Here is a 52,569-nt window from a genome sequence, read left to right on the forward strand (position 1 = left end):
GCCCTCGGGCTTCCGGCCGTCCGCCGTTTCCGGCCCGGTGCGGGCACAGCGGCCGGTGGCCGGCGTGAGCGACGCGGGCACGACGGGACGGCGTGAGCGACGCGGGCACGGCAGCAGCGACGCGGGCACAGCAGGACGGCAGGAGCTGCTGAAGCCGCGGGACGCCGCCGGGCACGGCAGAGGGGCGAGAGCGGCGCGGCGGAGGGCCCGGGCGACGGAAGCCGCGGGACGCCGCCGGGCGGCGAGTTCGTGCCCCGGCCGTCCCTCGCTCGTACGGCTCAACGCGCCACGGCTTTCCCGGTGCGGCCTCTAGGACCAGGCCGCCACCAGGTATCCCACTCCGTACGGGGCGTCGTCGTAGAGCAGGGCGCCGCCGAGCCCCGCGCCCTCGGCCGCGCCGGCGAGGACCTGCCAGGGGGCGCGGCCCGCGGCCTTCAGCTCGTGGGCCAGGGCGGTGTCCAGTGCCTTGAGCGCCGCCACGTCCGCGGTTCCCAGCGCACGCGCGACCTCCGCGTCGAAGCCCGCCGCGCGCTCGTCGAGATAGCCCGGCGCCTTGAGCGTCCTGCACGCGCTGGCGTCACCCATCACCAGCAGCGCCACCCGCCCGGCCCGGCCGCCGATGTGCTCCCCCGCCTGGATACACCGCTCGGCCTCCAGAGGTTCCCCCACTCCGAGGCCCTCCACCGGGGCGTCGGACCAGCCGGTGCGCTCCAGCAGCCAGGCGGCGACGGCGAGGGAGGGCGGCAGCCCGCGTTCCGAGACGTCCGGGCTCGCGGCGGCCGCGTCCGGGCGACCGAGGCACACCTCGAGATCGACCCCGAAACCGCTGAAGGAGCCGCGGGTGCCCTCCGGGTGCGGTCCGCGACCGTTCTGTTCGGCGGGGCCGACGACCACCAGCAGGTCGGGACGGGATGCGGCGAGCACGCCCAGCGCGTCCGTGCAGGCCGCGCGGGCGGCCTGCAACTCGGGTGCCGCGCCGGCGGCGACGTCGGGGACGAGCAGCGGAGGGCAGGGGCAGACTGCGGCGGCTACAAGCATGATCCGCAGCGTAACGGTGCCGACCGACGATCCGCCCCGGCTCCACTCCGGTTCCGTCGGCCCGCGTCGGCCCGCCGTCCCGGCCGATGTCGCCCCGTCAGTCGGCCAGGCGGTCAGCCGGTCAGTTGGTCAGTTGGTCAGCCGGGCAGTTGGTCATTTGGTCAGTCGCAGCCGCAGCCGCTGCCCGCGGCGACCGGGAGCGGCTCGGGGGCACCGATCCTCGGCAGGCCGAGCATGACGCCCGCCGGCTTGGCGGCCTCGGCGGCGTTGCGCTTCTCCCAGGCGTCCCCCGCGCGCGTGCGGCGCACGCCCAGGACGGCGCCCTCGGCGAGCAGGTGGTGCGGGGCGGCGTAGGTGATCTCGACGATGACCACGTCGCCGGGGCGGACCTCTTCGTCGGGCTTGGTGAAGTGGACCAGCCGGTTGTCGGGGGCACGGCCGGACAGCCGATGGGTGGCGCCGTCCTTGCGGCCCTCGCCCTCGGCGACCATCAGCTCCAGGGTGCGGCCGACCTGCTTCTTGTTCTCGTTCCAGGAGATCTCCTCCTGGAGGGCGACGAGACGCTCGTAGCGCGCCTGGACGACCTCCTTGGGGATCTGCCCCTCCATGGTGGCCGCCGGAGTGCCGGGGCGCTTGGAGTACTGGAAGGTGAAGGCCGCCGAGAAGCGGGCCTCGCGGACCGCGTGCAGGGTCTGCTCGAAGTCCTCCTCCGTCTCACCGGGGAAGCCCACGATGATGTCGGTGGTGATCGCCGCGTCCGGGATGGCGGCCCGGACCTTCTCGATGATCCCCAGGAAGCGGTCCTGGCGGTACGAGCGGCGCATCGCCTTCAGCACGGTGTCCGATCCGGACTGCATCGGCATGTGCAGCTGCGGCATCACGTTCGGGGTCTCGGCCATGGCGGCGATCACGTCGTCGGTGAAGTCGCGCGGGTGCGGCGAGGTGAAGCGGACCCGCTCCAGGCCCTCGATCTGCCCGCAGGCGCGCAGCAGCTTGCCGAAGGCCTCACGGTCGCCGATGTCGCTGCCGTACGCGTTGACGTTCTGGCCGAGCAGGGTGATCTCGGAGACGCCCTCGCCGACCAGGGCCTCGATCTCGGCCAGGATGTCGCCGGTCCTGCGGTCCTTCTCCTTGCCGCGCAGTGCCGGGACGATGCAGAAGGTGCAGGTGTTGTTGCAGCCGACGGAGATCGACACCCAGGCCGCGTACGCGCTCTCGCGGCGGGTCGGCAGCGTGGAGGGGAAGGCCTCCAGGGACTCGGCGATCTCGATCTGCGCCTCTTCCTGGACGCGGGCGCGCTCCAGGAGGACCGGCAGCTTGCCGATGTTGTGCGTGCCGAAGACGACGTCCACCCACGGCGCCCGCTTCACGATGGTGTCGCGGTCCTTCTGGGCGAGGCAGCCGCCGACGGCGATCTGCATGCCGGGGCGCTTCGTCTTCATGGGGGCGAGGCGGCCGAGGTTGCCGTAGAGCTTGTTGTCGGCGTTCTCGCGGACGGCGCAGGTGTTGAAGACGACGACGTCCGCGTCGCCGTCCGAGCCCTCGGGCGCCCTCACATAACCGGCGTCCTCAAGGAGCCCGGAGAGCCGCTCGGAGTCATGGACGTTCATCTGACACCCGTAGGTGCGCACTTCGTACGTCTTGGATTCCTGAACGTCCACTGCCTGACTCCGGTCGCCGCTGCTCATGTGACAAGGGTAGGCGGTAGCTGGAGTGCGTCCGGACGCCGGAGCCTCCGGCCGGTGCGCGGTACGGGGATCCACGGACCGTCCGGCCCGCTCCGGGCCTGCGGAGTCGTGCTCAGCCGCCGGGTGCGACCAGCCGCTCCGCGACCGTCTTCGCGGCGGCTCCCAGCAGGATCGTGTAGTGGTTGGTGCCCGCCATCAGCTCGGCGGGCAGGCCCGGGGATCTCCCGGCCCAGTGCTCGACGACGGCAGCCTGGAGCATCGGCGGCTCCTGGCCGAGCAGCCCGAGCGGCGCGTGCAGCAGCCGGGCCGGGACGGACAGCCGCGTGAGGTCGGCGGCGAACAGGTCGGCGGAGGCCAGCAGATCCCGCCCGTCGTGCCGTACGGCCTCCTCCCGCGCCTTGGAACGCCGAGCGCCCCGGGGCCCCGTGAGGTCGTAGCGCACGTACGCCTCGATGTCCGCGTTCCAGTCGGGGCCGAGCGCCGGATGCGCGCGGAAGAAGTCGACATAGGCCCGGTCGGTCTCGAAGGTCCGGCCGAGGCGGGCCAGCGCGGGGCCGAGGGTGACGTCCAGGATTGCGTCGAGGTCGGCGCCGGCTGGCACGGGCAGGGGCAGACCGCCGTCGACGAGCAGCAGCCGGTCGAACAGCTCGGGCCGTCGCGCCGCCGCTCGCAGCGCGATGTACGCGCCCATCGAGTGCCCGGTCAGGGCGACGGGCCGGCCGTCGCCCAGGTCCTCGGCCAGGCGGCACAGGTCCGTGGCGTGCCGGTCGAGGCCGTACGGGCCGGGGGTGCCGGCGCTGCCGCCGCGCCCCCGCAGGTCGGGCGCGAACAGGGTCCACTCGTCGGGGAGTCGACGGGCCATGGCGCCGAAGGCCATGCCGGACGCGGTGATGCCGTGCGCCGCGAGGGCGATCCGCGGCCCCCGGCCGAACCGCAGGACACGGAGGGTTCCGCCCTCGACGGGCAGATCGAGTTCGGCCGGCTCGTTCACGCGCTCTCCTGGTCGTCGCTGGTGGGCGCCCCGAGTGCCGACGACCCCGCGGTTCCTGGTGGCCGGGTCCCGGAGGGCGAAGGGGCGAAGGGGCGAAGGGGCGAAGGGGCGCAAGCTAGCAAGCCGGTCGGTGGTGTCGGAAGGGTGCGAGTCGGCCACCGGCAGAGACGACCGGTCGGCGGTGCCGGAAGGGTGCGGTCGGCCAGCCGGCAGGGTCGGCCCGCCAGCAGGGTCAGCCGGTCGGCGGCATCGGAAGGGTGCGCGTCGGCCAGCCTGCGGAGACGACCCGTCGGCCAGTCGGCAGAGACAGGCGGGAGAACGGCAGCCACCGCGCCCCCGGGTGCCGACACACGCTAGGCGTCCGGCGCGCTCCACCCCTGCCGCCTCAGGACCTCCGCCACATCCGGGGCCCGGTAGTGCTCGCCCTTGAGGACCTTGCCGTCCGCCCTGCGCGCGACATGGCCGTCGGGGCCGAGCTTCGTCATGTTGGACCGGTGGATCTCGGCGATCACCGCGTCGAGGTCGATCCCGTGGACGAGAGCCGTGCCGTACGCCACGTACACGACGTCGGCGAGCTCGTGCGCCAGCCGGTCGAGCGGGCCGCCGACCGAGACCTCGGCGACCTCGGCCGCCTCCTCGGCCAGCAGTTCGCCGCGGTGCGCGGCGAGCTCCGGGGAGACCTCGGCCGGGGTGTCGCGGACCTCTAGGCCGAAGGCGAGATGGAACGCGCGGACCAGGGAGGCGGGCGAAGGGACGGCGCCGGACTCGGCGGCGGCCGGGGAAGGCATCGGAGTGGTGGAAGGCGCGACCTGCGACGGGGAAGACGGCTGCATCCGGCGAGCCTATCGATCAGCCGGAACCCCCTTGTGAGTCCCGCCCTGGTCAGGACCGCCCCCGGACTGGCAGGATCGCGCGCATGTTCCAGGCACTCCCCCGTATCGGCCGGCGCCGCGCGCTGTTCGGCTCGGCGACCGCTCTCACGGTCGTCGGGCTGCTGCTGTGGTGGCTGCTGCCGCTGGGCGAGGAGTCCCCGAGCGGGTCGATCACCTTCAGCACGGGCACCTCGACCGGGGTCTACGAGAAGTACGGCAAGCTCCTCCAGGGCGCCATCGCCAAGGACCTGCCGGACCTGGACGTGCAGCTGAAGAAGAGCGACGGATCGCAGCAGAACGTCCGGCGGGTGGCCACGGGCGAGGCCGACTTCACCATCGCGGCGGCCGACGCCGTGGAGACGTACATACTCGAGAACAAGCCGGGATCGGGCCGGCTGCGCGGCTGCTCGCGGCTCTACGACGACTACGTGCACCTGGTGGTCCCGCGCTCGTCGTCCGTGCGGTCGGTGGCGGACCTGAAGGGCCGGAGGGTCGCCCTCGGACCGAGCGGTTCCGGGGTGCGGCTGATCGCGAACCATGTGCTCCAGGCGGCGGGGCTGGACCCCGACACGGACATCGAGCCCCTCGCCGACGGCATCAAGACCATGCCCGGCCTGCTCAAAGAGCACAAGATCGACGCCTTCTTCTGGTCGGGCGGCCTGCCGACGAGCGCCGTGGTGGACCTCTCCAAGGCCGACGACATCAGGCTGGTGCCGATCGGCGGCGACCTCGTCAAGAAGCTGCACGAGCAGGGCGGCGCCTCCCGCTACTACCGGTCCGCCCAGATGCCCGCCGACGCCTACCCCGAGGCGCAGCGCGGCTCCCCCGTGCAGACCCTGGCCGTGGCCAACTACCTGATCACCCGTGAGGACGCGGACGCGAAGCTCACCGAGGAGCTCACCCGCACGGTGATCGCCAGCCGCGACCGGATCGGGGGCGTGGTGCACGCGGCCCAGCTGGTGGACCTGCGCACGGCGATCTACACGGACCCGCTGCCCCTGCACGACGGCGCGAGCCGCTACTACCGGTCGATCAAACCCTGACCCGCGGAGCCGGAGCCCCGGCGCGCGCCTCCTGCCGCCTCCTGCCGCCTACGGAACCACCCGGTTCCGGCGCGGGTCGTCCCGCGGAGCGGGGCCCCGCGAGGTCCCTCAGGCCGACGGCCCCGACCTCGGCACCGTCACCGTCACCCGCAGGCCGTGCGGCTCGTGGTGGTCGTACGCGATGGAGCCGCCGCCCGCGGCCAGCAGGGCCCGCGAGATGGAGAGGCCGAGGCCCGAGCCCTTGACGTTCTGGTGGACCGCGCTGCGCCAGAATCGGTCGCCGATGCGGGCCAGGTCCTCGTCGCCGAGGCCGGGGCCGCCGTCGGTGACCACGATGGTCGACGACTCGCCGTTCGACGCGACGGTCACCTCGACGCTCTCCCCCTCGGGTGTGAACTTGACCGCGTTGTCGATCACCGCGTCCAGAGCACTGGACAGCGTGACGGGGTCGGCCCACGCGGTGGTGGGCGGGCAGGTCCCCGCCAGTCTTACGCCCCTGCTCTCGGCGACCGGCTGCCAGGACGCCACGCGCTCGGCGGCCAGCTCGCCGATGTCGGTGAGGCGCACATCGGCTTCGGCGTGCTCGGCGAGCGCGAGGTCGAGCAGGTCGTCGAGCACCTGGGTGAGGCGCTTGCCCTCGGTGCGGACCGAGGCGATCTCCTCGTTGCCCTCGGGGAGTTCGAGGGCGAGCAGTTCGATGCGCAGCAGCAGCGCCGAGAGCGGGTTGCGCAGCTGGTGCGAGGCGTCGGCGACGAAGGCGCGCTGCTGCTCCAGCACGTCCTCGACGTTGTCCGCCATCTCGTTGAACGACCGGGCCAGGCGTCGGAGTTCCGGCGGGCCGCCGGCGACCGCGACCCGGGACTTCAGGCGCCCGGTCGCGATGTCGTGGGTGGTGGCGTCGAGGACGCGCACGGGTCTGAGTACCCAGCCGGTGAGGCGCAGCGCGGCACCGAGCGCGAGGAGCATCGCGGCGATCTCGCCCGCGCCGATGATCAGCCAGCCGTGCAGGGTCTTGGAACGCATCTGCCCGGTGGGCGAGTCGGTGACGACGACGGCGATGACGTCGCCGTCCCTGATGACCGGGGAGGCGACGACGAGTCGGTGGCGCTGCCAGGGCCAGACCTGCTCCGGGTCGTGGCTGCGGCGGCTGACGAGTGCCTCGTTGAAGGCGTCGCGGGCCACTCCCGTCCCGGGCACACGCCAGGTCTCCGGGGCGTTGGCCATGGGCGTGCGGTTGCGGTAGAAGACGCCGGCCCGGATGCCGTACACCTCGTGGTAGCGGATGAGTTCGGTCCGCAGGGTCTCGCCGCGTTCGTCCGGGAAGCCCTCCTGGGAACCGCCGGAGGCCTCGGTGACGTACTGGGCGAGGGCCGCGAAGCGCGCGGTGTCGTCGATGCGGTCGACGACCACGCGCTGCTGCTGGGCCGCCGCGACACTCACCGCGAGCGGGACGCCGAGCGCGAGCAGGACGGCTGCCATCAGGACGATGAGCAGCGGAAGGAGACGTGTGCGCACCCGTGCCCGCTACGAGGCCGGGGCGACGAGCCGGTACCCGACGCCGCGTACGGTCTCGATCAGCGCCGGCATGCGCAGCTTGGAGCGCAGCGACGCGACGTGCACCTCCAGGGTGCGCCCGGTTCCTTCCCAACTGGTGCGCCACACCTCGCTGATGATCTGCTCCCGGCGGAACACCACTCCGGGGCGCTGGGCGAGCAGCGCGAGCAGGTCGAACTCCTTGCGGGTCAGCTGGACCGTCGAACCGTCGACAGTGACCTGGCGGTTGGGGAGTTCGATGTGTACGGAGCCGAGGCGCAGCAGGGTCTCGCCGGGGGCCGCCGGGTCGTCGTGGACGCTGCGCCGGCTGACGGCGTGGATCCGGGCGAGCAGTTCCCCGGTGTCGTAGGGCTTGACCACGTAGTCGTCGGCGCCGAGGTTGAGGCCGTGGATGCGGGACCGTACGTCCGCGCGCGCGGTGACCATGATCACCGGTGTGGCGGTCCGCTTGCGGATCTTGCCGCAGACCTCGTAGCCGTCCTGGTCGGGCAGCCCCAGGTCGAGCAGGACGACACCGAACCCGTCGCTCTCCGGGACCAGCGCCTGCAGGGCCTCCTCGCCGCTGCGGGCGTGCGTGACGTCGAAACCGTGCCGTGCCAGCACCGCGGACAGGGCAGCGGCGACGTGATTGTCGTCCTCGACGAGAAGCAGTCTCATTCCGGCCCCCTCCGGTTCACAGGTCGTACGATGTCAGCGTGTAGAACACGGTGCACGCTCGCGTGCACCAAGGAAGTCACGCCGATGGACAAGGACGGCGTCAAGAGGCTTCGGGTTGCGCGGGGCTTCCGTTACCCAGCCGGTACGCGCATTTGTACGGGCTGCTACGACACGTGTCCGATTGCTACCGGATCGTGATGCTCAAGTTCCCCTCAGATGTAATGACGCTGGTCGTACGGCGTTACTACTGTCCTCCGAAACCGAGGAGGACGGAGCCCAAAAGCGATGACCGAAGTATCGGTGGCCAAGGACGCCATGGCCGCGACCGACGAACTGGTCGTCCTGAAGAGCGTCAACAAGCACTTCGGCGCGTTGCACGTGCTCCAGGACATCGACCTGACGATCACCCGTGGCGAGGTCGTCGTGGTCATCGGACCCTCCGGGTCCGGGAAGTCCACCCTGTGCCGCACCATCAACCGCCTGGAGACGATCGATTCGGGAGACATCTCGATCGACGGCAAGCCGCTGCCCCAGGAGGGCAAGGGGCTGGCCCGGCTTCGGGCCGATGTGGGCATGGTCTTCCAGTCCTTCAACCTCTTCGCGCACAAGACCGTGCTCGAGAACGTGATGCTGGGGCAGATCAAGGTCCGCAAGACCGACAGGAAGGCTGCCGAGGAGAAGGCCCGCGCGCTGCTCGACCGCGTCGGTGTCGGCACCCAGTCCGACAAGTACCCCGCACAGCTGTCGGGCGGCCAGCAGCAGCGCGTCGCGATCGCACGGGCGCTGGCGATGGACCCCAAGGTCATGCTCTTCGACGAGCCGACCTCCGCGCTGGACCCCGAGATGATCAACGAGGTCCTCGAAGTCATGCAACAGCTGGCCCGGGACGGCATGACCATGATCGTCGTCACCCACGAGATGGGCTTCGCTCGTTCGGCTGCCAACCGCGTCGTCTTCATGGCCGACGGCCGCATCGTCGAAGAGGCTGTGCCGGACCAGTTCTTCAGCAATCCGCGCAGCGACCGTGCCAAGGATTTCCTCTCGAAGATCCTGCACCACTGACGGTCCCCGCGCGTGGGGATCCTGACGTCCCCGCGCGTGGAGGACTCCTCACGTCACCCCGTCCGTCGACGGCCCATAGTTCTTCATCACTCAAAGGATGTTCACCATGAAGCTCCGCAAGGCAGCCGCCGCCTCGGCAGCCGTACTCGCTCTCGCCGCTACCGCCACCGCGTGCGGTTCGGACGACAAGAACGACAGCGGGTCCTCGTCCTCGGACGGCGGCAAGATCAAGGTCGGCATCAAGTACGACCAGCCCGGGCTCGGCCTGAAGCAGCCCGACGGTTCCTTCGCCGGTTTCGACGTGGACGTCGCGACCTACGTGGCCAAGCAGCTCGGTTACAAGCCCGACCAGATCGAGTTCGTCGAGACCAAGAGCGCCGACCGTGAGAACGCGCTCGCCCGCGGCGACGTGAAGTTCATCGCGGCGACCTACTCGATCACCGACGAGCGCAAGCAGAAGGTCGACTTCGCCGGCCCGTACCTGCTGGCCCACCAGGACCTGCTCGTCAAGGCCGACTCGGACATCAACAAGGGCACGGACCTCAACGGCAAGAAGCTGTGCTCCGTGACCGGCTCCACCTCGGCGCAGAACGTCAAGGACACCATCGCCCCCAAGGCCAACCTGCGTAAGTACAGCGGCTACTCGGAGTGCATCGCGGGCCTGCAGAGCGGCGCCGTGGACGCGGTGACCACCGACGACTCGATCCTCGCGGGCTTCGCCGCGCAGGACAAGTACAAGGGTCAGTTCAAGCTCGCCGGGCTCAAGCTGAGCAACGAGAACTACGGTGTCGGCGTCAAGAAGGGCGACGCCGAGACGGTGAAGAAGATCAACGCCGCCCTCACGAAGATGGTGAGCGACGGCGACTGGCAGAAGGCGGTCGAGAAGAACTTCGGCCCGGCCAGCTACAAGAACGAGCAGGCTCCGAAGATCGGCGTGATCGTCTCGTAGCACCGGATCACCAGCCAACGCAGGGACCCTCAGGTAACGCAGGAACCCGCGGGTTCACGCGGGGTTCCGCAGGTGTGCCGCCGCCCGACGCGATCACGGCGGCGGCACACCGCGTCCGCCAGTACGCCACCACCCGGAAGCGCGGGAGATCGTGTTCGACTTTCTTCAAGGTTATGACGTCCTAGAGGCGTTCTGGATGACGGTGAAACTCACCGTCTTCTCCGCCCTCGGCTCCCTCGTCCTGGGCACCCTGCTGGCCGCGATGCGGGTCAGCCCGGTCCCGCTCATGCGCGGGTTCGGCACCGCCTACGTGAACATCGTCCGGAACATCCCCCTGACCGTCATCATCGTCTTCAGCTCGCTCGGTCTCGCGGACATCTTCGGTGTCACGCTGGGCGCGCCCGACAACTTCGATCTCCAGGGTTTCCGGCTCGCGGTCCTCAGTCTCATCGGCTATCACGCGGCCTTCGTCTGCGAGGCGCTGCGCTCCGGCATCAACACCGTGCCGGTCGGGCAGGCGGAGGCCGCCCGCGCGATCGGTCTGAGCTTCGGGCAGACCCTCCGGCTCGTCGTGCTGCCGCAGGCGTTCCGTTCCGTCATCGTCCCGCTGGCGAACGTGCTGATCGCGCTGACCAAGAACACGACCGTGGCCGCCGCCATCGGCGTGGCCGAGGCCGCCACCCTGATGAAGACGATGATCGAGAACGAGGCCCAGACGGTCCTCATTGCCGCGTTCTTCGCCTTCGGGTTCGTGGTCCTGACCCTCCCCACCGGCCTCATTCTCGGCTGGCTGGGCAAGCGACTGGCGGTGAAGCGATGACCTCCGTCCTCTACGACGCCCCCGGTCCCCGGGCCAAGCGCCGCAATCTGCTCATCTCGGTGGTCTTCTTCGTCCTGCTCGCCCTGTTCCTGTGGTGGATCTGGATGGCGATGGACGACAAGGGCCAGCTGAAATGGGACCTGTGGGAGCCGTTCACCACGGCGGACGCCTGGAGCACCTATCTGTGGCCGGGTCTCCTCAACACGCTGAAGGCGGCCGCGCTCAGCATGGTGATCGCCCTCCCGCTGGGCGCGGTCTTCGGTATCGCGCGCCTGTCCGACCACCGCTGGGTGCGTGTTCCGGCGGGTGCCGTGGTCGAGTTCTTCCGGTCGATCCCGGTCCTGCTGCTCATGCTGTTCGCGAACGAGCTCTACGCCAAGTCCGGGAACATCGCCAGCGAGGACCGTCTGTTCTACGCGGTCGTCACCGGTCTGGTGCTCTACAACTCCGCGGTCCTCGCCGAGGTCGTACGAGCCGGCATCCTCGCGCTCCCCAAGGGACAGACGGAGGCCGCGTACGCGATCGGTCTGCGCAAGGGCCAGACGATGACCAGCATCCTGCTGCCGCAGTCGGTCACCGTGATGCTCCCGGCGATCGTCGGCCAGCTCGTCGTCATCGTGAAGGACACCGCGCTGGGCGGCGTCATGATCGGGTACTCGGAACTCCTCACCGCGCGGAGCACCCTCGCGGCCAACTACGCCAACGTCATCCCGAGCTTCATCGTGGTCGCCGTCATCTTCATCGTGTTGAACTTCGCGATCACCAGCTTCGCCTCCTGGCTGGAGGGCAGGCTGCGCCGCGGCAAGAAGACGACCGGGGCGGTGCTCTCCCCGAACGACGCGTCGATCGCCGGTACCGCGGCGACGGGCGCGGGCGGGGGCGGCTTCTGACTAATCGTCCGAAGAACAGTGGATCGGTTTGACCGGCGGGGGCAGAGGCATGATCACCACTGCCCCCGTCACTTGACGCAAGCAGCGGCAATGGGTTGCATACGTTCTGTGATCGTGCACCCCGCTCCACCTGCCTGTTCCCGTACGTCCCTCAGGACACAGCTCCGGGCAGGGGGCACCGCGTCGTGGACCCGGTGATCATCGTCGGAGCAGGGCCCGTGGGGCTCACGCTCGCCCTTGCGCTGGCCCGCCAGGAGGTCCCTTCCGTGGTCCTCGACGAGGGGCCCGGCAAGGACGAACAGCGGCTCGCGCGGACCGTGGTGCTGCGCGAGGACACGACGGCGCTCGTCGAAAGGCTGACGGGACTGCCGCTGGACGACGCCGGCTTCCGTTGGGCCGGATGGCGGTCGATGCGGCGCAAGCAGGTGATGCGCGAGATCGCTTTCGGCGCGGAGAGTCCAAGGAGTGTGGAGCGCTCGAACAGCGCCGCAGACTCCCGGAGCGCGGGAATCCCGGCGGACGGCGAGGAGTTCACCGCCCCGCTGCACATCGCCCAGCACGCGCTGACCGGCGCCCTGCGCGAGGCCATCATCCACGAGCGGCTCATCAAGGTCGCCGTGCACAGCCGCCTCGACTCCGTCGAGCAGGAGACCTCGGGGGTCACGGCGCACACCCGGGGGGCCAAGGGCACCTGGTGGCGCGGCAGTTACCTGGTCGGCTGCGACGGACCGCGCTCGACGGTGCGCAAGCTCCAGGACATCCGCTTCCCCGGGCGTACCGCCGTCGAGCGGCACGCCGTTGCGGCCCTGCGTACGGAACTTCCCTGGCCCGGTGAGGCGTTGCTGCACCGGACACCGCCGTGGCGGACGTCCGGCCCCTCGGTGGACGAGGTGACCGCGCGTCCCCTCGCCGAGGACGTGTGGCGCCTGGACTGGCTGCTGCCCCCGGGCAAGGACCTGGTCACGCCCGACCTGCTGGTGGCCCGGGTCCGGGAGACCCTCGGCGGCTGGAGCGGGGGCACCGCACCCGCGTACGAACTGCTCGACACCGGAGTCCACACCGTCCACCACCGTCTCGCCCGCCGTTGGCGCGTCGGCCGGGTCTTCCTCGCCGGGGACGCGGCCCATCTGCTCGGCGCTCTCGGCACCCAGGGCCTGGACGAAGGGCTGCGGGACGCCGACAATCTCGCCTGGAAGCTGGCGCTCGCCTGGCACCACGGCCCGCACAAGGCGCTCCTCGACAGCTATCAGGCGGAGCGGCGCGCCGTGGTCGCCGCCCGGCTGCGCGCCGCCGACCAGGCACTGCCTCTGTTGCGGGGCGGTGGCGGCCTGCGCGCCTACGTCCCCGGGTCGGCCCGTGGTCACGACGCGTTGCTCACGGACGGCCACCTGGGTCGCGGACCACTGGGCGCGCCGGGGGCGTACCCCGACTCACCTCTCGCGCCCCCGCACGCCGAGTCGCACGCCCCCGTCGACACCGAGCCCGGCGCACCGGTCGTCGATGTGCGGGTGACCGCGGAGGACGGCTCGTTCGTACCGCTGCGGGAGCGGCTCGGGCGCGGTGTGCTGCTCGTCGTGCTGATCGCTCCGGGTACGGGTGTCTGGGAGCGCAGGCACTGGGTGACGGCCGGCATCATGCCCCGGCTCGCCGCCGCCGTGGCCGCGTTGCCGCACCCCGCGGAACTGCTCGTCGCGGAGAGCTACCCGGGTGCGGCCGCGCACACCGTTCTCCTGGTCCGCCCCGACGGACACCTGGTCACCGCGCTCGCCGGAGTCCGCCCGGCCGACCTGTACGAGGCGGCCGAGGCGACCCTAGGCGGACCGGCGGAGGCGGAGGCCGCCGCGGAGGCGACGGCGGGCAGCAGTTGAACGCTCGGTAACCGGTTGAACGGTCTGTAGCCGTCTGAGCTGGGGCTTCCCAGATCCTTGAGCATTCCTGGTCCAGATGGTGACGGTGAGTTGACCGGTCTGCGCCACCATGGTGTACTCCGGATCGTGACCGACACCTGTGTGCGCCTGTGGCGGAGGGTCCATATGGACCTCCTCCGCTATGCGGGCTGCGTGTGTCGTCCGTCCTTCTGATTTCGCATCCCTTCCCCGCGCGCCGCTCTCGTGCCACCGCGCGCCCCTCTCGCGAACCCTCAGGACGGTCCGAGTGTCTGTGTCACCCTCTGTCTCCGCGTCTGCCGCCGCCTCCACGTCCGCCGCTGTCGCCGCGGCCCCTCAGACCCCCACCCAGGCCGACCTGCTCGCCTTCGTGCGCCGTACGGCGGCCGACACCGAACTGATCGCCTCGCTCCCCCTCGACCCCGAGGGCCGCACGTGGGTGCGGCTCGAAGGCCCCGGCGGCAGTGAGGCCTGGCTCATCGGCTGGCCGCCCGGCACCGGAACCGGCTGGCACGACCACGCCGAATCGGTGGGCGCCTTCCTCACGGCGTCGGGCGAACTCAAGGAGAACTCACTCGCCGCCCGGCTGCCCGCCGACGGCTGGAAAACCCTTGAACTCGCCGAAGAGATCGACCGGCAGCGGAAGCTGCCCGCGGGTACCGGCCGCGCCTTCGGCCGCCACCACGTGCACGAGGTGCTCAACGAGTCCACCGAGGAGCACGCGATCTCGGTCCACGCCTACTACCCGCCGCTCCCGCAGATCCGCCGCTACAGCCGTACAGGCCCGGTGCTGCGTCTGGAGCACGTCGAGCGTCCGGTGGACTGGCAGTGAGCACGCGGCCGCCCGTGGGCATCGACGCGTTGCTGGAGCAGGTCCGCGCGGGCCTGGACCGGGTGGAGGCCGAGGAGGCGTTCGAGGCGGTGCGGGCCGGTGAAGCGCTTCTGGTCGACACCCGGTACGCCGCCCTGCGCGAGCGCGACGGCCTGATCCCCGGCGCCCTCGTCGTCGAGCGCAACGAACTGGAGTGGCGGCTCGACCCCACGGGCAGCCACCGCGCCCCGGAGGCCACGAGCCATGACCTGCGGGTCGTGGTGTTCTGCAACGAGGGGTACGCGTCGAGCCTCGCCGCCGAATCCCTGCGCCGGCTGGGGCTGCACCGGGCCACCGATCTCGTCGGCGGCTTCCAGGCGTGGAAGGGTGCCGGCCTTCCGGTGACGGCTTCCGACACCGGCCTTCCGGTGACGGCTGCCGACGCGGAGGACTGACCGCCGGTCGAGCACGGCTGGGCGCCCCTTGAGGTAAGGGGCGCCCACTCTTGCGTGCTGCCCCTTACCTGTCACTCCTGGGCGGTGGCCACCGTGACAGGGCGCGTCCTCAGGGCCGCACGTCCGGGCAGGGCTGTCGCGACCAGGGCGAGCAGTCCGGCGAATCCGACGACGGTCAGGTGGACGAGCGGGGTGACCGCCGGGGCGGCGCCGCCCGTCATGCCGACGCTGAACGCGGTCAGGACGGCGAGGGCGATACCGCTGCCGAGCGTCGTCGCGAGCAGCAGCACCGACAGTGCCTCGGTCCGCAGCATGCGCAGCACCTGACGGCGGGTCGCTCCGGCGAGGCGGAGCAACGCGAACTCGCGGACCCGTTCGGAGACGGACATGGCGAGCGTGTTGACGACGGCGATGGCGGTGAAGGCGAGGACCAGGCCCATGGCGAGGTGGTTCACCTCGGCGTTCGCCTGCCGCCGCTCGGCCTGGATCGATTCCGCCCGGGCCGGAGCGAGAACACGCACGGCCGGGAACTCACGGAGCGTAGTCGCGAGTTGTGTCTGTGTGCGGGCCGTGCCGACCAGGACGGAGGTGGCGAGTGGGTTGTCGACATGGCGGGCGACCAGGTCGTGGGCGAGGGTGAGGTCACCGAAGCCCAGGCCCCTGGCGTAGACGGCGGCGACCGTGAGGCGGACGGGCACGCCGTCACCCAGGGTGAGCCTCAGCGTGCTTCTGGGCTTCAAGTGGAGCTGGTCCGCGGCGAGTTCACTGACGGCGACGGTGCTGCTCCCGAGGTTCTCCAGGGAGCCCGCGGTGACGTCCGGGTCCCAGGTGCGGGACAGCCCGGCCGGAGTGACGCCCTGGGCCGCGTACTTGTCCAGGCCCACGCGGACGGTCGTCCGGACCACTTCGGTGACCACGTCGTGCCGCATGCGCAGCAGACGGGCGGCTTCGGCCGGGACTCCGGGGCCCTGGGCGGCGAGCACCCAGTCGGCGCGGATGCCCTCACGCGCCTGGGCACGGGCCGCGTTCCCGAGGGTCGGTTGGACGAAGAGAACCGTGCAGGTCATGCCGATGAGGAGGGTGAGGGGAGTGACGACGGAGGCCATGCGGGCCGCGTTGCCGCGGAGGTTGGCGCGGGCGAGCCGTCCCCCGGGTCCGGTCAGCCGCAGCGGGCCCGCGAGCAGCGCCGCGGTGGCCCGGACCAGCAGCGGTCCGAGCAGCGCGACGGCACCGGCGAGGACCACGACGGCCAGGAAGGTCACGGGAGTCGAGGCGGGTTCGGTGCGCAGCACGCTGAGCACGACCACGAGAACGGCTCCCCCGGCGAGCAGCGCGAGACCGGCGAGGACTCGTCCCCAGGCCGGGCGGGCGCGCTCGACCCGGGCTTCGGCCAGCGCCTCGGCCGGGCGGATGCGGGCGACGCGACGGGACGAGATGCGCGCGGCGGCCCAGGCGCCGAGCAGGGTGGCGGCGACAGCGGCGAAGAGAGGGAAGACGCTGACCGTGTGCTGAAGCGTGGACGGGACGGCACCGATGGCGACGAACCGGCTGTGCAGCCAACCCCCCAGCGGCAGACCCGCGAGTGCGCCGATGACACCGGCGGCGGCCCCCACGATCAGCGCCTCCCGGCCCAGGAGGGTGCGGATCTGCCCGGAGGTGGCGGCGATGGCGCGCAGCAGGGCGAGTTCGCGATGGCGTTGCCGGACCGAGAGGGAGAAGGTACCGACGACCACCAGGACGGCCACGAGCAGCGAGGTGCCGCCCATCGCGCCGCCCATGCTGACCAGTTCGATCCGGGCGGCGGCCGCGTCCAGGAACTCGACCGGTCCGCGGTCGTCGCCGGTACTGACCTGCGCCGTGGTTCCGTTCAGCGCCTCGGCCACGGCCTGCCCGACATCGGTGATGTCCCTGCCGCTGTCGGGCAGCACCCCGAAGGCGGTGACCTGCCCGGGGTGCGCGGCCAGCCGCGTGGCCTCGGCTGTGGAGAAGAAGAGGGAGGTCTGATGGCGCACATCGGCGGCGGGCGCGGCGATCCCGCTGATCCGGTAGGTGCGCGGTGCCTGTGTCGACTGGACGGTGAGCCGGTCGCCGGGCCGCAGACGGGCGCGCTCGGCGAAGCGACGGTCGACGACGAGGTCGGTGTCGGCCTCGGGCGCGGTACCGGTGACGATCCTGTACGGGGTCAGCGCGGCGGATGCCCACCCGTGACCGTAGGCGGGCCGGTCCTTCTCGACGGTCGCGGCGGAGGTCAACGGCTGTGCCAGGAAGGTCAGTTCGGGGACGACCCGGTCCACCCCGGGCACTCGGCGCAGCCGGGCGGCGAGGTCGTCCGCGAGCCAGGCCCGTTCGGCGATCGGTTTCGCCTTGTGCTTGACCTTGGTCTTGCCGTTCTTGTGCTTGACGGTCGTCCGGTGGACGTTCTGGTCGGCGGAGACCACGACCGGCGCCGCGGCATAGCGCTCGGTGCGGATCGTGCCGCGCAGGCCGGTCTCCAGGAGGGTGCCGCAGGCGGTGATGAGGGCGGCCGCGCACATCAGGGCGACAAAGGCACCGAGGAAGCCGCCCTTGCGGGCCCGGACGCTCTTCAGGGCGTAGCGCAGCATCATGTCGGGTCGCTCGCTTTTCCGTTGTGGGGCTCTCTGTCGTGGGGCGCTCTGTCGTGGGGCTCCCTGTCGTCGGGCGCCGGCTCGCTCACGGGTGCGGCGTCGGGGGCCGGGAGGGCCAGGAACCGGGTGAGTACGGTGCGCGCTCCGGGCGGGGTGTCGGTGTCCGGGCGCTTGTAGCGGTTGAGGAGCGCGATGTACTCCTCGAAGAACGCGCGGAGTTCGGGGAGCGTGAGCCGGATGCTGCCGCGCGAGTAGGGGAAGGCGTCGGCCCAGGGGTCCTCGCGCGCGCCGGCCCGCAGCTGCGCCTGTTCGAAGAGTTCGAGGTCGGCGGCGTACGCGTGATGGTTCAACTCGTCCATGACGAGACGCATCTCGGGGCTCTGCCGGCTGCGCGGCGGGAAGCGCCGGTCACCGGGAACCGCCCGCCACCAGCGCTCCCGGCGGTGCCCGTCCGCCGCGTCCTGTTCCTCGACGAATCCGTAGCGCGCGAGTTCGCGCAGGTGGTAACTGGTGGCTCCGGTGTTGAGTCCCAGCTCTCGGGCGAGGGTCGCCGAGGTGGCCGGGCCGTGCAGGGTGAGGTGCTGCAGGATGCGCTGCCGACGCGGCTGCGCGAGGGCCTTGAGCGCGGCGAGGTCGGAGAGTTCGGTGGGGGCGTGCGGCCCCTTCGGGGATGCTGTCTCCAGCGCGCCGGGTTCCTGTGCCATGCGTACACAGTCGTCTGTGCACAGATGCCTGTGCACTGCGGTGACCAGGCGTCTTCGACCGGGGGTTAACCCCACCTCGCCAAGGGGAGTTGAGGTCAGGGCATGCGTCAGAGAGTGCGTCCGGGCATGCGTCCGGGCATGCGTCCGGGCCCTGAACGCGATCGGCGCCCCCGCGCGTCCACCGTGTTCAGGGCCCGTGATCGGACACCATCGCCCCGGCATCCCGGGTCACCCCGGTGCCTCGAGCCGCCCTCATGCGGAAGCCCGTGGGATCAGAACCCCTCGTCCACGAGCCCTTCCGTGTCCTCGCCCTCTTCCTCCAGCGCCTGGCGGACCACGCGCAGGGCCATGCCCTGGGAGTAGCCCTTGCGGGCGAGCATGCCCGCGAGGCGCCTCAGTCGCTTGTCGCGGTCGAGTCCGCGTGTGGAGCGCAGCTTGCGGGCGACCAGCTCACGGGCGGTCGCCTCCTCCTGATCGGAGTCCAGCTGTCCGACGGCCTCGTCGATCAGCGTCGGCTCCACGCCTTTGGTCCGCAGCTCCTGGGCGAGCGCCCGCCTGGCCAGCCCCCGGCCGTGATGCCGGGACTCCACCCAGGCGTCCGCGAAGGCGCCGTCGTTGATCAGCCCGACCTCCTCGAACCGTGACAGCACCGCGTCCGCCACCTCGTCCGGGATCTCGCGCTTGCGCAACGCGTCCGCGAGTTGCTTCCGTGTGCGCGGGGTCCCGGTGAGCAGGCGCAGACAGATCGCTCGCGCCCGCTCAGCCGGGTCCCCCGGGGACTCCCCCTTCTCGGCCCTCGACGAGGAGGAGGTGCCTCCGTCCTGCGGGTCGCCGGACGGCTCACCGAAACCGCTTCGCCTCCGACGCCCTCGTCCACCACGCGGTCCCCCCTCACCGCGTCCACCACGCCGGGAGGCCGCGCCCGGCGAACTGTGACCGGCCGGCAGGCCGTCACCCCGCCGCGCGTCACCGCCCGTCGAACCGCCGCCGTCCGGACCACCGTCGTCCGGATCGACGGCGTAGAAGCCGTCGGCGCCATGGAGCCCGTCACCGGCGCCGTACGACGAGCCGCCGTACCCCCCGCCGCCGTCGTGCGAGCTGTCACCGTCTCCGGCCGAGCCGCTGTCTCCCCCGCCGTACCCCTGCCCCGGCCCCTCGGAGGCGGGGGGGTAGGCGTACTCGGCCCAGTCGGTTCGTCGTGTCATGGACTAGCTCTTGGCCGCCGCGGCCCTGGACTTCGTGGCCTTGGCAGCCGGAGCGGGCACCGTCTTCGCGGTGTCGTCCGGGGCAGCCGAGACCGCCGCGTCCGCGCCCGGCGTGGCGGTGGGCTCCTCGGTCTTCTTCACACCGACGCCCAGTTTCTCCAGGATCTTCTTCTCGATCTCGTTGGCGAGGTCGGGGTTGTCCTTCAGGAAGTTGCGCGCGTTCTCCTTGCCCTGGCCGAGCTGGTCGCCCTCGTACGTGTACCAGGCGCCGGCTTTGCGGACGAAGCCGTGTTCCACGCCCATGTCGATCAGGCCGCCCTCGCGGCTGATGCCGTGCCCGTACAGGATGTCGAACTCGGCCTGCTTGAACGGCGGCGCGACCTTGTTCTTGACGACCTTGACGCGCGTGCGGTTGCCGACCGCGTCGGTGCCGTCCTTCAGCGTCTCGATGCGGCGGATGTCGAGTCGCACCGAGGCGTAGAACTTCAGCGCCCGGCCACCGGTGGTGGTCTCCGGGGAGCCGAACATCACGCCGATCTTCTCGCGGAGCTGGTTGATGAAGATCGCGGTGGTCTTGGACTGGTTGAGCGCGCTGGTGATCTTCCGCAGGGCCTGGCTCATCAGACGGGCCTGCAGACCCACGTGCGAGTCGCCCATCTCGCCCTCGATCTCCGCGCGCGGCACCAGGGCGGCGACGGAGTCGATGACGATGAGGTCGAGCGCGCCGGAGCGGACCAGCATGTCCACGATTTCGAGGGCCTGCTCGCCGTTGTCCGGCTGCGACAGGATCAGGTTGTCGATGTCGACGCCGAGCTTCTTCGCGTACTCGGGGTCGAGGGCGTGCTCGGCGTCCACGAAGGCCACCTGGCCGCCGGCCTTCTGCGCGTTCGCCACCGCGTGCAGGGTCAGGGTCGTCTTACCGGAGGACTCCGGGCCGTAGACCTCGACCACGCGGCCGCGCGGGAGCCCGCCGACGCCGAGGGCGACGTCGAGCGCGGTCGACCCGGTGGGGATGACCTCGATGGGCTCATTCGGCCGTTCGCCCAGGCGCATCACGGCGCCCTTGCCGAACTGCCGTTCAATCTGCGCGAGCGCGGCGTCGAGCGCCTTCTCGCGGTCGGTTCCTGCCATGGGTTCCACCCGGTTTGCTTGAGTCGATCGCTTCACGTCAAAGACGCTAACGCCTGCCACTGACAATGCGCCCCGACGCCCGTCCGGCCTGTGGATAACTCGGGCACATCTCCGTCGAAACCATGCCGAAACCCCCATCAAGAGCTCCGCCGGAACTTCCATAAGAATGGATGTTCGATTTTCGTGTCAAGCGCACCACGCGGCACCTCCGAGACTACGTTCACACTCCGACAACGCCCCGAATGTCCCGCCGGGCCGGGCCGAGGACCTGTCCTGGCGGCCGTCCCGGCGCCTGTCCCGGCCACGGGCTACTCTCCCGGGCGTACCGCCGGTTCCTTCGGCCGTACGACGACGGCGCCCGGCCCGCCCGGCAGGCTGTGGGTCATGCGAACGACGAGGACCAGCCCTCCGACGACGGCCCGCCCCCTGATGCGGCCCAAGCCCTCTCTCCGGCCGGCCGAGTGGCTCTGCTGCGCGACGGGCGCCCTGCTCGTCCTCTCGGGCTGCCTGCATCTGCTGGTCTTCGCCGTCGACGGCGGCCCGTGGGACGGTCCCGTCTCCTGGCGCAAGCCCGTCACCTTCGGGCTCTCCTTCGGGCTGACACTGATCGCGATCACGTGGGTCACGTCGTACGTGCGGGTCGGGGCGAGGCTGCGCACCGCTCTGCTCGTCGTGTTCGCCGCGGACTGTGTGGTGGAGGTCGGCGGCATCACCCTCCAGGCGTGGCGCCGGGTGCCCTCGCACCTCGACATGGAGACCGGCTTCGACACGGCGGTGTCCATGATGCTCGCGGTGGGCGGCGGGGTTCTGGTCGTGCTGCTGACCGTGTTCGCGGTGGCCTCCTTCCGGAGCCGGCCCGTGGGCCCCGCGGGCATGCCGCTCGCCGTGCGCTCCGGGTTCGCGATCCTGCTCGTCGCGCTGGCCTCGGGCGCCGCGATGATCGCGCGCGGGGTCGTCCTCACCCGGACCGGCCACCAGGAGGCCGCGTACCACTCGACGGCTCCGCTCAAGCCGCTGCACGGAGTGAGCCTGCACGCCGTGCTGGTGCTGCCCGCGCTGGCCTGGCTGCTGTCGCGCACCGGCTGGAGCGACAAGGCCGGACGGCGGGTCATGTACGGGGCCGTCGGCTGCTACGCGACGGCCGTCGTCGCCACCGGTGTCCTGGCGGTCCTCACCTGGTGAACGTCACCGGGCGAACAGCCGCCGCACGCGCGCGACGAAACCGGCCGAGCTGGGCGTGCGGTGCCCGTGCACCCGCGGGTCGTCCGTGACGTCGTACCGCTTCACATACGCCCCCAGGAACGCCTGCAGGGTGGCGACGGCGGGGATGGCGATCAGCGCGCCGACGGCGCCGAGGAGCGCGGTGCCCGCGATGACGGACCCGAAGGCGACCGCGGGGTGGATGTCCACCGTCTTGGAGGTCAGCTTGGGCTGCAGCACATAGTTCTCGAACTGCTGGTAGACCACGACGAAGACGAGCACCCACAGCGCGTACCAGGGGTCGATGGTGAACGCGATCAGCATCGGCAGGGCGCCCGCCAGATAGGTGCCGATGGTCGGGATGAACTGGGAGACCACGCCCACCCACACGCCGAGCACTGGCGCGTAGGGCACGCCCAGCGCCTCCAGCAGGATGTAGTGCGCGATGCCCGAGATCAGCGCCATCAGACCGCGTGAGTACAGATAGCCGCCGGTCTTGTCGACGGCGATCTCCCAGGCGCGCAGCACCTCGGCCTGCCGGGCCGGCGGCAGCACCGAGCACAGCGCGCGCCGCAGCCGTGGTCCGTCGGCGGCGAAGTAGAACGAGAACAGCGAGATCGTCAACAGTTGGAAGAGACCGCCCAGGACCTGCCCGGACACGTCCAGGACGCCGGTGGCGCTGTTCTGGACGTACTTCCGCAGCCAGTCCGAGTGGAGCAGGCTGTCCTGGATGTCGACCCGTCTCAGGTCGGTGTGGAAGTGCGTGTTGATCCAGTTGATGACCGAGTCGAGGTAGTCCGGGAAACCCTCGACCATCTTGATGATCTGGCCCGCGAGCATCGAGCCGAGCAGGGTGATGAACCCGGCGATCACGATCAGCGAGCCGAGGAAGACGAGGAAGGCGGCCAGTCCCCTGCGAACGCCCCGTGAGGCCATCCAGGCGACCGCGGGTTCTATCGCGAGCGCCAGGAAGAACGAGATCAGGATGTTGATCAGCAGGCCGGTGAGCTGGTGGAACGCCCAACTGCCCAGCTGGAACACGGCGATGAGCGCGAGGGCGAGCACCATGGCACGCGGCAGCCAGCGCGGCATGCGCGCGGCCTGCCCGGCGGCGCCCCCGCCCGGCGGGTCGGGCGGCGTCGTGCCGAAGGGTGATGCCTGCTGGTCTACCTGCGTGTTCTCGTCAGTCGGGGCCACGGAGCAAGTCTGGCCCACGCCACCGACAATGGATCCACGTACCCCGGGTCTTCGGTCCCGTCAGCGGTTTTCGTACGGAACGTTCATGGTCGCGCACACCACACGCCACACGTCCTTGGCCTCCCAGCCCGCGTTCAGCGCCTCGTGGACGGTACGCCCGCCGAGTCCCGTCATCACATGATCGCGCGCGAAGGTCTCGGCGTACCCCGCGCCGAAGTGATCCGCCATTCGCTGCCAGAAGACCGTCAACCGCATGACACCAGTATCCCGCTCCTGAGAGTGGGCCCGAGCCGGGGACCGCCTGCCGAGACCGCTTTCCGCCCTACGGTCTGACGCATGGCCGAAACAGGAGCAGCCCCACTCCCCCAGACGCCCCCATCGCTCTCCCCGATCGCGCGAGCCGAGGACTTCGTCTGGCTCACCGCGCGCGTGCTGGAGCAACGCCGCTTCGCGTACCACTTCCTCGACGGCGACGCCGACGCGGTGGAGACCGCGCTGGCCGCCTACCGCAACGACGACGAAGGGTACGGACACGCGCTCGAACCCGATCTGCGCGGCCCCGTCAGCCAGCCGCTGCACACCGGGCACGCGCTGCGCGTACTCGACTCGATCGGACGCTGCGGCGGCCAGCGCGTGGAGCGTGTGTGCCGCTATCTGACCTCCGTGTCGACGGCGGACGGCGCGCTGCCCGCGATCCACCCCAGCCAGCGCGGCTATCCGACGGCCCCCTTCGTGCCCGTCGTCGACGATCCGCCGAGCGAACTCCTCGCCACCGGCCCGGTGGTGGGCCTGCTCCACCGCAACGAGGTATGGCACGCCTGGCTCTTCCGGGCCACCGACTTCTGCTGGCAGGCGGTCGAGTCCCTGGAGAAGTCCCATCCGTACGAGATCGAGGCGGCGGTCGCCTTCCTGGACTCCGCGGCGGACCGCCCACGCGCGGAGGCGAGCGCCGACCGGCTGGGCCGTCTCGTCCGTGAGCACCGGCTCGCCGTGCTGGACCCCGGGCGCCTGGAGGAGTACCCGGTCGCGCCCGGTTACGCGCCGGGCGAGCACCACTTCCCGCACGACTACGCGCGGACTCCGGGATCGCTCGCGCGCGCGTGGTTCACCGACGACGAGATGGCGCGCTCGCTCGACCACCTCGCGGACGAGCAGCAGGAGGACGGCGGGTGGCCGATCCGATGGCGTCAGTGGGCACCGGGCACCGCCCTGGAGTGCCGTCCCATGGTGACGATCGAGGCACTGCGCACGCTCCGGGCGTACGGCCGGCCCATCGACTGAGGCGACGGCGGGCCCGGGAGCCGGGCCGGGGCGCCCGGGTGTCCGGGCCGGGGCGCCCGGGTGTCCGGGCCGGGGCGCCCGGGTGTCCGGGCCGGGGCGCCCGGGTGTCCGGGCCGGGGCGGGCCCGGAAGTCAGCCTGTCATCGCACGGACCCCGGCCGTCACCACCACGGCCGCGGCGACCACCAGCAGGAACGGGGCACGCAGGATCAGTGCCACAGCGGCCGCCGCGAGCCCCGCGGCCTTCGCGTCGACGACGAGGACGCTCCCGTCGGCGAAGGTCTGCTGGGCCGTGAGGGCGGCCAGGAGAGCGACGGGCAGCAGAGCGGCGAGGCGCTGCACGAGCGGCCGCTCCAGTACGCCGGCGGGGATCAGCAGACCGATGAGTTTGACGGCGTAGCAGCCGACGGCGGTGACGCCGATGGCGATCCAGATGTTCAACGGTCTTCCCTTGATACGTCGTTCGGCGCGCCGGCCGGTGTCTTCCCGAGTGCGCCGGGCGGTACCTCGTGCGACGCGCCGGTGGGCGCGTCGGCGGCGGTGGGCACGTCGGCGCCGGTGGCCGTACCGCGGCGGCCCGTCACGTAGAGAACGGCGGGGGCGGCCAGGGCGGCCACCAGCACGGGGACTCCGGCGGGCAGCACGGGCAGCAGACCGAGCCCCAGAAGGACGGCGATTCCCGCGACGGCACGTTCTGTGGTGCTCTTCAGCATCGGCGCGAGCAGCGCCAGGAACACGGCGGGCCCGGCGGCGTCCAGGCCCCACGCGTCGGTGTCGCCGATGGCCTCGGCCCCCGCCGCGCCGAGCAGCGTGGTGAGGTTCCACAGGAGGTACAGGGACAGGCCGGTGACGGTGAAGCCGAGGCGGACGCTGCGGCGGGTGGGCTGGGCGAGCGCGACGGCCGTCGTCTCGTCGATCACCCACTGCGCGGCGAACGGACGCACCGCGCGCGGGAGGGCGAGGAGCTGTGACAGACGCAGACCGTAGAAGGCGTTGCGTACCCCGAGGAAGAACGCGCCCGCGGCGGCGGTGAGCGGATTGCCCCCGGCCGCGAGCGCCCCCACGAGCGCGAACTGCGACGCCCCGGTGAACACCAGGAGGCTGAGCGCACAGGTCTGCAGCAGGGTGAGCCCGCTGCCGGCCGAGGTCACCCCGAAGGCGAAACCGGACAGTCCGACGGCGACCCCGACCCCAAGGGCGTCGCGGATGACGGCGGCGTCGGGTTTTACGCCTTCTTCACTGCGTATGTCTGCGAGAGCTGTCTGTTCTGCCACGCACCGGACGGTACGAGAAGACCGCCCGCGACGTCTTGCACGTTCTTGCGCTCGCGCTGGTAGGCGCCCGGGGGGACGCCCACGATCCGGGTGAAGTGGCGGTTGAGGTGCGGCTGGTCGGTGAAGCCGACGGCGACGGCCGCCTCGGCGGGAGCGGAACCGGCGTCCAGGAGGTGCCGTGCCCGGCGCACGCGCGCGTCGGTCAGCCAGGTGTGGGGCGGCATCCCGTAGGCGTCCCGGAACGCGCGCAGCAACGCGAACGAGCTGGTGCCGAGGTCGGCGGCCAGCCGCTCCAGGGTCGGCGGCTCGGCCATCCGCTCCTCCAGCACGCCACGCGCGCGTGCGGCGAGCCGGCCGCCCGCGGTGCGCACGACCCGCTGCGGCAGCGGACCTCCGTTCAGGCGCAGCAGCCGGGTCACCGCGACGCGCAGCAGGGTGTCGGCGGCCAGCGCGTTGCCTTCCTCGGCGGCCCGGAGCACCTGGTGGACCAGGCCCGCAGCGTAAGGATCGTCGAGTACCGGACGGGTGAATCCGGGGGTGCCGCGAAGAGTGGTCGTCTCGGCGGCGATCCCGGCCACCATGTCCGGCGAGGGGTACACCGCGCCGTACCTCCAGCCTTCGGGAACGCCCGCGCGCCCGGTGTGCGGGGTGTCGGGGTTGACGAGTGCCAGGGAACCCGGGCCGGCGTACTGATCGGCGCCGCCGTGGTGGAAGACCTCGACGCCCTCGGTGATGGCGGCGATCACGAAGTTCTCGTGGGTGTGCCGCACGAAGATCTTCTCGACGTAGCGGGCGCGCAGCAGATCGACACCGGGTAGCTCCGCGTACTGCCAGTGCCGTGCCCGCTCCTGCCCCGAACCTGCCACGTCCTCATTCTCCGCCACCGCGCCAGGACCCACCGCCGAAGCCCATCGCGCCCCGGCCTCTCCTCCCCCGCCCCGCTCCGCGTCGCCCACCCCACACCCCGCGTCGCCCTGCACCCCGCCCCGCCTCGCCTCGCCTCGCCTCGCCGAGGCGTTCTCGCAGGTCAGAGCGATTGTCAGTGACCGGGTGCAGGATGGACGCATGGTCAGCTCCGCACACCGAGCCCTCGACGGCTTCTCCCCCGCGACCCGCGGCTGGTTCACGGGGGCCTTTTCCGCGCCCACCGCGGCCCAGGCCGGGGCATGGGCGGCCATCGGTGCGGGCTCGGACGTGCTGGTGGTCGCCCCCACCGGTTCCGGCAAGACCCTGGCCGCGTTCCTCGCCGCGCTCGACCAGCTGGCCTCGACGCCGCCGCCGGCGGACCCGAGGAAGCGCTGCCGGGTTCTGTACGTGTCACCCCTCAAGGCGCTCGCGGTCGACGTGGAGCGGAATCTGCGCAGCCCGCTGACCGGCATTCGCCAGGAGTCCGTGCGGCTCGGCCTCCCGGAGCCGGAGGTGAGGGTGGGCATCCGCTCCGGCGACACCCCGCCCGCCGAGCGCCGGGCGCTGGCCACCCGCCCGCCGGACATCCTGATCACCACCCCCGAGTCGCTGTTCCTGATGCTGACCTCGGCCGCACGCGACGCGCTGACGGGCATCGAGACGGTGATCCTGGACGAGGTGCACGCGGTCGCCGGCACCAAGCGCGGGGCCCACCTCGCGCTCACTCTGGAGCGCCTCGACGAGCTGTTGCCGAAGCCCGCCCGGCGTATCGGCCTCTCGGCGACGGTGCGTCCCGTGGACGAGGTGGCGCGCTATCTCTCGCCCCAGCGCAAGGTGGAGATCGTCCAGCCACCGTCCGGCAAGGAGTTCGACCTCTCCGTGGTCGTCCCGGTGGAGGACCTGGGAGAGCTGGGCGGGTCCCCGGCCGCCGACGGCAAGGAGGGCGCGGAGAAGCCCTCCATCTGGCCGCACGTCGAGGAGCGGATCACCGACCTCGTCCAGTCCCACCGCTCGACCATCGTGTTCGCCAACTCGCGTCGCCTGGCGGAGCGTCTGTGCAACCGGCTCAACGAGATCGCGTACGAGAGGGCGACCGGCGAGCCTCTCGACGAGGCGCATGCCCCGGCCCAGTTGATGGGTGGCTCGGGCGCGGCTCAGGGGGCGCCGCCCGTCATCGCCCGCGCCCACCACGGCTCGGTCTCCAAGGAGCAGCGGGCCCAGGTCGAGGAGGACCTGAAGGCCGGCCGTCTCCCCGCTGTGGTCGCCACCTCCAGCCTCGAACTGGGCATCGACATGGGCGCGGTCGACCTCGTCATCCAGGTCGAGTCCCCGCCGTCCGTGGCGTCGGGGCTCCAGCGCGTGGGGCGCGCGGGTCACCAGGTCGGCGCGGTCTCCACCGGCGTCGTCTTCCCGAAGTACCGGGGCGACCTGGTGCAGGCCGCCGTGGTCACCGAGCGGATGCGCACGGGCTCCATCGAGTCCCTCCGGGTCCCCGCCAATCCTCTGGACGTGCTGGCCCAGCAGCTCGTCGCCATGACCGCGCTCGACACCTGGCAGGTCGACGACCTGCTCACCACGGTCCGCCGGGCGGCCCCCTTCGCCTCCCTCCCGGAGTCGGCGTTCACGGCCGTGCTCGACATGCTCGCGGGCCGCTATCCGTCCGACGCCTTCGCGGAACTGAGGCCCCGCGTGGTGTGGGACCGCGTCGCGGGTACGGTGACCGGCCGCCCCGGCGCCCAGCGTCTCGCCGTCACCTCCGGAGGCACCATCCCCGACCGCGGGCTCTTCGGAGTCTTCCTGGCGGGGGCCGATCCCAAGAAGGGTGGCGGCCGGGTCGGCGAGCTCGACGAGGAGATGGTCTACGAGTCCCGCGTGGGTGACGTCTTCACGCTCGGCACCAGCTCCTGGCGCATCGAGGACATCACCCGGGACCGGGTCCTCGTCTCCCCGGCGCCCGGTGTCCCCGGCAGGCTGCCCTTCTGGAAGGGCGACCAGCTCGGACGTCCGCTCGAACTGGGGCGCGCGGTGGGCGCCTTCCTCCGCGAGGTCGGCTCGCTCCCCGAGGACGACGCCCGCCTCCGCCTGCTCGCCGCGGGCCTGGACGCCTGGGCCGCCGACAACGTCCTCGCGTACCTGAAAGAACAGCGCGAGGCATGCGGTCACATCCCGGACGACCGCACGATCGTCGTCGAACGCTTCCGCGACGAGCTGGGCGACTGGCGGGTCGTCGTGCACTCCCCCTTCGGCGCCCAGGTCCACGCCCCCTGGGCCCTCGCCCTGGGTGCCAAGCTCTCCGAGCGGTACGGCATGGACGCCCAGGTCATGCACGCCGACGACGGCATCGTGCTGCGGTTGCCCGACGCCGACCTGATGGGCCTGGACCTGCTCGACCAGGCGCCTTCGAAGGCGGGCACCGAATGGGACGCGGAGCAGGCGCCGATCGGCGCGGCGGACGTCGCCTTCGACAAGGGCGAGGTCAATCAGATCGTCACGGACCAGGTCGGCAGCTCGGCTCTCTTCGCCGCCCGCTTCCGTGAGTGCGCCGCCCGCGCCCTGCTCCTCCCGCGCCGCAGCCCCGGCAAGCGCACCCCCCTGTGGCAGCAGCGGCAGCGGGCCGCCCAACTGCTGCAGGTGGCAAGCGAGTTCGGTTCGTTCCCGATCGTCCTGGAGGCGGTGCGCGAATGCCTCCAGGACGTCTTCGACGTCCCCGGCCTCACCGAACTCATGGGCGACATCGAGTCCCGCAAGGTGCGGCTCGTCGAGGTCACCACACCTGAGCCCTCCCCCTTCGCCCGCTCCCTGCTCTTCGGATACGTCGCCCAGTTCCTGTACGAGGGCGACTCGCCCCTCGCCGAGCGGCGGGCCGCCGCGCTGTCGCTGGACTCTCGTCTGCTGGCCGAGCTCCTGGGCCAGGCCGAACTGCGCGAGCTCCTCGACGCCGACGTCCTGGCTGAGCTGGAGCGCGAACTCCAGTGGCTCACCGAAGACCGCCGCATCAAGGACGTGGAGGGGGTCGCGGACCTCCTGCGTCTGCTGGGACCTCTCACGGACGCCGAGTTGGCCGAGCGGGGCGCGGAGCCGCAGTGGGCCCAGGAGCTGGCCAGCGCCCGCCGCGCCATCAGGGTCCGGATCGCCGGGGCCGACCACTGGGCCGCCATCGAGGACGCCGGCCGGCTGCGTGACGCGCTCGGCACGGCGCTGCCCGTCGGTGTCCCGGAAGCCTTCACCGAACCGGTCAAGGATCCGCTCGGCGATCTCCTCGCCCGGTTCGCGCGCACCCACGGACCGTTCACCTCGACGACGGCCGCCGCCCGTTTCGGTCTCGGTCCGGCTGTCACCGACGGCGCGCTGCACCGGCTCGCCGCGAACGGCCGTGTCGTCCAAGGGGAGTTCCATCCGGCGGGCATCGGCCAGGAGTGGTGCGACGCGACGGTGCTGCGCAGGCTGCGCCGCCGTTCGCTCGCGGCGCTGCGTCATGAGCTCGAGCCGGTGCCACCCGCCGCGCTCGCCCAGTTCCTGCCGCAGTGGCAACACGTGGGCAGCGGTCACGGGCTGCGCGGCGTCGACGGACTGGTGCGCGCCGTCGAGCAGTTGCAGGGCGCGTCCGTTCCGGCGTCGGCGTTGGAGAAGCTCGTCCTGCCGTCCCGGGTCGCCGGCTACACGCCCGCGCTGCTCGACGAGCTCACGGCCGCGGGGGAGGTGATCTGGGCCGGAGCGGGTTCGCTGCCGGGCAAGGACGGCTGGGTCTCGTTGTATCTGGCGGACGCCGCCCCGCTGCTCCTTCCCGCCGCGCACCCCCTGGAGCCGACCGCGCTTCACCAGTCGGTCCTCGACACGCTGTCCGGGGGCTACGGCCTCTTCTTCCGCCAGATCGCCGACCAGGTCCGCGCCACGACTCATCCCGACGCCACCGATCCGCAACTGGCCGACGCGATCTGGGATCTGGCCTGGTCCGGGCGCCTCACGAACGACACGCTCGCACCGATGCGCTCGCTCCTGGGTTCGGGCCGCACCGCGGGGTCCACGGCGCACCGTGCCAAGCGCGCGGTCCCCCGCGGGCGCTACGGCTCGCTGACGGGAGGCGCGCGCCCCCAGTCGCGTACGGGCCCTCCCACGGTGGCGGGCCGCTGGTCCCTGTTGCCCGAGCGCGAGCCCGACCCCACCGTGCGGGCCCACGCCCTGGCCCGCACACTGCTCGACCGGCACGGCGTGGTGACCCGGGGTGCCGTGGCCGCGGAGGGCGTCGAGGGCGGCTTCTCGGCGGTGTACCGCATCCTGTCGGCCTTCGAGGACAGCGGCCAGGCGCGGCGCGGGTATGTGGTCGAGGGTCTCGGTGCCGCCCAGTTCGCGATGGACGGCGCGGTGGACCGCCTCCGCGCGGCGGCGAACGCACGGGACCGGGGCGACAGCCTGCCCGAGCCGGCCTTCACGGACAACTCTCCCGGCGCCCACGGTTTTCCTGACGACCGCGGCTCGACGAACGGACGGGGATTCGCCCTCGGCCCCGCGGACCTCCCCGGGTTCCCCGACCTCTCGGCGTTCCCGGGCGCCGAGGATTTCCGGGGCGCCTCCGGTACGCCAGATCCCGACGGACACGAGACGGGCATCGGCAGCCCCGACTTCGGCGAAGACGGCGACAGCGACGGCCACGGCCACACCTTCTCCGCCGACTCCGCCTTCTCGGCCGGCTCCCGCTACCCCGACGCGCCCCACCGCCCGAACACCCCGCCCCACCGCGCCGGCTCGCCGTACCCGACGAACGGTTCCGGCCATCCCAACGCCCCGGGTTTCCCGGGCGCCCGTTCCCGTACGACCTCCCCGGCCGTCGTACTGGCCGCCGCCGACCCCGCGAACGCCTACGGCGCGGCCCTCTCCTGGCCCGAACCCCCGACCGGGGCGGGCCACAAGCCGGGCCGCAAGGCAGGTTCCCTGGTCGTCCTGGTGGACGGTGAGCTGGCTCTGTACATGGAACGCGGCGGCAAGACCCTGCTCGCCTGGCCCACGGACCCCGACAGCTCGGTCTTGGAGGACCCGCGCCTGCGTGCCGCGGCGGAGGCCCTGGCCGCCGCCGCCCGCGCGGGTTCGCTCGGCACGGTCACCGTCGAGCGCGTCAACGGCACCTCGGCCCTCACCTCTCCCCTCGGAACCCTCCTGGAAGGAGCGGGCTTCATCGCCACACCGCGCGGACTCCGCCTGCGCGCCTGAGCACCAGCCCCCAGCGTCCGCCCCGAGCTCCACCCACCCGTGCCACCCTGGAGTCATGCCCGAAGGAGACACCGTCTGGCAGGCCGCGAGGCGGCTGCACGTCGCCCTCGCGGGCCAGGTGCTGACCCATTCCGACCTGCGGGTGCCCCAGCACGCCACGGCGGACCTCACCGGTCGCGCCGTCCTGGACGTCACCCCGCGCGGCAAGCACCTCCTCACCCGGATCGAGGGCGGTCTGACCCTGCACTCGCATCTGCGGATGGACGGTTCGTGGAAGGTGTACGAGACCGGCCGGCGCTGGAGCGGCGGTCCCGCACACCAGATCCGGGTCATCCTCGGCACCACGGACCGCACGGCGGTCGGCTACCGGCTGCCCGTAGTGGAACTGCTCCGCACCACCGACGAGGCCCGAGCGGTCGGTCATCTCGGCCCCGACCTCCTGGGTCCGGACTGGGACCCGGGCAAGGCGCTGGCGAACCTCCTTCGCGATCCTGACCGCCCCCTCGGCGAGGCCCTCCTCGACCAGCGGAATCTCGCCGGCATCGGCAACGTCTACAAAAGCGAGCTGTGCTTCCTGCTCGGCGTCACCCCGTGGCTCCCCGTCGGCGCCCTGCCCACCGATCTCGCCGTCCAGCTGCCGGTGCTCGCCAAGAAGTTGCTGGAGTTCAACCGCGACCGTCCGGCCCGCGTCACCACGGGGCGCCGCGAGCAGAACCTCTTCGTGTACGGCCGCGCCTCTCGGCCCTGTCTGCGCTGCGGAACGCGGATCCGCTCGGCGAACCAGGGCGACGGTTCCCGCGAGCGCCCCACGTACTGGTGCCCTCGATGCCAGACGGGACCCACCCCACCACCCGGCGGCCACCACACCACCCCGGAGTACGGCACCACCGGCTACGCGTCCCCGACCCCGGACCGACGGCACCACTAGAGACAGGCATCGGGCTCACGCGACCGCGCGTCAAGTCCGTACAGATAATTGACGACCCGTCAGAAACCCTCGTACCGTCGCTTCATGGCCCTCCCCGCGTACGACCTGACCGGACGCACGGCATTCGTCACCGGCGCGGCCGGCGGCATCGGCCGCGCGTCCGCGCTCCTGCTCGCGCAGGCGGGCGCCACCCTTCACTGCGCGGACGTCGACGAGCAGGGCCTGCACGAGACGACGACGCTGATCAAGGACCAGGGCGGCACCGCCCGCACCTACCCGCTCGACGTCACCGACCGCACCCAGATCCAGCAGGCCGTGGCGTCGTGCGGCCGTGTCGACGTCATGGCGGCGATCGCCGGGATCATGCACAGCAGCCCGGTCCTGGAGACCCTGGACGAGGATCTCGACCGGGTGCTGAGCGTCAATTTCAAGGGCGTGCTGTACGCCTGCCAGGAGGCGGCGCGCTCCATGATCGCGAACAGCGCCCGGGGCAGCATCATCACGATGGCCTCGGGCGCGATCGACACCGGCGGCCCGGGCCTGCTCTGCTACAGCGCGGCCAAGGCGGCCGTCGTCCAGCTGACGAAGACGCTGGCGACCGAGGTCGGCCCGCACGGCATTCGCGTCAACGCCGTGGCGCCCGGCTGGATCCGTACCCCCATGACCGATCGTCACGGTGAGAAGCAGGCACAGACGGAGGCGTTCATGGCACGCCTCTCACCGCTGGGCCGTGTCGGCGAACCCGAGGACATCGCGCACGCCGTGCTGCACCTCGCCTCGGACGCCTCGGCATTCACCACGGGCCAGATCCTGCGCCCCAACGGCGGCGTCGCCATGCCCTGGTAGCCGGCCACCGCCACCCCGCACACCCGGCCTCACCCACGCGAACCCCGCCCACACCCGCGCACCCCCGACCGCCGGCTCACCCCAGGGCTCACACCGAAGCGCCCCGACCGCACCCCTCCCCCACGGCCCCCCGCGTCCCACGCACCCCACCGGCCCCTAGCCCACTCCAGAAGCACGCCCGCTACCGCTCCCGCGTCGGCGCCAGGCGTCCCGCCAGTAGGCCCGCCATCGGTCCGACCCCACGGCGCCTACCGCCCGGGACTTCGGGACGCAGTGGACCGGCAGCAGGCTGAGCCCCCATCCGCCCGCCGCGACCGCCCCTTCGAGCACCCCGGCGTCGGGCGCCAGCGCGAGCCGGAGCACGCTGCACCACCACAGCGCGCCGAGCACCAGGGCAGCCCCCCGGCGCACTATTCGCCCTGGCATGGCACCCTCCTCCGGCCCGGCACCGGGCCGCCGATCTCAAGCGCGAGCAGGGCACACCGACGGCACACGGAAGGGGCCGGGGCGGAACGGCTCCCCGGCCGTCACCCGTTCTCCGCCTGGAACATCCAGTGATGCTTCTCGAGATCGGCCGTGATCCCGATGAAGATGTCCTGGCTCACCGGATCAGGGGCCTCGGTGACGGTCACCCGCTCCCGCATCCGCGTGATCACCGCGCCCAGCGCCTCCACGAGCGCCCGCACGGCGTCGGTGTCCTTGATCCAGCCCGCGGGGGTCGCTCCGATACCGCTGCTCGACGCCACCGTCGCGGCCCGCCCGTCCGGCGGAACGCCCAGGGTCGAGGCGCGCTCCGCCACGGTGTCGGAGTGCAGTCGCGCCGTGTCCACGACCTCGTCGAGCTGGAGGTGGACGGAACGGAAGCGGGGCCCGACCACGTTCCAGTGGACCTGCTTCGCGACGAGCGAGAGGTCCACCAGGTCGACCAGGGCGCCCTGCAGCGCCTCGGCGACGATCTTCAGGTCCGCGTCGGACAGGGAGCTCTTCACGACGTACATCCACATCCTCCGATTCACCGCGGCAACGCCCGACCGGCCTCGCCGCACCTCCACCATGGAGGCCGCGTCGAATACCGGCAAATGGACCCATCAGGGATGAAAGGGAATCGCCGGCGACCATCAGGGCCCCGGACAACGCGAAAGCCCCGACCGGACCCCTCCAGATCTCCCTGGAGAAGCCCCGGCCGGGGCTTTCGAAACGCGTGCTCAGCCCATGGAAGCGAGCTGGTGGGCGTCAGGCGGCGACGACGTCGACCGCCTCGGCAGGCGCCTTGATCGTGACCCGTTCCGGTGGCACACCGGTCACCGATACGGAATTGAGCATCGGGCGACGAACCGGTGCGGGCACCGGTTCGGTGGCCGCAGCCGACTGTGCCAGCTCCGCGAGGGCGAGATCGTCGCTCACTTCCCGCATGAGCTCGGACATCCGTACGTCCAGCGCGTCGCAGATCGCGGAGAGCAGTTCGGAGGATGCCTCCTTCTGCCCCCGCTCCACCTCGGAGAGATAGCCGAGTGAAACTCGGGCGGACGAGGAGACTTCGCGCAGAGTACGGCCCTGGCGCTGGCGCTGCCGACGCAGCACGTCACCCAGCAGGCGACGGAGCAGAATCATCGGTGGCTCCCTCCTCGGACCGCGTAGCCGCATCCTTCACGCCCCACCGTACCGCCTTGCGCCGCGGCCGTGCGGGGAGCGATGTCGTGTTCACTCAGGGCTGCAAACATCAAAACCCCCCGTTCTGTTCCGTATCCTGTGCCCGCTCATTCCCGGTCTGTTCGCCCGCGAGCTCTTGGAGGAGCAGCGCGAGTACGCTGCGTACACTCTCCATACGGATTTCCGCCCGGTCGCCGTTCAACCGCAGCGGCGCCACTTTCCCGCCACGAGCGGTGAGGAAAGTTGATCCGGGGGGCCCGTCGACGGCCACGTAGACCGTGCCGACCGGCTGTCCGTCCTGGGGGTCCGGACCGGCGACGCCGGTGGTCGCGATCCCCCAGTCCGCGCCGAGCGCCTTGCGTACTCCGGTCGCCATCTCGGCCGCGACCTGCGGATCCACCGCGCCGCGCTCGGCCAGGAGAGTGGCGTCGACGCCCAGCAGTTCGTTCTTCAGTTCGGTGGCGTACGCGGTCACGGACCCCCGGAAGACCTTCGAGGCACCCGGCACCGCGGTGATCTCCGCCGCCACCAGACCACCGGTGAGCGACTCGGCGACGGCGAGCGTCTCACCCCTCACCGTGAGTAGTCGCACCACTTCAGTGGCCGCGGAACTCACCGCTCGGCCTCCGCGGCGGCCGCCCGCCGCTCGGCGATTCCGCGCCTGCGCAGCACAATGGCCTGTCTCACATAGTCGAGCCCGGTGACCACGGTCAGGATGACCGCGACGGCCATCACCCAGAACCTCAGGGTGGCCAGGGCCCCCGTCAGCGCCAGGATGTACATGCCGACGGCCGTGCCCTGGGCCAGCGTCTTGAGCTTGCCGCCGCGGCTCGCCGGGATGACCCCGTAGCGGATCACGATGAAGCGGAGCAGGGTGACGCCGAGCTCCCGTCCGAGGATCACGAAGGTGACCCACCAGGGCAGATCACCGAGGGCGGACAGACAGATCAGCGCAGCGCCCATGATCGCCTTGTCGGCGATCGGGTCGGCGATCTTCCCGAAGTCGGTGACGAGGTTGTACGTGCGTGCCAGATGACCGTCGAAAATGTCGGTGATCATGGCGACGGCGAAGGCCGCCCACGCCCAGGCGCGCATGGCGGGGTCGTATCCGCCGTCGGCCAGCATCAGGGCCACGAAGCCCGGCACGAGGACGAGCCGGATCATGGTCAGGATGTTGGCGATGTTCCAGAGGCTGGCCTGATTGACGGCCGCAGCGCCCAGCTTCCCGCCCCGGGCCGGCTTCGCGTCCCCCGGAGCACCGGATGCGCCGGATGCTCCGGGAGCGCCCGTCGCACCTTTGGCGCCGGGGGAGCCGCCTGCCGCGGATGCCGGGACTCCGGTCATCTGGCCGCCTCCTCAGTACACGCGAGCGAGCCGAGGAGCAGCGGCTCGGCCACCAGGTCGACACCTTCCGTGCCGACCACCTTGGCCTCGACGATACGGCCGACGGTCAGACCCTCGCCGCTCGTGAACAGCACCTGGCCGTCCGTCTCCGGTGCCTGGTGCGCGGCGCGGCCGTACGCCCCGTCCTCGTCGTCCAGGGACTCCACCAGCACGTGCACGGTCTCGCCCACACGCTCCTCGGCGCGCTGGGCGACCAGCTCCTCGGCGAGCCGGGAGACACGCGCGAGGCGCTCGGCGACGACGTCCTCGTCCAGCTTGTTCTCGTACGTCGCCGCTTCGGTGCCGTCCTCGTCGGAGTACCCGAAGACACCGATCGCGTCGAGGCGGGCACCGGTGAGGAAGCGCTCCAGCTCCGCGAGGTCGGCCTCGCTCTCACCGGGGAAGCCCACGATGAAGTTGGAGCGCACCCCGGCCTGCGGGGCCTTGGAGCGGATGGTGTCGAGCAGCTCCAGGAACCGGTCGGTGTCGCCGAAGCGGCGCATCGAGCGGAGCACGTCGGGCGCGGAGTGCTGGAAGGACAGGTCGAAGTAGGGCGCGATGTTCGGTGTCGACGTCAGGACGTCGATGAGTCCGGGGCGCATCTCGGCGGGCTGCAGGTAGCTGACGCGCACGCGCTCGATGCCGTCGATCTCGGCCAGCTCGGGCAGCATCGTCTCCAAGAGACGGATGTCACCCAGGTCCTTGCCGTACGAGGTGTTGTTCTCCGAGACGAGCATCACTTCCTTGACGCCCTGCTCGGCGAGCCAGCGGGCCTCGTTCAGGACGTCGCTGGGGCGGCGCGAGATGAACGAGCCGCGGAAGGAGGGGATGGCGCAGAAGGAGCAGCGGCGGTCGCAGCCGGAGGCCAGCTTCACCGAGGCGACGGGCGATCCGTCCAGACGGCGGCGCAGGGGCGCGCGGGGGCCGGAGACCGGGGCAACGCCTTCGGGGAGGTCCGAGGGGGCGCCGTGGCCGGGAAGGGCAACTTCCTCGCCGGCGCTCTGCCGCTCGGCCGGGCTGATCGGCAGCAGCTTGCGCCGGTCGCGCGGGGTGTGGGAGGCGTGGATGCCGCCGTTCAGGATGGTCTGGAGGCGGTCGGAGATTTCGGCGTAGTCGTCGAAGCCGAGCACGCCGTCGGCCTCGGGGAGCGCTTCGGCGAGTTCCTTGCCGTACCGCTCGGCCATGCAGCCCACCGCCACGACGGCCTGGGTTCTGCCGTGCCCCTTGAGATCATTGGCTTCGAGGAGGGCGTCGACGGAGTCCTTCTTGGCGGCTTCGACGAAGCCGCAGGTGTTGACGACGGCGACGTCCGCTTCCTCGGCGTCCTCCACGAGTTGCCAGCCGTCCGCCTCCAAGCGGCCTGCGAGCTCCTCCGAGTCCACCTCGTTACGGGCGCAGCCAAGAGTGACAAGTGCGACGGTACGGCGTTCAGGCATGGGCTCAAGACTACTTTGTCTCACCGACAGCCCACGTCGACGGGGTTGGCCGATCTTGGCCAACCCCGTACCTGCTTGTTCCTTCGGACCCCTAGCCGACCTGCGGGTCGCCCTTCGTGTACGTCAGACGCTCGACGGCGCCCGGCTGGAAGTCGTCCTCGATCTTCTTGCCGTTGACGTACAGCTGGATGGCGCCGGCGTCCCCCAGGATGAGGTTGATCTTGGAGCTGTCCTGGAAGGTCTTGGACTCGCCCTGCTTCAGCAGTCCGTCGAAGAGCATCCGCCCGTTGTGGTCCTTGGCGGAGATCCAGCTGCGTCCGTCCGCCGCGCTGACCTGGACGGTCACCTTGTCCTGCGGGGCGGCCGCGATGGCGCTGTCGGACGGCTCGGGCTTCGGGTCGGCGGGCTTGCTGGCGGCCGTGCTGGGCGAGGCGGACTTCTTGGTGGTCGGCGTGGACCCCTCGGCGACCTGAGTCTTCGAGCCGTCGTCGCCGTCCCCGCCCTTGACCGCGGTGAACCCGACGAAGCCGATCACCGCGACGATCGCGGCGACCATGGCGGCCGTCCAGTTCGGTCCGCGCCGCTCGGGACGGATGCGTTCCGCCTCGAAGAGCGGGGCGGCGGGCGTCGGCGCGGGACGTCCGCCGTGGTCGGCGTCGTACTGCGTGAGCAGCGGGGCCGGATCGAGCTGGACGGCGCGGGCCAGGGTCCGGATGTGGCCGCGGGCGTAGACGTCGCCGCCACAGGGGGCGAAGTCGTCCTGTTCGATGGCGTGGATGATGGTGATACGGACGCGGGTGGCGTTACTGACGTCGTCGACGGTCAGACCGACCTCGATGCGTGCCTGCTGGAGGGCACGGCCGATCGAGAGCCGCTCGGCCGTACGGTCGTCTTCGAACGGACGCTCGTCTTCGGGTGAGTTGCCGTCAGGGGAGTTGACGATGGACACGGGGGCGCCTTTCGAGCGTGTAGCCACCTGTGCTGGAAGTTCAGTCTAGGGGGGGTACGAAAGGGTGGGGCAACCGGGCGGTAGGACTTTGTACGCCATCAGAATGGCCGGTCATCCTGATGCCGGGACATGTTGGCGTCCCTTCGCTCAACTTGACGTGCGGCGAAGAGAAACGGTTGCCCGCCGACTCCTTACGGGTGAGTCACGTTCGCATATCAGCCTGGGGCGGAACATGACGTTCCGCCATCCGCCCGGCGAGTCGCCCACTCCCTGAGTGACCCGCCACGTGTTCACCGCGAACGGCCTGTCCCGTCGTCCTCCGCCGAACGCTCTACGCTTCTGCTTCCCCGCGAATCACGGCCAACACTCCATCCAGCTCATCGGTCTTCACGAGCACGTCACGAGCCTTCGAACCCTCGCTGGGGCCGACGATCCCGCGCGACTCCATGAGGTCCATCAGCCGGCCGGCCTTGGCGAAGCCCACGCGCAGCTTGCGCTGGAGCATCGAGGTGGACCCGAACTGCGAGGTGACGACGAGTTCGGCGGCCGCGCACAGCAGATCGAGGTCGTCGCCGATGTCCTCGTCGATCTCCTTCTTCTGCTTGGTGCCCACGGTGACGTCGTCCCGGAAGACGGGCGCCATCTGATCCTTGCAGTGCTGCACGATGACCGCGACCTCGTCCTCGGTGACGAAGGCGCCCTGCATACGCGTGGGCTTGTTGGCCCCCATCGGCAGGAAGAGTCCGTCGCCCTTGCCGATCAGCTTCTCGGCGCCGGGCTGGTCGAGGATGACCCGCGAGTCCGCGAGGGACGAGGTCGCGAAGGCGAGCCGGGAGGGCACGTTGGCCTTGATCAGACCGGTGACGACGTCCACGGACGGCCGCTGCGTGGCGAGCACCAGGTGGATGCCGGCCGCGCGGGCGAGCTGGGTGATGCGCACGATCGCGTCCTCGACGTCACGCGGGGCGACCATCATCAGGTCGGCGAGCTCGTCGACGATCACCAGGAGGTACGGGTACGGGCTCAGCTCGCGCTCACTGCCCTCGGGCAGCTTGACCTTGCCGTTCCTGATGGCCTCGTTGAAGTCGTCGATGTGCCGGAACCCGAACGCCGCGAGGTCGTCGTAGCGCAGATCCATCTCCCGTACGACCCACTGCAGCGCCTCGGCGGCCCGCTTCGGGTTGGTGATGATCGGCGTGATCAGGTGCGGGATGCCCTCGTACGCGGTCAGCTCGACGCGCTTGGGGTCGACGAGGACCATCCGCACGTCCTCCGGGGTCGCCCGGACCATGACCGAGGTGATCAGGCAGTTGATGCACGACGACTTGCCCGAACCGGTGGCTCCGGCGACGAGGACGTGCGGCATCTTCGCGAGGTTGGCCATCACATAGCCGCCCTCGACGTCCTTGCCGAGCGCGACCAGCATCGGGTGGTCGTCCTCCGCCGCGTCCGCGAGCCGCAGCACGTCACCGAGGTTGACCATCTCGCGGTCGGTGTTGGGGATCTCGATGCCGACCGCGGACTTGCCGGGGATCGGGCTGATGATCCGCACGTCGGGGCTGGCGACCGCGTACGCGATGTTCTTGGTGAGCGCCGTGATCCGCTCGACCTTCACGGCGGGGCCGAGCTCGACCTCGTAGCGTGTGACCGTCGGGCCGCGCGTGAAGCCGGTGACGGCGGCGTCGACCTTGAACTCCCTGAAGACGTTCTGGAGGGAGGCGACCACCGCGTCGTTGGCGGCGCTGCGCGTCTTGCCGGGGCCGCCCCGCTCCAGGAGATCGAGCGAGGGCAGCGAGTAGGTGATGTCCCCGGAGAGCTGGAGCTGCTCCGCGCGCGGGGGCAGCTCGCGCGGGGCGTCGGGCGCGGACTTGGTCAGGTCGGGCACGACGGACTCGACCGCCAGAGCCTCCTGCTTGGGCCGCTTGGCGCCCGGTACGGCCTTGGCGCGGGCGGCCGGTACCGGTGTCGTCTCCTCGTACCCGTCCCGCTCGACGCGGACGCCCTGCGTCAGATCGGCGACCAGGGGCGAGGGCGGCATGCCGTGCAGCACGGCACCGTCCAGGGCCGCGGCGGCGGCCGCGGCGACGTCCACGGCGTCCATCGGCCGGTTCATGTCGGGCTGCTGCGCGCCGGGGCGCCGCGGGCGGCTCCGGCGTCTGGTGAGCGCCTCCTGCTCCGCGCCGTCGGGGTCGTACGCCTCGGGGGGGCGCGAGCGCCTGCGGGGGCTCGCCGGGGTCCCGTCGCGCCACTGCTCGTCGTAGCGCTCGTCGTCCTCGCCGAACGCGTCCTCGTCGAAGTCGGCCTGGACGATGCCGAGCTTCTGGCCGAGCAGCCGCAGCCGCTGCGGAATCGCGTTGACCGGGGTCGCCGTGACGACGAGCAGCCCGAAGATCGTGAGCAGCACGAGGAGGGGGACCGCCAGGACGTCGCCCATCGTGTACGTCAGTGGGGTGGACGCGCCCCAGCCGATGAGCCCGCCGGCATCCCTTATCGCCTGCATGCCGTCGCTGCGCGCGGGCGCGCCGCACGCGATGTGCACCTGTCCGAGCACGCCGATCACCAGCGCGGACAGGCCGATCACGATGCGGCCGTTCGCCTCGGGCTGCTCGGGGTGCCGGATGAGCCGGGCCGCGATGACGCCGAGGAGTATCGGGACGAGGAGGTCGAGGCGGCCGAAGGCACCGGTGACCAGCATCTCGACGAGGTCGCCGACGGGGCCGCGCAGACTGGACCAGGTACCCGCCGCGACGATCAGCGCGAGGCCGAGCAGCAGGAGCGCGAGTCCGTCCTTGCGGTGCGCCGGGTCGAGCCCCCTGGCGCCCCGCCCTATGCCACGGAAGGTGGCTCCGACGGCATGAGCGAGTCCCAACCACAGGGCGCGTACGAGTCTGTACACGCCCGCGGTCGGGTTGGGCGCCGGCGCGGGAGCGGGCTTCTTCGCCGCGGCCCTCTTGGCAGGCGCCTTCTTGGCGGCTGCCTTTTTCGCGGGGGCCTTCTTCGCCGGAGCCTTCGTCGGAGCGGCCGCCTTCTTCGCGGGCGGCTTCTTGGCTGCGGACTGACGTGAGGCCATGAGTGTGAGGTTACCGGTGGAGACGACAGCGGACACGTGTGCCCACTGCTTCACCCGTTCGTGTCGCCCTTACCGGGGACCGGAACTGACGCGTCCTCATGCCCGTCCACGGCACGGACCCGTCCGCGGGGGCGTCAGCTCTGCGACGGCACCGAGGGTGCCCCGCTCCCCGTGCCCGGCTCCAGTGCGTCAAGCGCCCTGCGCAGTCCGGTGAGTTTGCGTTCGAGATGGGCAGCGGTCGCCACCGCCGCCGCGTCGGCGGAGTCGTCGTCGAGCTGCTTGGACAGCGCCTCGGCCTGCTCCTCGACGGCCGCGAGCCGCGCCGAGAGTTCGGCGAGGAGTCCGGCGGGCTCCTTGGCGTCGCCGAGCGCCGCCTTGCCGCCACCCTCCAGCTGGAGCCTCAGCAGGGCCGCCTGCTCCCGGAGTTGGCAGTTCTTCATGTAGAGCTCGACGAACACGGAGACCTTCGCGCGCAGCACCCACGGGTCGAACGGCTTGGAGATGTAGTCCACCGCGCCGGCCGCGTAACCCCGGAAGGTGTGATGCGGGCCGTGGTTGATCGCGGTGAGGAAGATGATCGGGATGTCCCGGGTCCGCTCCCGCCGCTTGATGTGCGCGGCCGTTTCGAAACCGTCCATGCCCGGCATCTGGACATCCAGCAGAATGACCGCGAAGTCGTCCGTGAGCAGCGCCTTGAGCGCTTCCTCCCCGGACGATGCCCGCACCAGTGTCTGATCGAGCGCCGAGAGAATCGCCTCCAGCGCCAGCAGATTCTCCGGCCGGTCATCGACCAGGAGGATCTTGGCCTTCTGCACCATGGCCCGCCCTCCTCGCCCCGGCATGGGGCCTCCCCTGTCCGCAGGACTTGGGGAAGCACCGGGCGCCGCCCCAGGGGACGACTCCCTTGCGCCGCCCGTCCTTGTGCCGGTCATGGTAGCTGCACCCCGCCTGTCGCCACACCCTGTCACCGCGATGTCACTGTGCACGTAGCAGAAACGCGGCGGGAGACCAGAAGGTTCCCCGTATCCCGCGCCTCTACACGGCTTCGGGCACAGTCGGTTATCCGACGCCGGGCCGCCGTGCCGCACGGTGTCCCCGTGTCCGGCACCGCGCGACGGCCCGCGCCACCACTTCCGAGTGTGTCACCCCTCACGCATCCACTGCGCCATCACGGAGAGCAGGTGATCGGGATCGACCGGCTTGGTCACATAGTCGGAGGCACCCGACTCGATCGCCTTCTCCCGGTCGCCCTTCATGGCCTTCGCCGTGAGCGCGATGATCGGCAGCCCGGCGAACTGCGGCATCCGCCGGATCGCCGTGGTCGTGGCATAGCCGTCCATCTCGGGCATCATGATGTCCATCAGAACGACCGTCACATCGTCGTGCTGCTCCAGGACCTCGATGCCCTCGCGGCCGTTCTCGGCGTACAGCACCGACAGACCGTGCTGCTCGAGGACGCTGGTCAGCGCGAAGACATTGCGGATGTCGTCATCGACGATCAGTACCTTCTCGCCCTCGAACCGGATGCCCTGGCGCTGTTGCGGTCCCGCGTCCTGCTGGCCCGCGACCGCCCACGGCTCCTGAGCCGCGCCCGCGGCATCGTCCGGCCGACCGGCGACGGCGCCGCGCTGCTCGGCCGTGGGCAGCGCCCTGCGGCGCCTCCTGAAGAGCGCGGCGGGACCGTTCTGCGTCTCCTGGTACGACTTCACCTCGGCCGGCATCCCCATGTCCTGCAGCTCCGCCTCGGAGGCCAGCAGCTCCCCCGCCTCCAGCGCCGGCGCGAGCTGCCCGTAGCCCTGCGGCGGCAGTTCGCTGGGGTGCAGCGGCAAATACAGCGTGAAGGTGGAGCCGCGGCCCGGCTCGCTCTGCGCGTGGATCTCGCCGCCCAGCAGCCGGGCGATCTCCCGCGAGATGGAGAGGCCCAGACCCGTACCGCCGTACTTGCGGCTCGTCGTACCGTCCGCCTGCTTGAAGGCCTCGAAGATCACCCGCATCTTGCTGGCGGCGATCCCGATCCCGGTGTCGGTCACGGAGAACGCGATCAGATCGGCGTCCGCGTCCCGCAGCGACCCCGACTCCAGAAGCTGCTCACGGATGGCCACCGGCACGTCCGCCCCGGCCGGCCGGATCACCAGCTCGACCGCTCCGGAGTCGGTGAACTTCACCGCGTTGGAGAGCAGGTTGCGCAGCACCTGGAGCAGGCGCTGTTCGTCGGTGTGCAGCGTGGCGGGCAGTTCCGGCGAGACCCGCACGGAGAAGTCGAGCCCCTTCTCCGCGGTCAGCGGCCGGAACGTCGCCTCCACGTAGTCGACGAGCTGGACGAGCGCGATACGGGTCGGCGACACGTCCATCTTGCCCGCCTCGACCTTCGACAGGTCGAGGATGTCGTTGATCAGCTGGAGCAGGTCGGAACCCGCGCCGTGGATCGTCTCGGCGAACTCGACCTGCTTCGGCGTGAGATTCGTGTCCGCGTTGTCGGCGAGCAGCTTGGCCAGGATCAGCAGGGAGTTGAGCGGCGTACGCAGCTCGTGCGACATGTTCGCCAGGAACTCGCTCTTGTAGCGCATGGAGACCGCGAGCTGTTCGGCGCGCTCCTCCAGGACCTGCCGCGCCTCCTCGATCTCGGTGTTCTTGACCTCGATGTCGCGGTTCTGCTGGGCCAGCAGCTCGGCCTTCTCCTCCAGTTCGGCGTTCGAGTCCTGGAGCGCCTTCTGCCGGTTCTCCAACTCCGCCGACCGCTCCCGCAGTTGCTCGGTGAGCTCCTGCGACTGCCGGAGCAGCACCTCCGTCTTGGTGTTGACGGAGATGGTGTTGACGCTCGTCGCGATCATCTCGGCGATCTGGTTCAGGAAGTCCCGCTGGATCTGCGTGAACGGCGTGAAGGACGCCAGCTCGATGACGCCGAGCACGGTCCCCTCGAAGAGCACCGGAAGCACGATGACCTGCGCCGGAGGTGCCTCGCCGAGACCGGAGGAGATCTTCAGGTAGCCGCTCGGCGCGTTCTCCACGAGGATCGTGCGCTTCTCCTGGGCCGCCGTCCCGATCAGCGCCTCACCGGGGCGGAACGACGTCGGCATGGAGCCCATCGAGTAGCCGTACGACCCGAGCATGCGCAGCTCGTACGCCTCCTCGTCCTCGGTACCCGCGTCCTTGCCGTCGACCAGTGGCATCGAGAGGAAGAACGCGCCGTGCTGGGCCGAGACGACCGGCGTCAGCTCGCTCATGATCAGCGAGGCCACGTCGTCGAGATCGCGGCGGCCCTGCATCAGGGCGGAGATCCGGGCCAGGTTGCCCTTCAGCCAGTCCTGCTCCTTGTTGGCGATGGTGGTGTCGCGCAGGTTGGCGATCATCTTGTTGATGTAGTCCTGGAGTTCCTGGATCTCGCCGGAGGCGTCCACGTCGATCTTCAGGTTCAGGTCGCCGCGGGTCACCGCGGTCGCCACGCGCGCGATGGCACGCACCTGACGGGTCAGGTTCCCGGCCATCTCGTTCACCGACTCGGTGAGGTCGCGCCAGGTGCCGTCGACGTCACGTACGCGCGCCTGACCGCCCAGCTGCCCCTCCGTGCCCACCTCGCGGGCCACTCGGGTGACCTCCTCGGCGAACGACGACAGCTGGTCGACCATCGTGTTGATGGTCGTCTTGAGTTCCAGGATCTCGCCGCGCGCGTCGATGTCGATCTTCTTGGTCAGGTCGCCCTTGGCGATGGCCGTGGTGACCATCGCGATGTTGCGCACCTGACCGGTCAGGTTGGACGCCATCCCGTTCACCGACTCGGTGAGGTCCTTCCACGTACCGGCGACTCCCGGGACGTGCGCCTGACCGCCGAGGATGCCGTCCGTACCCACTTCGCGGGCCACCTTGGTGACCTGCTCGGCGAACGAACTCAGCGTCTTCACCATGGTGTTGAAGGTGTCGGCGAGCTGCGCGACCTCGCCGCGCGCCTCGATCGTCACCAGCCGGGTCAGGTCGCCGTTGGCGACGGCCGCCGCCACCTGCGAGATGTTCCGCACCTGCATGGTCAGGTTGTAGGCCATCAGGTTGACGTTGTCGCTCAGGTCCTTCCAGATGCCCGTCACCCCGGGCACCCGCGCCTGCCCGCCCAACTGGCCCTCGGTGCCCACCTCGCGGGCCACCCGGGTCACCTGCTCGGCGAACGACGACAGCTGGTCGACCATCGTGTTGACGGTGGTGACCAGTTCGAGGATCTCGCCCTTGGCGTCGACGGTGATCTTCTTGGACAGGTCTCCCATGGCGACCGCGGTCGTGACCTCGGCGATGTTGCGCACCTGGATGGTCAGGTTGTTCGCCATGAAGTTCACGGACTGGGTGAGGTCCTTCCAGGTGCCCGAGACACCCTGCACCTCGGCCTGCCCGCCGAGGATGCCCTCGGTGCCCACCTCGCGGGCCACCCGCGTCACCTGCTCGGCGAAGTTCGAGAGCTGGTCCACCATCGTGTTGAGGGTGTTCTTCAGCTCCAGGATCTCGCCGCGCGCGTCCACGTCGATCTTCTGCGACAGGTCACCCCGGGCCACCGCGGTCGCGACCTGCGCGATGTTGCGCACCTGCGCGGTGAGGTTGCCGGCCATGCCGTTCACCGAGTCGGTCAGGTCACGCCACACACCGGCGACGCCGGGCACCTGCGCCTGACCGCCGAGCCGGCCCTCCGTACCCACGTCACGGGCCACCCGGGTCACCTGGTCGGCGAACGCGGAGAGCTGGTCGACCATCGTGTTGATGGTGTTCTTCAGCTCCAGGATCTCGCCGCGCGCGTCCACGTCGATCTTCTGCGACAGGTCACCCCGGGCCACCGCCGTGGTCACCTGCGCGATCTGGCGTACCTGCGAAGTCAGGTTCCCCGCCATGAAGTTGACGGAGTCGGTGAGTTCCTTCCAGGTGCCGGACACGCCGTCCACCCGGGCCTGACCGCCGAGCCGGCCCTCCGTACCCACGTCACGGGCCATCCGGGTCACCTGGTCGGCGAAGCTCGACAGCTGGTCCACCATGGTGTTCACGGTGACCTTCAGCTCCAGCATCTCGCCCGCGACCTCGACGGTCACCTTCTGCGACAGGTCACCGTTCGCGACCGCCGTGGTCACCTGCGCGATGTTGCGCACCTGCCCGGTCAGGTTCTGGAACGCCGTGTTGACGGAGTCCGTGAGGTCCTTCCAGGTGCCGGCCACTCCCGGAACCTGCGCCTGGCCGCCCAGTTCACCCTCGACGCCGACCTCACGCGCCACCCGCGTGACCTCGACACCGAACGACGACAGCTGGTCGACCATCGTGTTGACGGTGTTCTTCAGCTCCAGCATCTCGCCCGCGACCTCGACGCTGACCTTCTGCGACAGATCGCCGTTGGCCACCGCCGTCGTCACCGCGGCGATGTCACGCACCTGGGTCGTGAGGTTCCGGAAGACCGTGTTGACCGAGTCCGTGAGGTCCTTCCACGTTCCCGCCGCTCCCGGCACGTTCGCCTGCCCACCGAGCCGGCCCTCGCCACCGACCTCGTTGGCGACACGGGTGACCTCGTCGGCGAACGTCCGCAGCGTCTCGGTCATCTGGTTGATCGTCTCGGCGAGCTGCGCGACCTCGCCGCGCGCCGACACGGTCACCTTCTGCGACAGGTCACCGCTCGCGACCGCCGTGGTCACCTGCGCGATCCCGCGCACCTGGGCCGTGAGATTGCCGGCCATGAGGTTCACCGAATCGGTGAGGTCCTTCCACACGCCGGCCACACCGGGCACCTGCGCCTGACCGCCCAGCTCACCCTCGGTACCCACCTCACGCGCGACGCGTGTCACCTCGGAGGAGAAGGAGGACAGCTGGTCCACCATCGTGTTGACGGTGTTCTTCAGCTCCAGCATCTCGCCGGCCACGTGAACCGTGACCTTCCGCGACAGGTCACCCTTGGCGACGGCCGTCGTCACGAGAGCGATGTCACGCACCTGGGCGGTGAGCCGGTACGCCATCGTGTTGACCGAGTCCGTGAGGTCCTTCCACGAACCGGACATACCGCGCACCCGGGCCTGTCCGCCCAACTTGCCCTCGGTACCCACCTCGCTGGCCACCCGCGTGACCTCGTCGGTGAACGTCGACAGCTGGTCGACCAGATTGTTGACGGTCCGCCCGACCTTCAGGAACTCACCGCGCAGCGGATGACCGTTGCCGTCCGCGGCCTGCGCGCGCAGGTCCATCCGCGGCGACAGATCGCCCTCCGCGACAGCGGACAGTACCCGGCCGACCTCGGAGACGGGTCGCACGAGATCGTCGACCAGCGCGTTCGAAGCGTCGATCGCGGCCGCCCAGGACCCCTCGCTGGTACCCGTCTCCAGCCGCTCCGTGAGCTTTCCCTCACGGCCCACCACGCGCCGCACCCGCGACAGTTCACCCGTCAGATGCAGATTCCGGTCGGCGACCTCGTTGAAGACCGCCGAGATCTCGGACATCACACCGTCACCGGAAACGGTGAGCCGCTTGCGGAAGTTGCCGTCCCGCATCGACACCAGGGCCGCCAGCAACCGGTTCAGGGCCGCCGTGTCCACTTCGGTGGTGCCATTGCGCGGTGTGCGCCCGCTCTTCAGGGACTGTCCGCCTTTCGCGCGCGTCCTACTGCCCCGCGTCGCTGCGCCAGACTCCACTGTGTCCCTCCCGCAAGGGTCGACCAATACTGCTCGGCGTACTCGGGTACTGCTGCTCGGTGCGCGGAGGAGGCACTCGACCTGCCCGGGACCTTCTCCTGGAGCCTGCCCAGTGTTTCACCCCGGCTGAACCAGGCCATAACAGTTCGGCAGCTTCGCACATCGTCCGCACACCATCGGGACGGCGGCCCGGCCCTGGCCGGACGCGACCACATACACCTGTCCGAACAAAAACACCGGACTCTTCAGGACGGAAACACTGGTGACCGGCATCCGCAGGGGCGGCGAAGGTAAGTAACCTTGCATGCGGCTGTCCAGCCGTGCCGGTCCCGTCCGGCCTGGGCGGTGGCACGAGTACGAGCGGGCAGGCATCGGAGGGGCACCGCACCATGACCACCGGACTGCATCCTGGGGGAACGCCCCAGGATCCCCGGCCAACAGGGAACCACGCCCTGCCCACGCAGGAGCGGGTCGGCCACGGAACCCCGCATGCCGACAGCCGGACGAGGAGTTCTGTGATCACCGCGCGCGCGGCCGCCAGTTTCGAGCCCGTGGGACGGTCCGTCGCGACCGCCCGCTCGTTCGTCCGGGACACTCTCCAGGGCTGGGGCTTCGCCGACATCGTCGACGACGCCGTCGTTCTGACGAGCGAACTGGTCACCAATGCCGTCGTGCACGCGGGCACCTCCGCCGACGTTCTGTGTCTGCGCAGCGACGACGGCGTACGCATCGAGGTGGCGGATCACTACCCGGAACGCGAGATCCCACTCCAGGGAACGGCCGTCAACATGGGCAGCCCCGACCGCGAGGGCGGCCGCGGCCTCCAGCTCTGCGCGGCCCTGGCCGGCCGCTGGGGTGTCGAGTACACACCCACCCACAAGCAGGTCTGGTTCCAGCTCGAACTCCCCGAGCGCGCGGTCGGCACCCGCGCCGCCGGTCCCGCGCTCCCCTCCCACCTCCTCCCCCTGGCCGACGGCCGCGTGCGCGTGGCGGTCGTCCAGATCGACCGCACCGGCTCCATCAACGCCTGGAACGAAGACGCCGAGGAACTCTTCGGCTACGCGGCCGAGCAGGTCACCGGCAAACCCCTCACCGACTTCGCGGCCTGGCCGCACACCCCCGGCACCAGCACCGGCATCGTCGAGGCCCTCCAACTCTCCCGCTGGGAAGGCAGCTACGGCATCCGCTGCGCCGACGGCCGCGTCACGCCCGTGTACGCCTCGCACCTGCGGGTCCGCGACACCGGCGGCGAGCCCTCCACGGTCTGCCTCCTGGTGCGCGACCACGAACGCGCCGTCCTGCAGACCCCGTTGCGCCTGCCCGCCTCCGACTCGGGCGGCAACGCCGAGGGCCAGGCGACGGACCCGTTCGAGGTCTTCATCGGTTCACCGGCCCCGGACGACCTCGACGGCCTGCTACAGCGCACGGTGGAGCGCGCCCGCGACATGCTCGACGGCGACTCCGCCTTCCTGCTCCTGGCGACCGACGACGAAACGGAGTTGGAGGTGCGCGCCTCCACGGGCCTGCCCTCCGCGCGCCAGCGCTTCGCCCGCGTCCCCGTCGAAGCGGGCCCCGGACGCTACGGCTCGGCCAGGATGCCCGCCGTCCACGAGGACCTGACGGTCGTCCCCGGCGCCGTACCGCTCCTCGGCGGCACCGGCATGCGTTCGGTCGTCACGGTCCCGCTGAAGGTGGAGGGCCGCCTCACCGGCTCCCTCGGTGTCGCCGCCGAATCCCCGGGCCGCTACTCCAACGAGGAGGCCCTGCGCCTCCAGTTCGCCGCCGACCGCATCGCCCTCGCCGTGGAGTCGGCCCGTCTCGGCGAGCTGGAACGCCTGCGCCGCGGCTCGCTGTCCTTCCTCGTCGAGGCCTCCGACCTGCTCGCCGGCACCCTGGACCGCGACCAGACGCTCGCCCTCATGGCCCAGATGACGGTTCCGACGCTGGCCACCTGGTGCGCCGTCTACACGATCGCCGACCAGGCCTCCGAGCCGTACCTCTCGTACGTCCTGCACGAGGACGAGGAACGCATCGACGGCCTCAAGGCGTTGCTCTCGAAGATCGCCCCGCCGGACCCGGTGCCGACCCCGGGCGCCCGCGTCTGGTCGGCACCCGCCGCGGCGGCCCACGAGGCCGCCCTGCGGACCTCCATGCGCAGCCTGGGCCTCGGCCAGCAGGCCTCGATGACCTCCGGCATCGGTACGACGCTGGCGACGGCCGCGGCGGTCGGCGGCGAGACCGTCGTCCTCCCCCTGGTGGCCCGCAACCGCGTCATCGGCATGCTGACCCTCGGCAAGCCGTCGGACGAACACTTCCGCCAGGAGATCCTGGAGCTGGCCGAGGACCTCTCCCGGCGAGCGGCCCTCGCCCTGGACAACGCCCGCCTGTACTCGGAGCGCACGGCCATCAGCCAGTCCCTCCAGCGCAGCCTCCTGCCCCCGGAACTCCCCCAGATCGAGGGCGTCGAGGTCGAGGTCATCTACCGAGCCGCAGGCGAGGGCAACGAGGTCGGCGGCGACTTCTACGACCTCTTCCCGATCCGCGACGGCGCCTACGGCTTCGCCATCGGCGACGTATGCGGTACGGGCCCGGAGGCGGCGGCGGTCACCGGCCTGGCCCGGCACGCACTCCGCCTGCTGGCCCGCGAGGGCTACGGCGGCCCCGCGGTCCTGGAGCGGCTGAACTCCGCGATCCTCGACGAGGGCGCCCGCAGCCGCTTCCTGACCCTCCTCTACGGCGAGTTGTGGCCCCAGGAGGACGGCAGCGCCGTCCTGAAGGTCGTCTGCGCCGGCCACCCGCTGCCGCTGCGCCTGCGCCAGGACGGCACGGTCGAGCCGGCGGCCGAACCGCAGCCGCTCCTCGGTGTCATGGAGGACCTGGAGCTGTACGAGCAGACGGTCACGCTGGATCCGGGCGATGTCCTGCTCTGCGTCACGGACGGCGTCACGGAGCGCCGCGAGGGCACCCGCATGCTCGGTGACGACGGCCTCGCGGACGTCCTCACCACGTGTACGGGTCTGACGGCCGGCGCCGTCGCCGCGCGCATCATGCGCGCGGTGGAACGCTTCGCCTCCGACGCCCCGTCGGACGACATGGCGATCCTGGCGATGCGTGTTCCGGGCCTCCAGACGGACTGAGGTCCCGTCCGGCCCCGGACATGCGAAAGGCCCCCGCCCACAAGGGCGGAGGCCTTTTCTGCTGGAGCCCCCCAACGGAATCGAACCGTTGACCTTCTCCTTACCATGGAGACGCTCTGCCGACTGAGCTAGGGGGGCCTGTCACCCTGTCGAGGTTTCCCTCGCGGCAACGAAATAGATCATACCCCGAACCGAACCGTGCTCCCAACCAGTCCGCACCGACCCGTCCGGCCGGATCAGAAGGCCGGCTGCAGCAAGCCGCCGAGCGCGTTGCAGGCGGAGACGATCCGCTGCATCTCCCGCTTCGTCAACGTCCCGTCCACAGGCAGCGCGAGAGTCTCGTCCGCGGCCCGCTCGGTCTCGGGAAGGTGTACGTCCCGTCGGAACCCGGGCATGCGGTGGACCGGCGTCTTCACGGGCACCCGGCAGTCAACTCCCCTGGCCCGCACGGCGCGTGCGAACGCGTCCCGGTCCGGCCGCCCATTGCCCGGCACCCGCACGACGTACTGCTGGTAGGTGTGCCCGTCACCGCTGTCCGGCGTCCGTACGCCGCTCAGCCGTCCGTCGAGGTAAGCGGCCCGCTGCCTGCGCTGCGCGACCTCGTCGTACGGCGCTTCGGACTCGCCCTGTTCCAGCACCAGCAGCCCGTGCCGCTGTCCGATCTCCCGCAGCCGCACCATGTCGGCCGTCCGCCCGAAGCGGTGCACGACAACGACCGCCACCGACCGGGGCGTTACGGCGGCCTCCACCGCACGAGGGTCGAGGCAATACGTCAACGGGTCTATGTCGGCGAAGACGACCGTGGCACCGGCCTGGGTCACGGCTTCGGCGACCTCCACGTTCCCGAAGGCCGGCACGATGACCTCGTCACCGGCTCCGACGCCCGCGGCCCTGAGCATTGCAGCAGTACTCATGCCGTGGATATTTGTCGCGCAACGTGAACTGCAAGTGTCGCAAAACAAAAAAGAGCTGGTCCCTGAACCGAAGTTCAGGGACCAGCTCTCTAATTTTAGTTCGGCGGCGTCCTACTCTCCCACAGGGTCCCCCCTGCAGTACCATCGGCGCCCCCGGTGGTCATCCGGCTCCTGCCAGAGCCCCGCCAGAAGCT

The 52,569-nt window shown here is 71.0% G+C and carries 40 protein-coding genes, 1 tRNA gene and 1 pseudogene; 15 read left to right on the plus strand and 27 right to left on the minus strand.

The features are described 5' to 3' along the window. Nucleotides 1–309 precede the first annotated feature (309 nt). The 4 genes from ACFWBT_RS12740 to ACFWBT_RS12755 form a co-directional block, all read right to left on the minus strand. Nucleotides 310–1,038, minus strand: a complete 729-nt coding sequence (locus ACFWBT_RS12740; RefSeq protein ID WP_385698829.1) for a class III extradiol dioxygenase subunit B-like domain-containing protein — start codon at nucleotides 1,036–1,038, stop codon at nucleotides 310–312. 161 nt (nucleotides 1,039–1,199) lie between these two features. Continuing rightward, nucleotides 1,200–2,726 (minus strand): tRNA (N6-isopentenyl adenosine(37)-C2)-methylthiotransferase MiaB, encoded by a 1,527-nt coding sequence (miaB, locus tag ACFWBT_RS12745; RefSeq protein ID WP_385698832.1) that lies wholly within the window; start codon nucleotides 2,724–2,726, stop codon nucleotides 1,200–1,202. A gap of 112 nt (nucleotides 2,727–2,838) precedes the next feature. Beyond that, nucleotides 2,839–3,717 (minus strand): alpha/beta hydrolase, encoded by an 879-nt coding sequence (locus ACFWBT_RS12750; protein ID WP_385698835.1) that lies wholly within the window; start codon nucleotides 3,715–3,717, stop codon nucleotides 2,839–2,841. Between the two features lie 353 nt (nucleotides 3,718–4,070). Continuing rightward, nucleotides 4,071–4,505, minus strand: coding sequence for a MazG nucleotide pyrophosphohydrolase domain-containing protein (locus ACFWBT_RS12755; RefSeq protein WP_385698919.1), 435 nt, complete (start codon nucleotides 4,503–4,505; stop codon nucleotides 4,071–4,073). 128 nt (nucleotides 4,506–4,633) lie between these two features. On the opposite strand from ACFWBT_RS12755, the gene ACFWBT_RS12760 reads away from it, so the two are divergent. After that, entirely contained in the window at nucleotides 4,634–5,632 is a 999-nt protein-coding gene (locus ACFWBT_RS12760) for a TAXI family TRAP transporter solute-binding subunit (RefSeq protein ID WP_385698838.1), read from the plus strand. 108 nt (nucleotides 5,633–5,740) lie between these two features. Here the strand turns inward: ACFWBT_RS12760 and ACFWBT_RS12765 are convergent, their stop codons facing one another. Together ACFWBT_RS12765 and ACFWBT_RS12770 are read right to left on the minus strand one after the other, a co-directional pair. After that, nucleotides 5,741–7,147: an ATP-binding protein gene (locus ACFWBT_RS12765; protein WP_385698840.1), complete on the minus strand. Its 1,407-nt coding sequence runs from the start codon at nucleotides 7,145–7,147 to the stop codon at nucleotides 5,741–5,743. Nucleotides 7,148–7,156: 9 nt separating this feature from the next. Continuing rightward, nucleotides 7,157–7,843, minus strand: coding sequence for a response regulator transcription factor (locus ACFWBT_RS12770; protein WP_385698842.1), 687 nt, complete (start codon nucleotides 7,841–7,843; stop codon nucleotides 7,157–7,159). A 285-nt stretch (nucleotides 7,844–8,128) separates the two neighbouring features. On the opposite strand from ACFWBT_RS12770, the gene ACFWBT_RS12775 reads away from it, so the two are divergent. The 8 genes from ACFWBT_RS12775 to ACFWBT_RS12810 all read left to right on the plus strand — a co-directional run bounded on the left by ACFWBT_RS12775 (nucleotide 8,129) and on the right by ACFWBT_RS12810 (nucleotide 14,716). Further along, on the plus strand, nucleotides 8,129–8,905 hold the full coding sequence (locus tag ACFWBT_RS12775) for an amino acid ABC transporter ATP-binding protein (protein WP_385698845.1): 777 nt from the start codon (nucleotides 8,129–8,131) through the stop codon (nucleotides 8,903–8,905). Between the two features lie 106 nt (nucleotides 8,906–9,011). Beyond that, nucleotides 9,012–9,854: a glutamate ABC transporter substrate-binding protein gene (locus tag ACFWBT_RS12780; RefSeq protein WP_385698848.1), complete on the plus strand. Its 843-nt coding sequence runs from the start codon at nucleotides 9,012–9,014 to the stop codon at nucleotides 9,852–9,854. 151 nt (nucleotides 9,855–10,005) lie between these two features. Beyond that, complete coding sequence (locus ACFWBT_RS12785; protein ID WP_385698850.1) at nucleotides 10,006–10,674, plus strand: amino acid ABC transporter permease; 669 nt, start codon at nucleotides 10,006–10,008, stop codon at nucleotides 10,672–10,674. Beyond that, complete coding sequence (locus tag ACFWBT_RS12790; RefSeq protein ID WP_385698853.1) at nucleotides 10,671–11,564, plus strand: amino acid ABC transporter permease; 894 nt, start codon at nucleotides 10,671–10,673, stop codon at nucleotides 11,562–11,564. The genes ACFWBT_RS12785 and ACFWBT_RS12790 overlap by 4 nt, the downstream gene beginning before the upstream one ends. A 185-nt stretch (nucleotides 11,565–11,749) precedes the next feature. Then, nucleotides 11,750–13,432, plus strand: coding sequence for an FAD-dependent monooxygenase (locus ACFWBT_RS12795; protein ID WP_385698855.1), 1,683 nt, complete (start codon nucleotides 11,750–11,752; stop codon nucleotides 13,430–13,432). A 141-nt stretch (nucleotides 13,433–13,573) separates the two neighbouring features. Continuing rightward, nucleotides 13,574–13,645, plus strand: coding sequence for a putative leader peptide (locus ACFWBT_RS12800; protein ID WP_324618291.1), 72 nt, complete (start codon nucleotides 13,574–13,576; stop codon nucleotides 13,643–13,645). 73 nt (nucleotides 13,646–13,718) lie between these two features. Next, on the plus strand, nucleotides 13,719–14,282 hold the full coding sequence (locus ACFWBT_RS12805; RefSeq protein WP_385698857.1) for a cysteine dioxygenase: 564 nt from the start codon (nucleotides 13,719–13,721) through the stop codon (nucleotides 14,280–14,282). Continuing rightward, on the plus strand, nucleotides 14,279–14,716 hold the full coding sequence (locus tag ACFWBT_RS12810) for a rhodanese-like domain-containing protein (protein WP_385698860.1): 438 nt from the start codon (nucleotides 14,279–14,281) through the stop codon (nucleotides 14,714–14,716). The genes ACFWBT_RS12805 and ACFWBT_RS12810 overlap by 4 nt, the downstream gene beginning before the upstream one ends. Nucleotides 14,717–14,787: 71 nt before the next feature. Here ACFWBT_RS12810 and ACFWBT_RS12815 read toward each other — a convergent pair whose 3' ends face one another. The 4 genes from ACFWBT_RS12815 to recA all read right to left on the minus strand — a co-directional run bounded on the left by ACFWBT_RS12815 (nucleotide 14,788) and on the right by recA (nucleotide 20,362). Beyond that, a complete protein-coding gene (locus ACFWBT_RS12815; protein ID WP_385698863.1) occupies nucleotides 14,788–17,322 on the minus strand; it encodes an ABC transporter permease in 2,535 nt (844 codons plus the stop codon). Next, nucleotides 17,319–18,026: an ArsR/SmtB family transcription factor gene (locus tag ACFWBT_RS12820; RefSeq protein WP_385698866.1), complete on the minus strand. Its 708-nt coding sequence runs from the start codon at nucleotides 18,024–18,026 to the stop codon at nucleotides 17,319–17,321. The genes ACFWBT_RS12815 and ACFWBT_RS12820 overlap by 4 nt, the downstream gene beginning before the upstream one ends. 272 nt (nucleotides 18,027–18,298) lie before the next feature. Then, nucleotides 18,299–19,231 carry a recombination regulator RecX gene (gene recX / locus ACFWBT_RS12825; protein ID WP_385698868.1) on the minus strand — a complete coding sequence of 311 codons (933 nt, stop codon included), beginning with the start codon at nucleotides 19,229–19,231 and terminating at the stop codon, nucleotides 18,299–18,301. A 3-nt stretch (nucleotides 19,232–19,234) separates the two neighbouring features. Further along, nucleotides 19,235–20,362, minus strand: coding sequence for a recombinase RecA (recA, locus tag ACFWBT_RS12830; protein WP_385698871.1), 1,128 nt, complete (start codon nucleotides 20,360–20,362; stop codon nucleotides 19,235–19,237). 429 nt (nucleotides 20,363–20,791) lie between these two features. Here recA and ACFWBT_RS12835 point away from each other — a divergent pair, with 429 nt between their 5' ends. Beyond that, entirely contained in the window at nucleotides 20,792–21,544 is a 753-nt protein-coding gene (locus ACFWBT_RS12835) for a hypothetical protein (protein ID WP_385698923.1), read from the plus strand. 3 nt (nucleotides 21,545–21,547) lie between these two features. On the opposite strand, the gene ACFWBT_RS12840 is transcribed toward ACFWBT_RS12835, so the two are convergent. Next, nucleotides 21,548–22,759, minus strand: a complete 1,212-nt coding sequence (locus ACFWBT_RS12840) for an AI-2E family transporter (protein WP_385698874.1) — start codon at nucleotides 22,757–22,759, stop codon at nucleotides 21,548–21,550. A gap of 60 nt (nucleotides 22,760–22,819) precedes the next feature. Beyond that, complete coding sequence (locus tag ACFWBT_RS12845; RefSeq protein WP_385698876.1) at nucleotides 22,820–23,014, minus strand: DUF3046 domain-containing protein; 195 nt, start codon at nucleotides 23,012–23,014, stop codon at nucleotides 22,820–22,822. Between the two features lie 81 nt (nucleotides 23,015–23,095). Between ACFWBT_RS12845 and ACFWBT_RS12850 the strand changes: the two genes are divergently transcribed. Continuing rightward, a complete protein-coding gene (locus tag ACFWBT_RS12850; RefSeq protein ID WP_385698878.1) occupies nucleotides 23,096–24,040 on the plus strand; it encodes a hypothetical protein in 945 nt (314 codons plus the stop codon). A gap of 131 nt (nucleotides 24,041–24,171) precedes the next feature. Here the strand turns inward: ACFWBT_RS12850 and ACFWBT_RS12855 are convergent, their stop codons facing one another. The 3 genes and pseudogenes from ACFWBT_RS12855 to ACFWBT_RS12865 form a co-directional block, all read right to left on the minus strand. After that, nucleotides 24,172–24,480 (minus strand): AzlD domain-containing protein, encoded by a 309-nt coding sequence (locus ACFWBT_RS12855; RefSeq protein ID WP_385698881.1) that lies wholly within the window; start codon nucleotides 24,478–24,480, stop codon nucleotides 24,172–24,174. Further along, nucleotides 24,477–25,313, minus strand: a complete 837-nt coding sequence (locus ACFWBT_RS12860; RefSeq protein ID WP_385698884.1) for an AzlC family ABC transporter permease — start codon at nucleotides 25,311–25,313, stop codon at nucleotides 24,477–24,479. Before ACFWBT_RS12860 ends, ACFWBT_RS12855 begins: the two co-directional genes overlap by 4 nt. Then, a pseudogene (locus ACFWBT_RS12865) lies at nucleotides 25,268–26,179 on the minus strand (AraC family ligand binding domain-containing protein); the annotation flags it as partial. The pseudogene ACFWBT_RS12865 and the gene ACFWBT_RS12860, both read right to left, overlap by 46 nt. A 199-nt stretch (nucleotides 26,180–26,378) precedes the next feature. Between ACFWBT_RS12865 and ACFWBT_RS12870 the strand changes: the two are divergent. From ACFWBT_RS12870 to ACFWBT_RS12880, 3 genes are all read left to right on the plus strand, one after another. Next, nucleotides 26,379–31,424, plus strand: a complete 5,046-nt coding sequence (locus ACFWBT_RS12870) for an ATP-dependent helicase (protein ID WP_385698886.1) — start codon at nucleotides 26,379–26,381, stop codon at nucleotides 31,422–31,424. Nucleotides 31,425–31,479: 55 nt separating this feature from the next. Beyond that, on the plus strand, nucleotides 31,480–32,352 hold the full coding sequence (locus ACFWBT_RS12875; RefSeq protein ID WP_385698888.1) for an Fpg/Nei family DNA glycosylase: 873 nt from the start codon (nucleotides 31,480–31,482) through the stop codon (nucleotides 32,350–32,352). 84 nt (nucleotides 32,353–32,436) lie between these two features. Next, on the plus strand, nucleotides 32,437–33,198 hold the full coding sequence (locus ACFWBT_RS12880) for an SDR family NAD(P)-dependent oxidoreductase (protein WP_385698891.1): 762 nt from the start codon (nucleotides 32,437–32,439) through the stop codon (nucleotides 33,196–33,198). A 156-nt stretch (nucleotides 33,199–33,354) separates the two neighbouring features. Here the strand turns inward: ACFWBT_RS12880 and ACFWBT_RS12885 are convergent, their stop codons facing one another. The 10 genes from ACFWBT_RS12885 to ACFWBT_RS12930 form a co-directional block, all read right to left on the minus strand. Then, nucleotides 33,355–33,624, minus strand: coding sequence for a hypothetical protein (locus ACFWBT_RS12885; protein ID WP_385698893.1), 270 nt, complete (start codon nucleotides 33,622–33,624; stop codon nucleotides 33,355–33,357). Between the two features lie 101 nt (nucleotides 33,625–33,725). Further along, nucleotides 33,726–34,196 carry a Dps family protein gene (locus ACFWBT_RS12890; RefSeq protein WP_385698896.1) on the minus strand — a complete coding sequence of 157 codons (471 nt, stop codon included), beginning with the start codon at nucleotides 34,194–34,196 and terminating at the stop codon, nucleotides 33,726–33,728. 235 nt (nucleotides 34,197–34,431) lie between these two features. Further along, complete coding sequence (locus ACFWBT_RS12895) at nucleotides 34,432–34,809, minus strand: helix-turn-helix domain-containing protein (RefSeq protein WP_384789165.1); 378 nt, start codon at nucleotides 34,807–34,809, stop codon at nucleotides 34,432–34,434. Nucleotides 34,810–34,918: 109 nt separating this feature from the next. Next, nucleotides 34,919–35,464: a CinA family protein gene (locus ACFWBT_RS12900; protein ID WP_385698899.1), complete on the minus strand. Its 546-nt coding sequence runs from the start codon at nucleotides 35,462–35,464 to the stop codon at nucleotides 34,919–34,921. Beyond that, a complete protein-coding gene (gene pgsA / locus ACFWBT_RS12905; protein WP_385698901.1) occupies nucleotides 35,461–36,192 on the minus strand; it encodes a CDP-diacylglycerol--glycerol-3-phosphate 3-phosphatidyltransferase in 732 nt (243 codons plus the stop codon). Before pgsA ends, ACFWBT_RS12900 begins: the two co-directional genes overlap by 4 nt. Beyond that, nucleotides 36,189–37,667: a 30S ribosomal protein S12 methylthiotransferase RimO gene (rimO, locus tag ACFWBT_RS12910; protein ID WP_385698904.1), complete on the minus strand. Its 1,479-nt coding sequence runs from the start codon at nucleotides 37,665–37,667 to the stop codon at nucleotides 36,189–36,191. The genes pgsA and rimO overlap by 4 nt, the downstream gene beginning before the upstream one ends. A gap of 91 nt (nucleotides 37,668–37,758) precedes the next feature. After that, nucleotides 37,759–38,616, minus strand: coding sequence for a helix-turn-helix domain-containing protein (locus tag ACFWBT_RS12915; RefSeq protein ID WP_385698906.1), 858 nt, complete (start codon nucleotides 38,614–38,616; stop codon nucleotides 37,759–37,761). Nucleotides 38,617–38,947: 331 nt separating this feature from the next. Then, nucleotides 38,948–41,686, minus strand: a complete 2,739-nt coding sequence (locus tag ACFWBT_RS12920) for a DNA translocase FtsK (protein WP_385698909.1) — start codon at nucleotides 41,684–41,686, stop codon at nucleotides 38,948–38,950. 134 nt (nucleotides 41,687–41,820) lie between these two features. Next, entirely contained in the window at nucleotides 41,821–42,504 is a 684-nt protein-coding gene (locus ACFWBT_RS12925) for a two-component system response regulator (RefSeq protein WP_266763357.1), read from the minus strand. A 324-nt stretch (nucleotides 42,505–42,828) separates the two neighbouring features. Then, nucleotides 42,829–48,324 (minus strand): HAMP domain-containing protein, encoded by a 5,496-nt coding sequence (locus ACFWBT_RS12930; RefSeq protein WP_385698912.1) that lies wholly within the window; start codon nucleotides 48,322–48,324, stop codon nucleotides 42,829–42,831. Between the two features lie 389 nt (nucleotides 48,325–48,713). Between ACFWBT_RS12930 and ACFWBT_RS12935 the strand changes: the two genes are divergently transcribed. Next, nucleotides 48,714–51,461, plus strand: coding sequence for a SpoIIE family protein phosphatase (locus ACFWBT_RS12935; protein ID WP_385698915.1), 2,748 nt, complete (start codon nucleotides 48,714–48,716; stop codon nucleotides 51,459–51,461). Nucleotides 51,462–51,523: 62 nt separating this feature from the next. Here ACFWBT_RS12935 and ACFWBT_RS12940 read toward each other — a convergent pair. Together ACFWBT_RS12940 and ACFWBT_RS12945 are read right to left on the minus strand one after the other, a co-directional pair. After that, nucleotides 51,524–51,599, minus strand: a tRNA-Thr gene (locus tag ACFWBT_RS12940). Between the two features lie 98 nt (nucleotides 51,600–51,697). Further along, nucleotides 51,698–52,360 carry a DegT/DnrJ/EryC1/StrS family aminotransferase gene (locus ACFWBT_RS12945; protein ID WP_385698926.1) on the minus strand — a complete coding sequence of 221 codons (663 nt, stop codon included), beginning with the start codon at nucleotides 52,358–52,360 and terminating at the stop codon, nucleotides 51,698–51,700. Nucleotides 52,361–52,569: the final 209 nt, after the last annotated feature.

Origin of the sequence: Streptomyces sp. NPDC060027, from assembly GCF_042737005.1 — a bacterium.
Lineage (GTDB): Bacteria > Actinomycetota > Actinomycetes > Streptomycetales > Streptomycetaceae > Streptomyces.

Bases quoted from the DNA above. Each gene is read 5' to 3' on its own strand.
- rimO (WP_385698904.1), bottom strand. From the start codon at position 37,667: ATGCCTGAACGCCGTACCGTCGCACTTGTCACTCTTGGCTGCGCCCGT.
- ACFWBT_RS12790 (WP_385698853.1), top strand. From the start codon at position 10,671: ATGACCTCCGTCCTCTACGACGCCCCCGGTCCCCGGGCCAAGCGCCGC.
- miaB (WP_385698832.1), bottom strand. From the start codon at position 2,726: ATGAGCAGCGGCGACCGGAGTCAGGCAGTGGACGTTCAGGAATCCAAG.
- ACFWBT_RS12875 (WP_385698888.1), top strand. From the start codon at position 31,480: ATGCCCGAAGGAGACACCGTCTGGCAGGCCGCGAGGCGGCTGCACGTC.
- ACFWBT_RS12780 (WP_385698848.1), top strand. From the start codon at position 9,012: ATGAAGCTCCGCAAGGCAGCCGCCGCCTCGGCAGCCGTACTCGCTCTC.
- ACFWBT_RS12935 (WP_385698915.1), top strand. From the start codon at position 48,714: ATGACCACCGGACTGCATCCTGGGGGAACGCCCCAGGATCCCCGGCCA.
- ACFWBT_RS12925 (WP_266763357.1), bottom strand. From the start codon at position 42,504: ATGGTGCAGAAGGCCAAGATCCTCCTGGTCGATGACCGGCCGGAGAAT.
- ACFWBT_RS12835 (WP_385698923.1), top strand. From the start codon at position 20,792: ATGCGGCCCAAGCCCTCTCTCCGGCCGGCCGAGTGGCTCTGCTGCGCG.
- ACFWBT_RS12870 (WP_385698886.1), top strand. From the start codon at position 26,379: ATGGTCAGCTCCGCACACCGAGCCCTCGACGGCTTCTCCCCCGCGACC.
- ACFWBT_RS12895 (WP_384789165.1), bottom strand. From the start codon at position 34,809: ATGATTCTGCTCCGTCGCCTGCTGGGTGACGTGCTGCGTCGGCAGCGC.
- ACFWBT_RS12885 (WP_385698893.1), bottom strand. From the start codon at position 33,624: ATGCCAGGGCGAATAGTGCGCCGGGGGGCTGCCCTGGTGCTCGGCGCG.
- ACFWBT_RS12920 (WP_385698909.1), bottom strand. From the start codon at position 41,686: ATGGCCTCACGTCAGTCCGCAGCCAAGAAGCCGCCCGCGAAGAAGGCG.
- ACFWBT_RS12775 (WP_385698845.1), top strand. From the start codon at position 8,129: ATGACCGAAGTATCGGTGGCCAAGGACGCCATGGCCGCGACCGACGAA.
- recA (WP_385698871.1), bottom strand. From the start codon at position 20,362: ATGGCAGGAACCGACCGCGAGAAGGCGCTCGACGCCGCGCTCGCGCAG.
- ACFWBT_RS12880 (WP_385698891.1), top strand. From the start codon at position 32,437: ATGGCCCTCCCCGCGTACGACCTGACCGGACGCACGGCATTCGTCACC.
- ACFWBT_RS12740 (WP_385698829.1), bottom strand. From the start codon at position 1,038: ATGCTTGTAGCCGCCGCAGTCTGCCCCTGCCCTCCGCTGCTCGTCCCC.
- ACFWBT_RS12820 (WP_385698866.1), bottom strand. From the start codon at position 18,026: ATGGCACAGGAACCCGGCGCGCTGGAGACAGCATCCCCGAAGGGGCCG.
- ACFWBT_RS12890 (WP_385698896.1), bottom strand. From the start codon at position 34,196: ATGTACGTCGTGAAGAGCTCCCTGTCCGACGCGGACCTGAAGATCGTC.
- pgsA (WP_385698901.1), bottom strand. From the start codon at position 36,192: ATGACCGGAGTCCCGGCATCCGCGGCAGGCGGCTCCCCCGGCGCCAAA.
- ACFWBT_RS12755 (WP_385698919.1), bottom strand. From the start codon at position 4,505: ATGCCTTCCCCGGCCGCCGCCGAGTCCGGCGCCGTCCCTTCGCCCGCC.
- recX (WP_385698868.1), bottom strand. From the start codon at position 19,231: ATGACACGACGAACCGACTGGGCCGAGTACGCCTACCCCCCCGCCTCC.
- ACFWBT_RS12770 (WP_385698842.1), bottom strand. From the start codon at position 7,843: ATGAGACTGCTTCTCGTCGAGGACGACAATCACGTCGCCGCTGCCCTG.
- ACFWBT_RS12845 (WP_385698876.1), bottom strand. From the start codon at position 23,014: ATGCGGTTGACGGTCTTCTGGCAGCGAATGGCGGATCACTTCGGCGCG.
- ACFWBT_RS12815 (WP_385698863.1), bottom strand. From the start codon at position 17,322: ATGATGCTGCGCTACGCCCTGAAGAGCGTCCGGGCCCGCAAGGGCGGC.
- ACFWBT_RS12945 (WP_385698926.1), bottom strand. From the start codon at position 52,360: ATGCTCAGGGCCGCGGGCGTCGGAGCCGGTGACGAGGTCATCGTGCCG.
- ACFWBT_RS12850 (WP_385698878.1), top strand. From the start codon at position 23,096: ATGGCCGAAACAGGAGCAGCCCCACTCCCCCAGACGCCCCCATCGCTC.
- ACFWBT_RS12760 (WP_385698838.1), top strand. From the start codon at position 4,634: ATGTTCCAGGCACTCCCCCGTATCGGCCGGCGCCGCGCGCTGTTCGGC.